At 69.2% G+C, this 54,344-nt stretch carries 57 protein-coding genes; 26 read left to right on the forward strand and 31 right to left on the reverse strand.

Going from position 1 to position 54,344, the window contains the following annotated elements; translation table 11 throughout:
* Positions 1-302: 302 nt before the first annotated feature.
* Positions 303-1,157 carry a helix-turn-helix transcriptional regulator gene (locus tag ABD378_RS04760; RefSeq protein WP_344519112.1) on the forward strand — a complete coding sequence of 285 codons (855 nt, stop codon included), beginning with the start codon at positions 303-305 and terminating at the stop codon, positions 1,155-1,157.
* Positions 1,158-1,194: 37 nt separating this feature from the next.
* Here ABD378_RS04760 and ABD378_RS04765 read toward each other — a convergent pair whose 3' ends face one another.
* The 3 genes from ABD378_RS04765 to ABD378_RS04775 form a co-directional block, all read right to left on the reverse strand.
* The gene (locus tag ABD378_RS04765) at positions 1,195-2,829 is read right to left on the reverse strand and encodes an alpha/beta hydrolase (RefSeq protein WP_344519113.1); all 1,635 of its coding nucleotides are present in this window, start codon (positions 2,827-2,829) and stop codon (positions 1,195-1,197) included.
* 84 nt (positions 2,830-2,913) lie between these two features.
* Complete coding sequence (locus tag ABD378_RS04770; protein WP_344519114.1) at positions 2,914-4,815, reverse strand: AMP-dependent synthetase/ligase; 1,902 nt, start codon at positions 4,813-4,815, stop codon at positions 2,914-2,916.
* A gap of 182 nt (positions 4,816-4,997) precedes the next feature.
* Entirely contained in the window at positions 4,998-6,272 is a 1,275-nt protein-coding gene (locus tag ABD378_RS04775; protein ID WP_344519115.1) for an acetyl-CoA C-acetyltransferase, read from the reverse strand.
* A 72-nt stretch (positions 6,273-6,344) separates the two neighbouring features.
* Between ABD378_RS04775 and ABD378_RS04780 the strand changes: the two genes are divergently transcribed.
* Positions 6,345-7,727 (forward strand): 3-oxoacyl-ACP reductase, encoded by a 1,383-nt coding sequence (locus ABD378_RS04780; protein ID WP_344519116.1) that lies wholly within the window; start codon positions 6,345-6,347, stop codon positions 7,725-7,727.
* A gap of 1,028 nt (positions 7,728-8,755) precedes the next feature.
* On the forward strand, positions 8,756-9,571 hold the full coding sequence (locus ABD378_RS04785) for a MaoC family dehydratase (RefSeq protein WP_344519117.1): 816 nt from the start codon (positions 8,756-8,758) through the stop codon (positions 9,569-9,571).
* Positions 9,572-9,582: 11 nt separating this feature from the next.
* On the opposite strand, the gene ABD378_RS04790 is transcribed toward ABD378_RS04785, so the two are convergent.
* Positions 9,583-10,194, reverse strand: a complete 612-nt coding sequence (locus ABD378_RS04790) for a TetR/AcrR family transcriptional regulator (protein ID WP_344519186.1) — start codon at positions 10,192-10,194, stop codon at positions 9,583-9,585.
* A 298-nt stretch (positions 10,195-10,492) separates the two neighbouring features.
* Between ABD378_RS04790 and ABD378_RS04795 the strand changes: the two genes are divergently transcribed.
* The 4 genes from ABD378_RS04795 (at position 10,493) to ABD378_RS04810 (ending at position 13,900) form a co-directional block, all read left to right on the forward strand.
* Entirely contained in the window at positions 10,493-11,011 is a 519-nt protein-coding gene (locus ABD378_RS04795; protein ID WP_344519118.1) for a toxin-antitoxin system HicB family antitoxin, read from the forward strand.
* 110 nt (positions 11,012-11,121) lie between these two features.
* Positions 11,122-11,964 (forward strand): DUF4097 family beta strand repeat-containing protein, encoded by an 843-nt coding sequence (locus tag ABD378_RS04800; protein ID WP_344519120.1) that lies wholly within the window; start codon positions 11,122-11,124, stop codon positions 11,962-11,964.
* A gap of 125 nt (positions 11,965-12,089) precedes the next feature.
* Positions 12,090-13,112, forward strand: coding sequence for an ATP-binding cassette domain-containing protein (locus tag ABD378_RS04805; RefSeq protein WP_425583814.1), 1,023 nt, complete (start codon positions 12,090-12,092; stop codon positions 13,110-13,112).
* On the forward strand, positions 13,109-13,900 hold the full coding sequence (locus ABD378_RS04810; RefSeq protein ID WP_344519122.1) for an ABC transporter permease: 792 nt from the start codon (positions 13,109-13,111) through the stop codon (positions 13,898-13,900). The genes ABD378_RS04805 and ABD378_RS04810 overlap by 4 nt, the downstream gene beginning before the upstream one ends.
* A gap of 386 nt (positions 13,901-14,286) precedes the next feature.
* Here ABD378_RS04810 and ABD378_RS04815 read toward each other — a convergent pair whose 3' ends face one another.
* Positions 14,287-15,069, reverse strand: coding sequence for a GAF and ANTAR domain-containing protein (locus ABD378_RS04815; protein WP_344519123.1), 783 nt, complete (start codon positions 15,067-15,069; stop codon positions 14,287-14,289).
* 295 nt (positions 15,070-15,364) lie between these two features.
* Here ABD378_RS04815 and ABD378_RS04820 point away from each other — a divergent pair, with 295 nt between their 5' ends.
* From ABD378_RS04820 to ABD378_RS04830, 3 genes are read left to right on the forward strand one after another with little or no spacing between them, the layout of a single operon-like run.
* Entirely contained in the window at positions 15,365-16,108 is a 744-nt protein-coding gene (locus ABD378_RS04820; RefSeq protein WP_344519124.1) for an ANTAR domain-containing protein, read from the forward strand.
* On the forward strand, positions 16,105-16,833 hold the full coding sequence (locus ABD378_RS04825) for an ANTAR domain-containing protein (protein WP_344519125.1): 729 nt from the start codon (positions 16,105-16,107) through the stop codon (positions 16,831-16,833). The genes ABD378_RS04820 and ABD378_RS04825 overlap by 4 nt, the downstream gene beginning before the upstream one ends.
* Positions 16,834-16,883: 50 nt before the next feature.
* Complete coding sequence (locus tag ABD378_RS04830; RefSeq protein WP_344519126.1) at positions 16,884-17,585, forward strand: GAF and ANTAR domain-containing protein; 702 nt, start codon at positions 16,884-16,886, stop codon at positions 17,583-17,585.
* Between the two features lie 91 nt (positions 17,586-17,676).
* On the opposite strand, the gene ABD378_RS04835 is transcribed toward ABD378_RS04830, so the two are convergent.
* From ABD378_RS04835 to ABD378_RS04855, 5 genes are all read right to left on the reverse strand, one after another.
* On the reverse strand, positions 17,677-19,047 hold the full coding sequence (locus tag ABD378_RS04835) for a dicarboxylate/amino acid:cation symporter (RefSeq protein WP_386544297.1): 1,371 nt from the start codon (positions 19,045-19,047) through the stop codon (positions 17,677-17,679).
* 398 nt (positions 19,048-19,445) lie between these two features.
* Positions 19,446-19,736, reverse strand: coding sequence for a DUF4229 domain-containing protein (locus ABD378_RS04840; protein ID WP_344519128.1), 291 nt, complete (start codon positions 19,734-19,736; stop codon positions 19,446-19,448).
* A 126-nt stretch (positions 19,737-19,862) separates the two neighbouring features.
* Positions 19,863-20,387 carry a GNAT family N-acetyltransferase gene (locus tag ABD378_RS04845; RefSeq protein ID WP_344519129.1) on the reverse strand — a complete coding sequence of 175 codons (525 nt, stop codon included), beginning with the start codon at positions 20,385-20,387 and terminating at the stop codon, positions 19,863-19,865.
* A 116-nt stretch (positions 20,388-20,503) separates the two neighbouring features.
* Positions 20,504-21,667, reverse strand: coding sequence for an aminofutalosine synthase MqnE (gene mqnE / locus ABD378_RS04850; RefSeq protein ID WP_344519130.1), 1,164 nt, complete (start codon positions 21,665-21,667; stop codon positions 20,504-20,506).
* 74 nt (positions 21,668-21,741) lie between these two features.
* Positions 21,742-22,203: an Lrp/AsnC family transcriptional regulator gene (locus ABD378_RS04855; protein WP_344519131.1), complete on the reverse strand. Its 462-nt coding sequence runs from the start codon at positions 22,201-22,203 to the stop codon at positions 21,742-21,744.
* 130 nt (positions 22,204-22,333) lie between these two features.
* On the opposite strand from ABD378_RS04855, the gene ABD378_RS04860 reads away from it, so the two are divergent.
* On the forward strand, positions 22,334-22,474 hold the full coding sequence (locus tag ABD378_RS04860; RefSeq protein WP_344519197.1) for a hypothetical protein: 141 nt from the start codon (positions 22,334-22,336) through the stop codon (positions 22,472-22,474).
* Here the strand turns inward: ABD378_RS04860 and ABD378_RS04865 are convergent.
* From ABD378_RS04865 to ABD378_RS04875, 3 genes are read right to left on the reverse strand one after another with little or no spacing between them, the layout of a single operon-like run.
* The gene (locus tag ABD378_RS04865; protein ID WP_344519132.1) at positions 22,471-23,151 is read right to left on the reverse strand and encodes a UbiX family flavin prenyltransferase; all 681 of its coding nucleotides are present in this window, start codon (positions 23,149-23,151) and stop codon (positions 22,471-22,473) included. The genes ABD378_RS04860 and ABD378_RS04865 overlap by 4 nt on opposite strands.
* Before the next feature lie 9 nt (positions 23,152-23,160).
* On the reverse strand, positions 23,161-24,084 hold the full coding sequence (gene mqnP / locus ABD378_RS04870) for a menaquinone biosynthesis prenyltransferase MqnP (protein ID WP_344519133.1): 924 nt from the start codon (positions 24,082-24,084) through the stop codon (positions 23,161-23,163).
* A 2-nt stretch (positions 24,085-24,086) separates the two neighbouring features.
* Positions 24,087-25,544, reverse strand: a complete 1,458-nt coding sequence (locus tag ABD378_RS04875) for a menaquinone biosynthesis decarboxylase (protein ID WP_344519134.1) — start codon at positions 25,542-25,544, stop codon at positions 24,087-24,089.
* 89 nt (positions 25,545-25,633) lie between these two features.
* On the opposite strand from ABD378_RS04875, the gene ABD378_RS04880 reads away from it, so the two are divergent.
* Both ABD378_RS04880 and ABD378_RS04885 read left to right on the forward strand, forming a co-directional pair.
* Positions 25,634-25,957: a PLD nuclease N-terminal domain-containing protein gene (locus tag ABD378_RS04880; RefSeq protein ID WP_344519135.1), complete on the forward strand. Its 324-nt coding sequence runs from the start codon at positions 25,634-25,636 to the stop codon at positions 25,955-25,957.
* A 2-nt stretch (positions 25,958-25,959) separates the two neighbouring features.
* The gene (locus ABD378_RS04885; protein ID WP_344519188.1) at positions 25,960-26,871 is read left to right on the forward strand and encodes a LysR family transcriptional regulator; all 912 of its coding nucleotides are present in this window, start codon (positions 25,960-25,962) and stop codon (positions 26,869-26,871) included.
* Here the strand turns inward: ABD378_RS04885 and ABD378_RS04890 are convergent.
* Positions 26,816-27,733: a DMT family transporter gene (locus ABD378_RS04890; RefSeq protein WP_344519189.1), complete on the reverse strand. Its 918-nt coding sequence runs from the start codon at positions 27,731-27,733 to the stop codon at positions 26,816-26,818. The genes ABD378_RS04885 and ABD378_RS04890 overlap by 56 nt on opposite strands.
* Before the next feature lie 130 nt (positions 27,734-27,863).
* Here ABD378_RS04890 and ABD378_RS04895 point away from each other — a divergent pair, with 130 nt between their 5' ends.
* Complete coding sequence (locus tag ABD378_RS04895; RefSeq protein ID WP_344519136.1) at positions 27,864-28,316, forward strand: nucleoside deaminase; 453 nt, start codon at positions 27,864-27,866, stop codon at positions 28,314-28,316.
* Here the strand turns inward: ABD378_RS04895 and ABD378_RS04900 are convergent.
* Positions 28,313-28,636 carry an ArsR/SmtB family transcription factor gene (locus ABD378_RS04900; protein ID WP_344519137.1) on the reverse strand — a complete coding sequence of 108 codons (324 nt, stop codon included), beginning with the start codon at positions 28,634-28,636 and terminating at the stop codon, positions 28,313-28,315. The genes ABD378_RS04895 and ABD378_RS04900 overlap by 4 nt on opposite strands.
* 116 nt (positions 28,637-28,752) lie before the next feature.
* Here ABD378_RS04900 and ABD378_RS04905 point away from each other — a divergent pair, with 116 nt between their 5' ends.
* A complete protein-coding gene (locus tag ABD378_RS04905; protein ID WP_344519190.1) occupies positions 28,753-29,766 on the forward strand; it encodes a quinone oxidoreductase family protein in 1,014 nt (337 codons plus the stop codon).
* A gap of 33 nt (positions 29,767-29,799) precedes the next feature.
* Entirely contained in the window at positions 29,800-30,792 is a 993-nt protein-coding gene (locus ABD378_RS04910) for an isopenicillin N synthase family dioxygenase (RefSeq protein ID WP_344519139.1), read from the forward strand.
* Here ABD378_RS04910 and ABD378_RS04915 read toward each other — a convergent pair whose 3' ends face one another.
* From ABD378_RS04915 to hemL, 9 genes are all read right to left on the reverse strand, one after another.
* On the reverse strand, positions 30,793-31,317 hold the full coding sequence (locus ABD378_RS04915) for an SRPBCC domain-containing protein (RefSeq protein WP_344519140.1): 525 nt from the start codon (positions 31,315-31,317) through the stop codon (positions 30,793-30,795). It lies immediately after the preceding gene.
* Positions 31,318-31,365: 48 nt separating this feature from the next.
* A complete protein-coding gene (locus tag ABD378_RS04920) occupies positions 31,366-31,575 on the reverse strand; it encodes a hypothetical protein (protein WP_344519141.1) in 210 nt (69 codons plus the stop codon).
* Positions 31,576-31,681: 106 nt separating this feature from the next.
* The gene (ccsB, locus tag ABD378_RS04925) at positions 31,682-32,788 is read right to left on the reverse strand and encodes a c-type cytochrome biogenesis protein CcsB (protein ID WP_344519142.1); all 1,107 of its coding nucleotides are present in this window, start codon (positions 32,786-32,788) and stop codon (positions 31,682-31,684) included.
* Positions 32,785-34,590: a cytochrome c biogenesis protein ResB gene (gene resB, locus ABD378_RS04930; protein ID WP_344519143.1), complete on the reverse strand. Its 1,806-nt coding sequence runs from the start codon at positions 34,588-34,590 to the stop codon at positions 32,785-32,787. The genes ccsB and resB overlap by 4 nt, the downstream gene beginning before the upstream one ends.
* Before the next feature lie 3 nt (positions 34,591-34,593).
* Positions 34,594-35,358: a cytochrome c biogenesis CcdA family protein gene (locus ABD378_RS04935; RefSeq protein WP_344519191.1), complete on the reverse strand. Its 765-nt coding sequence runs from the start codon at positions 35,356-35,358 to the stop codon at positions 34,594-34,596.
* Between the two features lie 10 nt (positions 35,359-35,368).
* Positions 35,369-35,998 (reverse strand): TlpA family protein disulfide reductase, encoded by a 630-nt coding sequence (locus ABD378_RS04940; RefSeq protein ID WP_344519144.1) that lies wholly within the window; start codon positions 35,996-35,998, stop codon positions 35,369-35,371.
* A gap of 66 nt (positions 35,999-36,064) precedes the next feature.
* Positions 36,065-37,294, reverse strand: coding sequence for a polysaccharide deacetylase family protein (locus ABD378_RS04945; protein WP_344519145.1), 1,230 nt, complete (start codon positions 37,292-37,294; stop codon positions 36,065-36,067).
* Positions 37,295-37,535: 241 nt separating this feature from the next.
* Positions 37,536-38,219: a histidine phosphatase family protein gene (locus ABD378_RS04950; RefSeq protein WP_344519146.1), complete on the reverse strand. Its 684-nt coding sequence runs from the start codon at positions 38,217-38,219 to the stop codon at positions 37,536-37,538.
* A complete protein-coding gene (gene hemL, locus ABD378_RS04955) occupies positions 38,216-39,553 on the reverse strand; it encodes a glutamate-1-semialdehyde 2,1-aminomutase (protein WP_344519147.1) in 1,338 nt (445 codons plus the stop codon). Before hemL ends, ABD378_RS04950 begins: the two co-directional genes overlap by 4 nt.
* 162 nt (positions 39,554-39,715) lie before the next feature.
* Between hemL and ABD378_RS04960 the strand changes: the two genes are divergently transcribed.
* Complete coding sequence (locus tag ABD378_RS04960) at positions 39,716-40,315, forward strand: hypothetical protein (protein WP_344519149.1); 600 nt, start codon at positions 39,716-39,718, stop codon at positions 40,313-40,315.
* Positions 40,316-40,349: 34 nt separating this feature from the next.
* On the opposite strand, the gene ABD378_RS04965 is transcribed toward ABD378_RS04960, so the two are convergent.
* From ABD378_RS04965 to ABD378_RS04975, 3 genes are all read right to left on the reverse strand, one after another.
* The gene (locus tag ABD378_RS04965) at positions 40,350-40,943 is read right to left on the reverse strand and encodes an FMN reductase (protein ID WP_344519150.1); all 594 of its coding nucleotides are present in this window, start codon (positions 40,941-40,943) and stop codon (positions 40,350-40,352) included.
* The gene (locus ABD378_RS04970; RefSeq protein WP_344519193.1) at positions 40,940-42,040 is read right to left on the reverse strand and encodes an LLM class flavin-dependent oxidoreductase; all 1,101 of its coding nucleotides are present in this window, start codon (positions 42,038-42,040) and stop codon (positions 40,940-40,942) included. Before ABD378_RS04970 ends, ABD378_RS04965 begins: the two co-directional genes overlap by 4 nt.
* A 128-nt stretch (positions 42,041-42,168) precedes the next feature.
* On the reverse strand, positions 42,169-42,771 hold the full coding sequence (locus ABD378_RS04975) for a TIGR03086 family metal-binding protein (protein WP_344519151.1): 603 nt from the start codon (positions 42,769-42,771) through the stop codon (positions 42,169-42,171).
* Positions 42,772-42,852: 81 nt separating this feature from the next.
* Here ABD378_RS04975 and ABD378_RS04980 point away from each other — a divergent pair, with 81 nt between their 5' ends.
* A complete protein-coding gene (locus ABD378_RS04980) occupies positions 42,853-43,677 on the forward strand; it encodes an AraC family transcriptional regulator (protein WP_344519152.1) in 825 nt (274 codons plus the stop codon).
* Here ABD378_RS04980 and ABD378_RS04985 read toward each other — a convergent pair.
* Complete coding sequence (locus ABD378_RS04985; protein WP_344519194.1) at positions 43,631-44,167, reverse strand: GNAT family N-acetyltransferase; 537 nt, start codon at positions 44,165-44,167, stop codon at positions 43,631-43,633. The genes ABD378_RS04980 and ABD378_RS04985 overlap by 47 nt on opposite strands.
* Before the next feature lie 418 nt (positions 44,168-44,585).
* Between ABD378_RS04985 and ABD378_RS04990 the strand changes: the two genes are divergently transcribed.
* Positions 44,586-46,043 carry an MFS transporter gene (locus ABD378_RS04990; RefSeq protein WP_344519153.1) on the forward strand — a complete coding sequence of 486 codons (1,458 nt, stop codon included), beginning with the start codon at positions 44,586-44,588 and terminating at the stop codon, positions 46,041-46,043.
* A gap of 17 nt (positions 46,044-46,060) precedes the next feature.
* Here ABD378_RS04990 and ABD378_RS04995 read toward each other — a convergent pair whose 3' ends face one another.
* Positions 46,061-46,480, reverse strand: a complete 420-nt coding sequence (locus tag ABD378_RS04995; protein WP_344519195.1) for a MarR family winged helix-turn-helix transcriptional regulator — start codon at positions 46,478-46,480, stop codon at positions 46,061-46,063.
* Between the two features lie 170 nt (positions 46,481-46,650).
* Between ABD378_RS04995 and ABD378_RS05000 the strand changes: the two genes are divergently transcribed.
* From ABD378_RS05000 to ABD378_RS05015, 4 genes are all read left to right on the forward strand, one after another.
* Complete coding sequence (locus ABD378_RS05000) at positions 46,651-46,986, forward strand: YnfA family protein (RefSeq protein ID WP_160506481.1); 336 nt, start codon at positions 46,651-46,653, stop codon at positions 46,984-46,986.
* An 80-nt stretch (positions 46,987-47,066) separates the two neighbouring features.
* Positions 47,067-47,849: an SDR family NAD(P)-dependent oxidoreductase gene (locus ABD378_RS05005; protein WP_344519154.1), complete on the forward strand. Its 783-nt coding sequence runs from the start codon at positions 47,067-47,069 to the stop codon at positions 47,847-47,849.
* Positions 47,849-48,016 (forward strand): hypothetical protein, encoded by a 168-nt coding sequence (locus ABD378_RS05010; protein WP_344519155.1) that lies wholly within the window; start codon positions 47,849-47,851, stop codon positions 48,014-48,016. The genes ABD378_RS05005 and ABD378_RS05010 overlap by 1 nt, the downstream gene beginning before the upstream one ends.
* 180 nt (positions 48,017-48,196) lie before the next feature.
* Positions 48,197-49,075 carry a hypothetical protein gene (locus ABD378_RS05015; protein ID WP_344519156.1) on the forward strand — a complete coding sequence of 293 codons (879 nt, stop codon included), beginning with the start codon at positions 48,197-48,199 and terminating at the stop codon, positions 49,073-49,075.
* A gap of 50 nt (positions 49,076-49,125) precedes the next feature.
* On the opposite strand, the gene ABD378_RS05020 is transcribed toward ABD378_RS05015, so the two are convergent.
* Complete coding sequence (locus ABD378_RS05020) at positions 49,126-50,319, reverse strand: RtcB family protein (protein WP_344519196.1); 1,194 nt, start codon at positions 50,317-50,319, stop codon at positions 49,126-49,128.
* A 191-nt stretch (positions 50,320-50,510) separates the two neighbouring features.
* On the opposite strand from ABD378_RS05020, the gene ABD378_RS05025 reads away from it, so the two are divergent.
* The 3 genes from ABD378_RS05025 to ABD378_RS05035 all read left to right on the forward strand — a co-directional run bounded on the left by ABD378_RS05025 (position 50,511) and on the right by ABD378_RS05035 (position 53,981).
* Positions 50,511-51,386 carry a DUF3558 domain-containing protein gene (locus ABD378_RS05025; RefSeq protein ID WP_344519157.1) on the forward strand — a complete coding sequence of 292 codons (876 nt, stop codon included), beginning with the start codon at positions 50,511-50,513 and terminating at the stop codon, positions 51,384-51,386.
* A 116-nt stretch (positions 51,387-51,502) separates the two neighbouring features.
* On the forward strand, positions 51,503-52,387 hold the full coding sequence (locus ABD378_RS05030) for a DUF3558 domain-containing protein (RefSeq protein ID WP_344519158.1): 885 nt from the start codon (positions 51,503-51,505) through the stop codon (positions 52,385-52,387).
* Between the two features lie 172 nt (positions 52,388-52,559).
* Complete coding sequence (locus tag ABD378_RS05035; protein WP_344519159.1) at positions 52,560-53,981, forward strand: DUF2637 domain-containing protein; 1,422 nt, start codon at positions 52,560-52,562, stop codon at positions 53,979-53,981.
* 15 nt (positions 53,982-53,996) lie between these two features.
* Here the strand turns inward: ABD378_RS05035 and ABD378_RS05040 are convergent, their stop codons facing one another.
* Complete coding sequence (locus tag ABD378_RS05040; protein ID WP_344519160.1) at positions 53,997-54,206, reverse strand: hypothetical protein; 210 nt, start codon at positions 54,204-54,206, stop codon at positions 53,997-53,999.
* Between the last annotated feature and the right edge of the window lie 138 nt (positions 54,207-54,344).

Below are 54,344 nucleotides of genomic sequence, written 5' to 3' on the forward strand. Positions count from 1 at the left end.
GGCGGGGGCGGGGGCGGAGGCTACGACGGAGGGCGGCATGACTGGTGACTCCTGTGCTGCGGGGGCAAACGGGCGGGCGGGAATGGCTCGTCCGGCAAGATGGCAACGCGGGGTGATCGGGCGGGTGGGCGGGAAGGGCCCGTTCGGCAAGATGACACCGCGGGGCAAACGGGCGGGTGGGCGGGAGAGGCCCTTGGGGGGCACCCCAAGACTCCGCCCAGACCCGCCGTCCAGGCAGACCGCAACGTTCCAGGCCCTGACACGGCCCCCCACACCCACCCCCCACGAGGGACAATGGACGGATGGCGAAGGCAGAGGGCACAGAACTGGGCAGATACCTGCGGGCGAGACGCGCGCAGATCAGCCCCACCGACGCCGGTCTCCCGCAAGGGACAGGCCTGCGCCGCACCCCCGGCCTCCGCCGCGAGGAACTCGCCACCCTCGCGGGAGTCAGCGTCGACTACTACACCCGCATGGAACGGGGCCGCGAGACGAACCCCTCCCCCTCGGTGATCGACGCCCTGGCCCGCGCCCTGCGCCTCAGCGGCGACGCCCACGAGCGCCTGCACGACCTCGCGGAGCTCGCGTCGGGCCGCCTCACGGAGCCGCACCCCACCCCCGCTCACACGGTCCGCCCCAGCGTCGAGCGCATGCTGGAGAACCTGAGCCCGCTCCCCGCGTACGTGGTCAGCCGCCACAGCTACATGCTGGCCGCGAACCCGGCAGGCCGCCGCCTCCTGCCGGGCCTGTGGGACTGGCCCGCGGAGAAGCGCAACGTCACGCGCTATCTGTTCCTCCACCCGGTGGGCCGCGTGCTCTACCAGCCCTGGGAGGAGACCGTCGCCAAGTCCGTCGCGCACCTGCGCGCGGTCGGCGGCGTCGACGTGGACTCCCCCCAACTGGCCGCCCTGGTCGGCGAACTCCTCCTCAAGTCACCGGACTTCGCCCGCCTCTGGGAGCGGTACGAGGTCAAGGAGCGCGGCGGCGGCACGAAGTCCTTCGACCATCCGAAGGTGGGCGCGATGACGCTCACGTACGAGGTGATGAAGCTGGCGAGGACGGACGGCCAGCGACTGGTGGTCTACCAGGCAGAGCCGGGCAGCGCGGACGAGGAAGCGATGCTGCGCCTCGACCCGGCGGCCCGCGCCTGCGGCTAGCGGCTGGCGCCCAGCCCGCCGAGCCGCCGAGCCGCCCCTACTCCTCCTCGTCCGCCCCGCAGGAACTCCCGTTCCTCGGCATCTCCCCGTACAGCAGGAACCCGTCCACCTTGTCCCGCACGCACTTCGACCCGGCGTAACCGGTGTGCCCGTCACCTTTGTTGTCCAGGACGACGGCCGCAGAGCCGAGCCGCTCGGCCGTCTCCTCGGCCCAGCGGTACGGCGTGGCCGGGTCGCCCCGGGTGCCGACGAGCAGGAAGTCGGGGCTCTTCACGTCGCGTACGTCATCGCGGATGTAGTCCGTACCGGCGGGCCGCCCGAAGCAGAAGAGCACCGGCATCAGCATCGAACGCCCGAAGATGGCGGACGTCGACTCGAACTCCTCCTGGAGCTTGCCGACCTCCTTCTCCAGGCTGTCCGCGTCAGGCCGGTCCGGGTCGTCCGCGCAGTTCACGGCCATGAGCGCGGCAGCCATGTTGTCGGCGGGCACGTCCTCGGGCGCCAGGCCCGCCACGCCGCCCAGGGGAGCCTGCTGGGCCAGGGACCCGCTCATCCGCAGCAGGGCCCTGGGGTCGCCGTCCGCCAGCAGTGCGCCAAGAGCCTGCGAGAGCGCGGGCCACGACTGCCTGCTGTAGAGCGCCTGCCCGAGTACGTCCACGACGTCCTGGCCGGTGAACTCCGCGCCGTCCGAGGACTGGAGCGGATACTTGTCGAGCCCCTTGATCAGCTCGGCCATGTTGTCACGCGCCGCACGTGAGTCGGTGCCCAGGACACAACCGGCGTTGTCCGTGCACCACTTGATGAAGTTGTCGAGAGCGGCCTGGCGTCCCTCGGCGCTCACCAGAGCCTGCTCGGCGACGTCCTCGGTCAGGGTGTCCACGCCGTCGAGGACCATCCGCCCGACGTTCTTGGGGAACTGGGCGGTGTAGACGGCGCCGAGCCGCGTCCCGTACGAGAAGCCCAGGTAGTTCAGCTTCTTGTCGCCGAGCACCTGGCGCATGACGTCCATGTCGCGCGAGACGTTGACGGTCCCGACGTACGGAAGGATGGGCCCGGACTCCTTCTTGCACTGCTCGGAGATCTTGCGCATCTCGTCGAGCACGGCACCGGGGTCACCGGGGTCCTCACCCGCCGCCGGGTCTTCCCCACTGGTTTCCCCGCAGCTGACGGGCGAACTCTCGCCCACGCCACGGGGGTCGAAGGAGACCACGTCGTACCCCTTGCCGAGGTACTCGAACTCCTTCTGCGCATGGAGCAGCCCGGAGACCCCGGCGCCGCCGGGCCCCCCGAAGTTCAGCAGGAGCGAACCCCGGGGCTTGCCGCTGGACTTGATGCGGACCATGGCCACCTTGACCGTGCCGCGCCCCGGTTTCGCGTAGTCGAGGGGAACAGTGATCTTGCCGCACTGGATGCTCTTGTCCTTGGGCACGGCGGTGGCGTCGGACTCGGAGATGAGACCTGCCGCGTCCCCTTCGCAGGCGCCCCACTTGATCTTCTGCGTGTAGTAGCGCGAAAGGTCGGGCGAGGGCGAGGGTGACGGTGAAGACGAGGGTGAAGATGAGGGTGAGGGTGAAGATGCGGGCGAAGCCGCCGCGCTCCCGCCCGGCAACCAGGCCCCTGTCCCCATGACGGCCAGCGCGGTCACGCCGGCGAGTGCGACAGCTCTACGCACGGCAACCTCCCAGGGTCTGCCTCTCGATCACCCTAAGCGCGGGGCAGCGGCCCCGCCCGTCCAGGTGACAGCGAGTGACGCCCGCTACCGTGCGTGTCCGTACAGGCCTTCGATGTCCGCCGCGAAGTCCCGCTCGATGGCGTCGCGCTTCAGCTTCAGGGACGGGGTCAGATGGCCGCTCTCCTCCGTGAAGTCCACGGGCAGCACGGCGAACCGCCGGATGGACTCGGCCCGCGACACGAGCTTGTTCGCCTCGTCGACGGCGCGCTGCAGGGTCTCGCGCAGTTCGGTGTCGTCCACGAGATCGGCCGGGCCCGTGTGCACCTTCTTCTTCATGCGGCACCAGTGCGCGATGCCGTCCGCCTCCAGCGTGAGCAGGGCCGTGATGTAGGGCCGTTCGTCGCCGACCACCATGCACTGGCCGACCAGCGGGTGGGCGCGCAGCCAGTCCTCCAGCGGCGCGGGCGCCACGTTCTTGCCGCCGGTGGTGATGAGGATGTCCTTCTTACGACCGGTGATGGACAGATACCCGTCGGCGTCGAGGGCGCCGATGTCCCCCGTCGCGAACCACTCCCCCTTCGCAGGCACCACACGCCCGGCCTGCCCGTCCCAGTAACCGCCGAAGACCTGCCCTCCGGCGAGCAGCACCTCGCCGTCGTCCGCGATCCGTACACGCGTACCGGGCAGCGGCCAGCCCACCGTCCCGAGCCTCGGCTTCAGCGGCGGTGTCACGGTCGCCGCGGCGGTGGTCTCGGTCAGCCCGTACCCCTCGAAGATCTCGATGCCCGCACCCGCGTAGAACGCGGCGAGGCGGCGCCCGAGCGGCGAACCGCCGCAGATCGCGTACCGCACCTTGCCGCCGAGTGCGGCGCGGATCCGCCGGTAGACGAGCGGGTCGTACAGCGCGCGGGCCATCCGCAGCCCGAACGTCGGACCAGGGCCAGTGCCGTGCTGCCGCGCCTCGACCGCCTCGCCGTAGCGGACGGCGATGCGGGCCGCGCGGTCGAAGGAGGAGGCGCGGCCCATCTTCTCGGCGGTGGCGCGCCCGGTGTTGAACACCTTCTCCAGCACATACGGAATGGCGAGCAGGAAGGTCGGCCGGAAGCCGCTCAGATCCCCCAGCAGATCCTCGGTCTGGATGCTGGGCGCGTGCCCGAGCCGCACCCGCGCGCGCATGCAGCCGACGGCGACCATGCGCCCGAAGACGTGGGAGAGCGGCAGGAAGAGCAGCGTGGAGGCGGGCGCCTTGCTGACGGACTTGAAGACGGGATGAAGCAGTTCAATGGCGTTGTCGACTTCGGCGAAGAAGTTGCCGTGGGTCAGGACGCAGCCCTTGGGCCGCCCGGTGGTGCCGGATGTGTAGATGAGCGTGGCAACGGAATCGGGCCCCAACTCGGCCCGCCTGCCCGCCACTTCGGCGTCGGACACCTCACCCAGCCGCCCCAGCTCGGCGAGCCGCCGCACATCACCCTTCTCGAAGGACCACAGATGCGCCAGGTCGGGCATCCGGTCCCGCTCCGGCCCGAGCGAAGCGGCGAGCGCGGCGGTCTCGACGGCGAGCGCGACGGCGCCGGAGTCCTGGACTATCCACCGGGTCTGATAGGCGGAGGAGGTCGGATAGACGGGCACGGTGACGAGCCCGGCCGCCCAGCCCGCGAAGTCGAGCAGCGTCCACTCGTACGTCGTACGCGCCATGATGGCGAGCCGGTCCCCCGGGGCGAGCCCTTCCGCGATCAACCCCTTGGCGACGGCGAGGACTTCATCGGCGAACTCCGCGGCCGACACGTCCCGCCACCGCCCGTCGTCGCCCTTCCGGGAGAGCACGGCTTCGGCGGGGGCCTCGCGGGCGTTGTCGAAGGGGATGTCGGCAAGGGAACCGCGGCTGACGGCGGAGGCGAACGGCGGTACGGAGACTTCGCGTACGACGCCGTCGAGGTGGCGAAGGCGGGGTTCGACGAGGGCGGGCTGAGGGGGGACGGATGACATGGGTGGCGGCTCCTTGTCGGGAGGGAGGTTCAGCCCGTCCGGCGTTTGGGGACGAACTCGGCGAAGCCGGTGATGAGGGTGCGCAAGGCCCCGGGGCGGCTGGTTTCGGTTTCGGGAAGGGGCGGGCGTAGGGAAAAGAACCCGGGCGTGGGGATAAGAACCCGCCCCACCCACACGCGCGGCTACCGCTCAAGAATCGCCGTCACCCCCTGCCCACCCGCCGCGCAGATGGAGATCAGCCCGCGCCCGGGAGTACCCCGTTCGGCGAGGAGCTTCGCCAGGGTGGCGACGATCCGCGCACCGGTGGCGGCGAACGGATGCCCCGTGGCGAGCGAGGACCCGGCGACGTTGAGCCGGTCCCTGTCCACGACCCCGAGCCCCCGCTTCTCCCAGGCGGCCAGCGTGGCGAGCACCTGCGAGGCGAACGCCTCATGGATCTCGACGAAGTCGAAGTCCGCGAGCCCGAGCCCGGCCCGCTCCAGCATCCGCGGCACGGCGTACGCGGGCGCCATCAGCAGCCCGTCCTCACCCCCCGCGACATCACCCCCGACGAAGTCGACGGCGGCGGTCTCGTACGCGGTCAGAAAGGCCAGCGGTTCGAGCCCGCGCTCCTCGGCCCACGCCTCGCTGGCAAGCAACGCGACGGCGGCGCCATCGGTCAAGGGTGTCGAATTCCCGGCGGTCATCGTGGGGTTGGCCCCCTTCGCCCCAAAAACGGGCGGCAGCTTCCCCAGCTTCTCGACACTCGACCCGGGCCGCAGATTCTGATCCCGCTCAAGCCCCCGGAAGGGCACGACGAGCCCGTCCAGGAACCCCCTGTCGTACGCGGCGGCAAGCCGCTGATGGCTGGCCGCGGCCAGTTCGTCCTGCGCCTCGCGCGTGATGCCCCACGCCTGGGCGGTCACGGCTGCGTGCTCACCCATCGAAAGCCCGGTGCGGGGCTCCGCGTTGCGCGGAATGTCCGGCACGAGGTGCGAGGGCCGCACGCGAGCGAGAGCCTTGACCCGCTCCCCGGCCGTCTTGGCGCGGCGCGCGGCCAGCAGGAGCTTGCGCAGGGAGTCGTTGACGCCGAGCGGGGCGTCGCTCGCGGTGTCGGCGCCGCCCGCCACGGCGGACTCCGTCTGCCCCAGCATGATCTTGTTGGCGGCGGCGACAACGGCCTGCAGCCCGGTGCCGCAGGCCTGCTGGATGTCGTACGCGGGTGTGGTGGCCGCGAGACGCGAGCCGAGGACGGTCTCGCGGGCGAGATTGAAGTCGCGGCTGTGCTTGAGCACGGCACCGGCGACGAACTCCCCGACCACGCCGTCCCCCTCAAGCCGATACCGCTCCACGAGCCCGTCCAGGGCGGCGGTCAGCATCTCCTGGTTGGACGCGGTCGCGTACGGGCCGTCGGAGCGCGCGAACGGGATGCGGCTGCCGCCGATGACCGCCACGCGGCGGGTGGTGGGCAGATTCATGTCTCGACCAGCTCCTGACCCTTGAGTAACCTTACTCCGAAGTAAATTTACGACCGAGCTGGGAGTTGGACAATGGCCGACCGCTATCTGAACTTCACGGGCACCGCACCCGGCCGCTTCCTCACCCGAAGGCTCGGCCTGCCCCAGCCGTCGCCCTTGCGGCGCTGGAGTCCGGAACACCCGTTCCTGGAGGGCGAGTTGCTCCACTTGACGGCAGGCGAGGACTCACCGCACAAGGCGGAACTGTCATCAACGCTGGCAAGAACCCCCCTAACGCCCACACCTAACTCACCCGACGCACCCGACTCACCTGACGCACCCGACGCACCCGACGCACCCGACTCACCTGGCTCCTCCCACCCGACAGCGGTGGTACTGGACGCAACGGGCATTCAAGACACCCCTGACCTGGCCCTCGTGCACGCGGCACTGCACCCCGTGGTGCGTTCGGTGGCGGAGAACGGCCGCGTGGTGGTGCTCGGCGCCCCGGTCTCCCCTTCGGACCACCACCAGGCGGCGGCGCAACAGGCGTTGGAGGGCTTCGTGCGCTCCCTGGGCAAGGAGCTGGGCAGGGGCCGCACGGCGTCGCTGGTCCGCATGCGCTCGGTGGCGGCCGCGGAGTCGACACTGCGCTTCCTGCTCTCGCCGAGGTCGGCGTACGTCAGCGGCCAGGTGATCGAGGTGGGGGAAGCGGATCATGCTGCCCCGTGCGACTGGGACCGCCCGCTGTCCGGCCGCACGGCGCTCGTCACCGGGGCGGCGCGGGGGATCGGCGAGGCGGTGGCGGAGGTACTCGCCCGGGACGGCGCGCATGTGGTCGTACTCGATGTGCCGTCCGCGCAGGCGGATTTGGTACGTGTGGCGGACCGGCTCGGCGGAACGGCGCTGCCGCTGGACATCACGGCGGACGACGCCGGGGAGCGCATGGCTTCGGTGCTCGCTCCCGGCGGCCTGGACATCCTCGTCCACAACGCGGGGATCACGAGGGACCGCAAGCTGGCCAACATGCCCGCGGACCGCTGGAACCCGGTCCTGGACGTGAACCTGACGAGCGTACTGCGCACGACGGACGCGCTACTCAAGTCCGGGACGCTGAACCGGGGCGGGAGCGTCGTCGCCACGGCCTCGATCGCCGGGATCGCGGGCAACGCCGGCCAGACGAACTACGCCGCCGGCAAGGCGGGCATCATCGGCCTGGTCCGTTCGCTGGCGCCGGGGGCGCTTGCGGAGTACGGGGTGACGGTGAATGCGGTGGCCCCCGGCTTCATCGAGACGAAGATGACGGCGGCGGTCCCTCTCTTCATCCGCGAGGCGGGCCGCAGGATGAACTCCCTTGCCCAGGGGGGTCTCCCGGTGGACGTGGCCGAGACCACGGCGTGGCTCTCCTCACCGGCCTCGACCGGGGTGAACGGCCAGGTGATCCGGGTCTGCGGCCAAAGCCTCCTCGGGTCGTAGCCCTCGCCCCAACCGGCCCCCGCTCACCCCGCGGCCTCCCCTGCCCGAACATGCCTCTCCCACCCACCCGCCCGATCACCCCGCAGCTCCCTCTCGCCGAACAGGCTTTTCCCGCCCACCCGCCCGATTGCCCCGCGGTGCCAGGGGGTGGGTGGGTTTTCCGTACGGATGGGGGTGGGTGGGAACGAAACCGCTGGGGTGGGTGGGGAACGTACAGACCCGGGGTGGGCGGGGGGGAGCCGCTGGGGTGGGTGGGGAACGTACAAGCCCGGGGTGGGTGGGAACGAAACCGCCGGGGTGGGGTGGGGAACGTACAGGCCCGGGGTGGGTGGGGAAGGAGCCGCTGGGGTGGGTGGGGAACGTACAAGCCCGGGGTACCGGGGTGGGTGGGAACGTGCAGACCGGGGTGGGTGGGAACGTGCAGACCGAGGTGGGTGGGAACGTGCAGACCGGGGTGTGGTGGGGGTGTGTGGGTTGGGGTCAGTTGGCGTCTACAGGTGCGATGTACCGCAGACGGGCGCCCGGGACCCACGCACCTGCAGTCGGCAGCGCTCGCGAGGGGACGTGCCGGTATGTCCGCCCGGAGCACAGTTCGCGGCGCTCCGGGGCCGAAGTAGCCCTGCGGGCACTGGGCGATAGCGAGGACGGACATACCGGCGCGGCACCGTACCCACAGGCGGACCGCACCGCCGCACGAACGCGCCTGCAGTCGGCAGCGCACGCGAGGGGACGTGCCGGTATGTCCGCCCGGAGCACGGTTCGCGGCGCTCCCGAGCCGAAGCAGCCCCACGGCCACCGGACGATAGCGAGGACGGACATACCGGCGCGGCACCGTACCCACAGACGAACCCGCACCGCAGACGGCGACGCACCCGAGGGGACGTGGCGGTATGTCTGCCCGGAGCACGGTTCGCGGCGCTCCGGAGCCGAAGTAGCCCCGCGGGCACCGGACGATAGCGAGGACGGACATACCGGCGCGGCACCGTACCCACAGACAGGCCAGCCCCGCAGACCCCGAAAGGACCCCCATGCTTGCCCTCCTGCTCCTCCGCGGCGCGATCCTCTCCCCCTTCAAGCGGCCCCGGGCCGACGCCCCCCTCCCCAGCTCGCGCCCGACCCTCAGCGGCGTACGCCCCGACAGCGCCCACCTCGCCGCCTACTCCCGCCTCTGCGGCTACCGCACAGCCCCGCACACCCTCCCCCTCACCTACCCCCACGTCCTCAGCTTCCCCCTGGCCATGCGCCTCATGACCACCCGCGCCTTTCCGCTCCCGCTCCTCGGCCTCGTCCACACGTCCATCGAGATCACCCAGCACCGCACCCTGACCACCGCAGACAGCCTTGAACTCGTCGTGTACGCCGACCAGTTGGCACCCCATCGCCGCGGCACCGAAGCCACCCTCGTCACCGAGGCCCGCGTCGACGGCACCACCGTATGGACATCCAGCAGCACCTACCTGGCCCGCCACCGCACCACCACCACCGCCCCCGCCGCCCCCACCGAGGTAAAGGCCGACAACGACCCGCTCCCCACCCTCGCCGAGTGGCCCCTCCCCCGCGACCTCGGCCGCCGCTACGGCGCCGTCTCAGGTGACCGCAACCCCATCCACCTGCACCCCCTCACCGCACGCCTCCTCGGCTTCCCCCGAGCCATCGCCCACGGCATGTGGACCGCGGCCCGCTGCCTCGCGGAGTACGACGCACCCGAAGCAGCCCACGTACAGGTCGACTTCAAGGCCCCCGTACTACTCCCCAGCACCGTCACCTACGCGGCCGACGGCCCGTCCTTCCAGCTCCGAAGCGCCGACGGCAACTCAACCCACCTCAGCGGAACCCTCCGCTAAAGATCCCTCCGCTAAGGAACCCACCGCCGCCCCTCCATCAACTCCCCGAGCCCCGCCCACGCGAAGTTCATCAGCGTCGCCGCAGCCCCCTTCGCGGACACCGACGCGTCCCCGTTCGCCCAACCGGCCAGGGACTCCGCCGCCCCCACCAACGCCTGTGCGAGCCCCGCCACTTCACGCTCCGCCAGCTCCGGCTTCCGGTGCGCCTCGCGTGCCGCCTCCGCGATCAGTGACGTCACGAACGCCACGATCTCCTCGCGCATCACGGCGACTTCGGCGGCGAACGGCTCCCCCTGCGTCCGCGCCTGGTTGTGCAGGACCACCCACGCGTCAGGCTTCTCCGCGGTGTGCGCGAAGAACGCCCGCAGCCCGGCCCACAGTTGCCGGTCGGCGGGCCCGCCGCCGCTCACCCCGTCCCGCACCGCCGCGACCAACGCCGCGGCCTCCCGCCGGATGCACGCGGTGAACAGTTCCTCCTTGGAGTTCAGATACAGGTACACCAGCGGCTTCGAGACCCCCGCGACCTCCGCGATCTCGTCCATCGAAGCCGCCCGGTACCCCCGCTGCCCGAAGATCCGCACGGCGGCGTCCAGCATCTGCTGCTCCCGCACGGCCCGCGGCATCCGCTTCTGCCGCTTCACCACCGCACCACCGACCGCACCGTCGACCGCCCCGGCCTTCACGTCGCCCACCCCCGGCCGCCCGCCTTCACAAAACCTGTGCAGAGAAAGGCCAGCCTACGGTCAGCTCTTTACAGCCACCTGGCGACATCACATGGCACACCGAGTGGCACCACCCGGCGCCATTCCACACCCAGCACGGCACCCGACCACGCATGGCACCACAGCGACCCCGCACCCGCCCCACCCAATGCGCCACCCACACTTGCGAATGGCGCCACACTGGTGCCATGATGGCGTCATGGACCTCACCCCGTATGTCGACACCCTCCGCCACGAACTCGCGGTGGCCGCCGAAGCCGGCGGGGAAGACGCACGCGAGCTTGCCGAGCGGCTCACCGCTCCGCTGGAGTCGGCGACCCGCCTGACCATGCTCAACGTGCTCTCCGCCGCGATGGACGAGATCACCCGTGATCTCGCCCCCGGCTCGGTCGACGTACGGCTGCGCGGGCTCGACCCCGACTTCGTGGTGACGCTGCCGCCCACCGACCGCGGCCCCACCGAGCCGACCGCGCCGGTCGAACCGCTCAAGTCGCAGGCGCCCGCCGAAGGAGACGAAGGCGGCACCGCCCGCGTCAATCTGCGCCTGCCGGCCCACCTCAAGGCGCGCGCCGAGGAGGCCGCGAGCCGGGAGGGCCTCTCGGTCAACGCATGGCTGACCCGCGCCGTGTCCGCCGCGGTCGACGGCGGCGGCGCCCGCCCACGCACGACGGGGAAGACCCAGACCATCGGGCAGAACTTCACGGGCTGGGTGCGTTAGCCGCGCCCCGCCCCTCCACCACTTCCCCTCCACCACCTCCCTCCACCACCTCACCCACACCACGTCCCACCAGCGGGGACGCCCCTAAGACTCAAGAGGACGGGACAGCCATGCCTTCTTTCGACACCTCCGGACCGATCTCGGTCACGGCGCACGTGGGGGCCGGTTCCATTCGATTCATCGCGGGCGACCGGCTCGACACCGTCGTCGAGGTACGGCCCGGCGACCCGAAGAGGGACAAGGACGTGCGGGCCGCCGAGCAGACCGAGGTCACGTACGCGGGCGGCGTTCTGAACATCAGGACGAAGGAACGCCTCATCATCGGCCCCACCGGCGGCGTCGACGTGACGGTCGAACTGCCCACGGGCTCGCACGTCGAGGTGACCGGGTCCGCGACCCAGGTGCTCGGCGAAGGCAGGCTCGGCAAGGTCCGCGTGAAGGCCTCGACCGGAGGCGTCCGTCTCGACACGACCGGGCCGCTCCACCTCACCGTCTCCCACGGCTCGATCGCCGTCGACCGGGTCGAGGGCGCTGCCGAGATCACCACCAGCTCCGGCAGCATGCGTGTCAGCCACGTCGACGGCCCCGCCGTACTGAAGAACTCGCACGGCACCACGACCGTCGGCTCCACAACCGGTGACCTGCGGGTGAGCGGCGCCAACGGCGACATCGACATCTTGCGCGCCGAGGGCTCGGTCACCGCGACCAACGCGCACGGCACTCTGCGCATCGGCGAAGTCGCCCGCGGCAGCGTCCAGTTGGAGACCAACTACGGCGCCATCGAGGTCGGCATCCGCCAGGGCACGGCCGCCTGGCTCGACGTCAGCTCCGACAAGGGGCAGGTACGCAACAGGCTCACCGCGTCCGAGAGCCCGGAAGAGGCCGAGGACACCGTCAAGATCCGTGCCCGCACCCGGTACGGCAACATCGACATCCTCCGCGCCAAGGCCTGACCCCGCCGCGGCCCTGGCCCCGGCCCTGACCTCGGCCCCGGCTCCGGAAGAGAACCGGCCGCAACTCACCCACACCCCCCGCCACTTCACCCCTCGATCGGGAGGGCTCCATGCCTTCATCTGTCATGTCCACATCCAGCCAGAGCGGCGATCTGCAGCCGCCAGTCGCCGTCTCCACCCTCGGTCTGCGCAAGTCGTACGGCGACAAGACCGTGCTCGACGGCATCGATCTGCGCATCCCGGCCGGGACCGTGTTCGCCCTGCTGGGCCCGAACGGTGCGGGCAAGACCACCGCGGTGAAGATCCTGTCCACGCTCATCACCGCGGACGGCGGCCAGGCCCAGGTCGCGGGCCACGAAGTCGCCGCCAACCCGCAGGCGGTCCGCGCGGCGATCGGGGTCACCGGCCAGTTCTCCGCCGTCGACGGCCTGATCACCGGCGAGGAGAACATGCTCCTCATGGCCGACCTGCACCACCTGCCGAAACAGGAAGGCCGCCGGGTCACCGCCGAACTCCTGGAACGCTTCGACCTGGTGGAGGCAGCGAAGAAGCCCGCCTCCACCTACTCCGGCGGCATGAAACGCCGCCTGGACATCGCCATGACCCTGGTCGGCAACCCACGGATCATCTTCCTCGACGAGCCCACCACCGGCCTCGACCCCCGCTCCCGCCACAACATGTGGGCCATCATCCGCGAGCTCGTCTCCGACGGAGTGACCGTCTTCCTCACCACCCAGTACCTCGAAGAGGCCGACGAACTCGCCGACCGCATCGCCGTACTCAACAACGGCAAAATCGCCGCCGAGGGAAGCGCGGAAGAGCTGAAGCGCCTCATCCCCGGCGGACACATCCGCCTCCGCTTCACCGACCCGGACGCCTACGCCTCCGCAGCCACCGCACTGCGCGAGGCCGCACGGGACGACGAGGCACTGTCCCTGTCCCTCCCCAGCGACGGCAGCCAGCGCGAACTGCGCTCCATCCTCGACTGGCTCGACTCCGAGGGCATCGAGGCCGACGAACTGACCGTCCACACCCCCGACCTCGACGACGTGTTCTTCGCCCTCACCAGCGACACCAACGTCTCCGACAAATCCGGCCTGCCCAAGCAGCCCAAGCAGCCCAACCACCCCAAGGAGTCCGTCCGATGAGCGCTCTCCCCCTCGCCGTGCGCGACTCAAGCACGATGCTGCGCCGCAACCTCCTGCACGCCCGCCGCTACCCGTCCCTCACCCTGAACATCCTGCTCACCCCGATCATGATGCTGCTGCTCTTCGTCTACATCTTCGGCGACGTGATGAGCGCGGGCATCGGCGGCGGCGGAGCGGACCGCTCCGACTACATCGCCTACATCGTCCCCGGCATCCTGATGATGACCATCGGCGGAACCGTCGTCGGAACCGCCGTGTCCGTCTCCATGGACATGACCGAGGGCATCATGTCCCGCTTCCGCACCTTGGCGATCCACCGCGGCTCCGTACTCATCGGACACGTCGTCGGCAGTGTGTTGCAGGCGGTCGCCAGCGTGGTCCTCGTCGGCGCCATCGGCGTGGCCATCGGCTTCCGTTCCACCGACGCCACCGCCCTGGAATGGCTGGCCGCGTTCGGAATGCTCGTGCTCTTCGCCACGGCGCTCACCTGGGTCGCGGTCGGCATGGGTCTGGTCAGCCCGAACGCCGAGGCAGCCAGCAACAACGCGATGCCGATGATCCTGCTGCCGCTTCTCTCGAGCGCCTTCATCCCGGTCGACTCGATGCCGGGCTGGTTCCAGCCGATCGCCGAGTACCAGCCCTTCACCCCCGCCATCGAGACCCTCCGCGGCCTGCTCCTCGGCACCGAGATCGGCAACAGCGGGTGGCTCACGATCGCCTGGTGCGTGGGGCTGACCGTGCTCGGCTACTACTGGTCGAAGGCGGCCTTCAACCGCAACCCGAAGTAGCAGGGACGAGCGACGAGCCTGGGTGACGGTGAACCTGACGGTGAACCCCAAGCGTGAGGATGCGGGGCTCCCCTCCGCCGCATCCTCACGAGGGCCGCCCGGAGTTGGGGATGCGGGAAAGACCCCCACATGCCGGGAGGGCGGGGGCTGATGCCGTGTTGTCGGTGCTACGGCTCCAGCCGGGCCTCTGGGTTGTTCCGGCTCGGGGGCTGGGAGCCTGGCGGAATCACGCGGTCGGTGACGGCACGTGAATCCTTCGTTGCCGAGATCAGGGTATGACTCCGTGGGCGGCCGCGATAGAGGGCCTTTCAAGTTGGGCGCTGCCAGCCCTTGGTGACGGCCCGCCCTTGGTGACGGCCCGACAGCCGCCCTGCCAGCCGCCCCTCTCAACCGTCCGTGGTGCCGGAGCGGGGCGGGTCAGGACCAGAGTCAGGGCCAGGGCCAGGGCCAGGACCAGAGCCAGAGTCAGGGAGCGTGAAGTGGTCGTCGACTATGGCACGGGCCAGGGCGGTAAGGGTCGTTGCCTGGGTGTGGCCGTGGGCGCGCATCAGGGCGAGGGCCTGGCCGGTGGTGAGGGAGTGCCGGTAGCTGATCATGCCGATGGCCTGGTGGACCACTGCGTCGGTGGGCAGGAGCCAGGCGTGGGCGAGGTCGTCCCCGGCCGGTACGGGCGCGGCGAGGAGCAGGAGGTCGGCGGCGTCCGCGTGGTCCTGGGCGGCTTGCAGGTCGGCGTCGGACATCGGGCCGGGGCAGTGACGGTAGAGGGTGAGGACGAGACCGGCCTGCTGTGCCGGGTCGGTGCCGTTGAGGACGGGCAGGGCGAAGGCGGCGCGGATGCGGTGTGCCTTGGCCTGCTGGGCGTAGACGGGCCAGTGCCGTGTGGTGGCAGGGTCGTCGAGGTCGGCGACGAGGACCTGGGCGCGCTGGCTCAGAGCCTGTACGCACGGTCCTTCTCCGAGACTGATCTGCAGTTCCTCGCCCTTGCGGGCGAGCGGACCGACCGCACACAGCGACACCCGTTGCGCCAGGGCGGCGTCGGCCGCCAGCGTGAGCCCCACCGAATACGCGTTGTGCAGGGCCGTCCGGCACGCGGTGCCGATGCGCAGTCCCGGTTGATCCTGACCTGTGAAGCGGGCGGCGAGCGCCACTGCGTCCGGTCGGGCGGTCATCGTGGCGTCCGAACTCCGGCATTCACCGCCGACGCTGCCCTGATCGGAAGCCAATGTCAGGGTGAGGTGGGCGAGCGCGTCGCCTGCGGGCAGCCTGTCTCCCCACAGTACGCCTCGCTCTTTTTCGAGTACGTCTCGCTCTTTTCGGCACTCGAACGGTGAGAAGAGTATGCGCCGCCAGGAATCCCATAGCAGGAATTCCATAGACTGGAGCCGCCAGACTGGAGTCGCCGTCAGTGCGCTCTCTGCGCCGCAGAGGTCCTCCTGAGGCAGCTGTAGCGGGAGGTGATGAGCGATGGGCACCGACAGCGACTTGGCTGCCGTGCTGCAGAGCCTGCACCCCTCGTACGGAGATACGGGCCTGATCGGTGCCGACCCGAAGCTGTGCGCCCAGGCTCTGCGTGTGGACGGCGTCGCCGTCTCCGTGACAGCCGGCAGCGGCCTGAGCGAACTGCTGTGGTCCACGGCGGGCGCCAGCGCGTGGCTGGAGGACCTGCAGTTCACCCTGGGGCAGGGACCGGCACTCGAAGTGGCCGCCTCGTGCAGGTCCGTACTGGTGGCGGACCTGTCGCGCGTGTCGGCCGACCGGTGGCCCGTACTGCTGCCCGAGGCCACGGCGCTGGGTGTCGGCGCGATCTTCTGCCTTCCGCTGGCCATCGGGTCCGCCTGTCTGGGCACGATGACCCTGCAGCGCACGGCGGCGGGCCCGCTCCCGGACGCGGGGTTGACCGACGCCCGGCTGGTGGCCAACGCGTTGATCTCCATCCTGCTGGAGAGCGGCCCGCAACGAGAGGCCTTCGCCAACGCCGCTGATTCTTCGGCCTTTTACCGGGCAGCCGTCCACCAGGCAAGCGGCATGGTCAGTGTCCAGGCCGGGATCTCACTCGCCCAGGCCCTCCTGCGGCTGCGCGCCCACGCCTACCGGCACGGGCGGCCCGTGGTGGAGGTGGCCGAGGACGTGGTAGCCAGGCGGTTGGCCTTCCACAATGACGAAAACGGGCCGGACATTCCTGCCGGTGAAGGGACTGAAGGGCCATGACACGTGAAGAACATCTACTGGCAGCCATGGTCGATGCCGTGGACACTCTCGTCGACGACTTCGATCTGATCGACTTCCTGCACAAGCTGTGCGACCGCTGCAACGAACTGCTCGACATCTCCGCCGTGGGAGTCATGCTCGCCGACCCCGCCGGGGGCCTGCAACTGATCGCCGCGTCGGACGAGCACACCCGGCTCCTTGAACTCTTCGCCCTCCAGGCCGACCAGGGGCCCTGCGTGGAGTGCCACCGAAGTGGCGCCGCCCGCCTCAACATCAGCCTGAAGTCCCCCGGGGAGACAGCCGCGTTCCCGCTCTTCGCCGAACGCGCCCGCCAGGCGGGATACGCCACCACCCACGCCCTGCCGATGCGCCTGCGCCAGCAGGTCGTGGGCGCGATGAACCTCTTCGACTCCCGCGAACAGGGACTCAGCGACGGTGATGCGCGGGTGGCGCAAGCGCTGGCCGACGTGGCGACCATCGCCATCCTGCAGCACCGCACCATCGTGCACGGCAACGTCGAGCGAGCCCAACTGCGGGCCGCACTCTCCAGCCGCATCGTCATCGAGCAGGCCAAGGGGATCCTCGCCGAACGCTGGCACTCCACTCTCGACGAGGCATTCGACGCCCTGCGTCAACACGCCCGTGCTCACCGCCAGACCCTGGCCGGGCTCTGCCAGCAACTCATCGACGGCTCCCTCGAATCCTCTGTCATCCGACGCCTCTGACCACCTGACGTGTCGCTCTCCCCCCGCCCACCTCGTCACAGGGGCACCTCGTGAACCACGACCACCACGGAGCGGCCTGGCAACGCGTCAGCGCCGCCGCCCGCACCGGTGGCTTCACGCTCACCGTCGCCTGCCGGGCCTGCGCCGACGACGTGGACGCCGACTTCGCCGGAGCCACCCTCGTCGTCGCCGGCGAACTACGCCTGCTGGCCACGGTCACCGACGAGCGTGCCCGGGTCGTGGAAGACGCCCAACTGGTCACCGGCGAGGGGCCGTGCACCGACGCCTACACCCGCCGTGCCCCCGTCGACGCGGTGGACCTGCACCACGCGTCCCCCCGCTGGCCCGCCTACGCCCCCATGGCCGGCGAACACGGCGCCCGCAGCGTTCTGGCCCTGCCCCTGATCATCGGCAACCTCGCCGTCGGCGCCATGGACCTCTACCGCTGCGAGCCCACCCCGTTCACCCCTGTGCAGAAGGACCGGGCCTCCGCCTACGCCCGCATTCTGGCGCTGCTCGCCCTGGAGGAGCACCCTCACCTCCTCACCAGCCAATCCCGGCCCGCCCAGCGCGGACCGCAGGGCTTTCCGCCCACCGTCCACATGGCCGCCGGTGTCCTTGCCGCCAAGCACGGGCTCACCCCCGACGACGCCCTGGCCCGCCTCCGCGCCCACTCCTTCCGCCACAACCAGCCCCTGCTGCACACGGCCGAGCAGGTCCTCGACACCCACCGCCTCGACCAGCTCGACTAGAACGAGCCCGCACACCCCGGACACCCCGGACACAGACGTGCCCCCCGCGCCCAGACATGGGCACGGGGGGCACGGCACGAGCCGGGGGACGTCAGGCGGCGACAGGCACCGCCTGCGGCTCGTCGGCGGGCTCCTCGTCGTACCCGTCGAGCGGGGACGACGTGGCCTTCGCGTACTTGTCGCGGTCGAGGATGTTCTCCCGCGCCGCCACAATCAACGGTGTTGCAACTTGCCCTGCCACGTTCGTGGCGGTGCGCATCATGTCGAGGACCGGGTCGATGGCGAGCAGCAGGCCCACGCCCTCCATCGGCAGGCCCAGCGTCGACAGGGTCAGCGTCAGCATGACCGTGGCGCCGGTCAGACCGGCCGTGGCGGCCGAGCCGACCACCGAGACGAAGGCGATGAGCAGGTACTCCTTGATGCCCATCTGCACGTCGAAGATCTGCGCGACGAAGATCGCGGCAATCGCCGGGTAGATCGCGGCGCAGCCGTCCATCTTGGTCGTGGCGCCGAACGGCACCGCGAAGGACGTGTACTCCTTCGGCACGCCGAGCCGCTCGGTGACCTTCTGGGTGACCGGCATCGTGCCGACCGAGGAGCGCGAGACGAAGGCCAGCTGGATCGCGGGCCAGGCGCCCTTGAAGAACTGCAGCGGGTTGACCTTGGCGACCGTGGAGAGCAGCAGCGGGTAGACGCCGAACATCACGATGGCGCAGCCGATGTAGATGTCGGCGGTGAACGTCGCGTACTTGCTGATCAGGTCCCAGCCGTAGTCGGCGATGGCGAAGCCGATGAGGCCGATGGTGCCGATCGGCGAGAGCTTGATGACCCACCACAGGGCCTTCTGGAGCAGCGCGAGAACGGACTCGCTGAGGTCCAGGATCGGCTGCGCCTTGTCACCGATCTTCAGTACGGCGACACCGGCGACGGCGGCCATGAAGACGATCTGCAGGACGTTGAGCTCGGTGAACGGCGTGATGACGTCCGTCGGGATGATCCCAGTGAGGAAGTCGATCCAGGAACCCGCCTCGTCCGGCTTGGCGCCGTCCTTCGGGGTGAGGCCGGTGCCGGCGCCCGGGTTCGTGATGAGGCCGATGGTGAGGCCGATGACGACCGCGATCAGCGACGTGATCATGAACCAGACCAGCGTCTGCGACGCGAGCCGCGCGGCGTTGTTGACCTTACGCAGGTTGGTGATCGACACCAGGATGGCGAAGAAGACGAGCGGGGCGACCGCAAGCTTCAGCAGCCCGATGAAGGTGCTTCCCACCTTGTCCAGGGTGGTGACCAGCCAGGACACGTCCTGGCTGCGGGCCAGCCAGCCGAGCAGGACGCCGAGGACCAGACCGCCGAGGATCTGCGCCCAGAAGGGCACCTTGAGGAACTTGGGTATCCGGGAGCCGGACTTCGGCTGCTCGGCCTCGGAGGCCGGGGATACGGAGGACTTCGCGGACACGGACACACTCCGGGTAATGGCGGGGGGATGTGAGGGAGCGGCGACCGCGAGGGGGTCAGACGGAACGGCCGTAACGGCGCCGCTGCAGTGCAGATGTCAGTTGGTGCTTGTCGCTCGCGCTGTTCAAGGAGTCTCAGCGAGAACTCAACGACGGCAACGACAGGCCGCGGACATGCAGCGGCAGAGATCGACATGCAGGCGCGCCACGAGCGGAACGCTCATGGCGATGCGGTGCGCGGCTGCTGTCTTCATGTCGAACACGTTAACACTTGAACTTTGAGAACATCAAAGGTCTTGTTTGAGGTAGAAGAGGCCAATCAGAGGCCGAGTCCCCCTCGGGACGCACGAAACCCCGGCCCGGAGCGTCCGCTCCAGTGCCGGGGTTGAGGTCTTTGTGACGAAACTTACGACTGCGCGCGAGCGGCGTCGTCGGCGAGGTCCTCCTGGGTGCGGTTCGCCTCCAGGTTGGCCTTGGTCCGCTCCACGCGCTCCACGACCTGGATGGACGCCCGGTCCCGCTCCTTGCGCAGCACCACGAAGCTGATGGGCGCGGAGACGACGAGGGCGAGCAGCAGCACCCACAGGAGGTTGGAGTCCCCGAGGCCCTTCGGCAGGACCCCGGCATAGACAAGTCCCCAGACCGCGAAAAAGCAGCCCACGAAGATCCCGAGGCGCATCAGCGTGTAGCGGAGCATGTCAATCCACTCTTCCGTTCCGAAATAGGCCCGAGTAGGACGAGCCCCTCCAGTGAAGCACGGGAGGGGTCACGTCCAGCAAGGGGGTGAGCCCTCCCGTGCTGGACGAGCCCCTCCCGCGAACGGTCAGCCGAGCGGGAGCAGCATCGTGATGTCGTCGCGGTCGTCACCGGGGGCGACACGGATCGCGCCGGGCACCCGCCCGACCTCCTTGTATCCGCAGGACGCGTAGAACCGGTCGACTCCCGTGCCGCCCCGGCAGGTCAGCCGGATCGCGTCGATCCCGTCCATCCCGCGGGCGGCGTCCGCCGCGGCGGCCATCAGGTCGCGCCCGTATCCCTTGCCCTGGTGCTTGGGGTGCACCATCACGACGTACAGCCAGATCCAGTGCTTCATCAGGCGGTGCGTGTTGTACGCGAGGAAGGTGGTCGCGGCGACGGCGCCGTCCTCGTCGTACCCGACGAGCAGCCGGATGTCCCCCTCGCTCAGCTGGGCCAGGCGCTTCAGCCACTCGGGGCGTATGTCCTCGACCGTCACGGGCGGTACGAAACCGACGGCTCCGCCGGCGTTGGACACGTCGGCCCAGAGGGCGAGGACGCCGTCGCGGAGGGCGGGATCGATCTCCGGGTCCAGCCGGAAGGTAAGCGTCATGGGGCTAGGTTAACTATTACCGCCCGCACGCCTCAAACGCGTTTCGCATCCCGGACAACGCAGCGAGCCCCGGCCTTCACGGCCGGGGCTCGCTCCTCACACGTACGTGACGTACGTCAGACCCGCATCGCCTGCGGCGTCTCACGGAGCGACAGGTCCGGACCCTCGTACTCACGGATCGACTCGTAGCGCGTGTTCCGCTCGACCGGGCGGAAGCCCGCCTCGCGGATGAGGTCGAGCAGGTCGTCCCGCGTCAGCTTGTTCGGCGTACCGAAGTTGTCCGCGTCATGCGTGATCTTGTACTCGACGACCGAGCCGTCCATGTCGTCCGCGCCGTGCTGCAGCGCGAGCTGCGTGGTCTGCAGGCCGTGCATGACCCAGAAGACCTTGACGTGCGGGACGTTGTCGAAGAGCAGCCGCGAGACCGCGAAGGTCTTCAGGGCCTCGGCGCCCGACGCCATGGTCGTCCGCGCCTGGAGGCGGTTGCGAACCTTGCCGTCCTTCATGTCCACGAAGTCGTGCTGGTAGCGCAGCGGGATGAAGACCTGGAAACCGCCGGTCTCGTCCTGGAGTTCACGAAGGCGCAGCACGTGGTCGACCCGGTGACGGGGCTCCTCGATGTGGCCGTACAGCATCGTGCACGGGGTCTTGAGACCCTTCTCGTGCGCGAGCCGGTGGATGCGCGACCAGTCCTCCCAGTGGGTGCGGTGGTCGACGATGTGCTGGCGGACCTCCCAGTCGAAGATCTCCGCGCCGCCGCCGGTCAGCGACTCCAGGCCCGCCTCGATCAGCTCGTCGAGGATGTCGGACGCCGACATCCCCGAGATCGTCTCGAAGTGGTGGATCTCCGTGGCCGTGAACGCCTTCAGGGAGACGTCCGGGAGCGCCTTCTTGAGCTCGCTCAGCGAACGCGGGTAGTACCGCCACGGCAGGTTGGGGTGCAGGCCGTTGACGATGTGCAGCTCGGTGAGGTTCTCGCCCTCCATCGCCTTGGCGAGGCGGACGGCCTCCTCGATGCGCATCGTGTACGCGTCCTTCTCGCCCGGCTTGCGCTGGAACGAGCAGTACGCGCACGACGCGGTGCACACGTTCGTCATGTTGAGGTGGCGGTTGACGTTGAAGTGCACGACGTCGCCGTTCTTGCGCGTGCGCACCTCGTGGGCGAGACCGCCGAGCCAGGCGAGATCGTCCGAGTCGTAGAGGGCGATGCCGTCCTCGCGGGACAGCCGCTCACCGGCCCGGACCTTCTCCTCCAGCTCGCGCTTGAGCCCAGCGTCCATTCCCGGCCGCCTCTCCATGTCTGTCCGACTGCTCTAAATGTCTGCGTAAATCAGGCCTCGCCCACGGTACGCCTTCACCCCTGGACCTCTTCGGGCAGCTCCCCGACCCTGTTCTCCCACTTCGTGGAGAGCACGATCGTCGTACGCGTCCTGGAGACGCCCTTCGTTCCGCTCAGCCTGCGGATCGTCTTCTCCAGGCCGTCCACGTCACTGGCCCGCACCTTGAGCATGTACGAGTCGTCGCCCGCGATGAACCAGCAGTCCTCGATCTCGTGCAGGTCCTTCAGGCGCCGTGCCACGTCCTCGTGGTCGGCGGCGTCCGAGAGGGAGATGCCGATGAGGGCGATGACGCCCAGACCGAGCGACGCGGAGTCCACGGTCGCGCGGTAGCCGGTGATGACACCCGCCGCTTCGAGGCGGTTGATCCGGTCCGTGACGCTCGGGCCGGAGAGGCCGACGAGCCGGCCAAGTTCGGCGTACGAGGCCCTGCCGTTCTCGCGCAGTGCCTGGATGAGCTGCCTGTCCACGGCGTCCATAGGTGCGATGCCTTTCATTATTCAGCGATACCGCGAGTCTATGTGTAGAATCTAAGGCGCAACAGGGTCTAAGCCCTGTGAATCTTTCAGAATCTCGGCCGAACGGCTGAGATTCTTCAAACCAACAGGAGTGAGTCACACCGTGTACTCGATCGAGATGGCCTACGCCCGGATGCGCGAGCTGCAGGATCTGGCCAACCGCTCGCGTGCCCACAAGCCCACCGCGCCCAAGGCCGAGCGCAGCACGACGCGCGCCGCCAAGAAGCGCTAGTCCCCCGGAGGGGCGGAGCCCGAACCGAGCTCTCCCTTCCAACGGCGGTACAGCTGATGCGGCACCCCTGCCGCGTCGAGCGTCCGCCCGGCGACGAAGTCCACCAGATCCTGGATGTGCGTCGCCCCCGCGTAGAACGCCGGAGAGGCGGGCAGCACGACCGCGCCCGCCTCGTCCAGCGTCACCAAGTGCTTCAGCGTCTGCCCGTTCAGCGGCGTCTCGCGTACGCAGACCACGAGCCGTCGGCCTTCCTTGAGCGTCACGCTCGCCGACCGCTGCAGCAGATCCTTCGAGAGCCCGAGCGCCACCCCGGCCACGCACGCCGTGGACGCGGGCACGATCAGCATCCCCTTGGTCGCGTACGACCCGGACGAAGGACCGGCGGCCAGATCCCCGGCCGCCCAATAGCGCACGTTCTCCACCGGAACGTCGAAGGTCCCCGGCTTCCCGTCGGCGCCGCGCCCGAGCCACTCCCGCAGGTCCTCCTGCCAGTGCGCGTCCCGGAAGGCGATGCCCGTCTCGTCGAGGATCGTGAGCCGCGAGGCACGCGAGACCACCAGGTCCACGCTCTCCCCCGCCGCGAGCAGCGCCCGCAGTACGGCGGCGGCGTACGGGGTCCCCGAGGCACCGGAAACCCCCACGATCCAAGGCTTACGCTGCGTATCTCCTGGCTTCACGCTGTGAGCCTAGACGGTCAGGCCGCGCACCAGCAGATCGAGCAGGGCGCAGACGAAGAGCGCGATGCCGATGAAGCCGTTGACCTGGAAGAAGGCGCGGTTGAGCCGCGAGAGGTCATGCGGCTTCACGATGGAGTGCTCGTAGACGAACGCGCCCGCCACGACCGCGAGTCCGAGCCAGAGGAACGCCCCCGCGTCGGTGGCAGCCGCGTACCAGACGAACAGCGCCGTGGTCGTCAGATGACAGCCGCGCGCGCCCCAGATGGCAGCCGGGATGCCGAACCGCGCGGGCACCGACATCACGCCGACCTCACGGTCCGTCTCCACGTCCTGGCAGGCGTAGATCAGGTCGAAGCCGCCGATCCAGACGCCGACCGCGAGCCCGAGGATGACGGCCTGCCAGGACCACTCGCCGGTGATCGCGATCCAGGCGCCGACCGGACCCATGGCCTGGGCGAGGCCCAGGATCGCCTGCGGGAAGTTCGTGAACCGCTTGCCGTAGGGATAGACCACCATCGGGATCACCGCGATGGGCGCGAGGGCGAGGCAGAGCGGGTTGAGCAGGGCGGCCGAGCCGAGAAAGATGACGACCGCGATGAGCGCGCCCGTCCACGCGGACTTCACCGAGACCGCGCCCGTGACGAGCTCGCGGTGGGCGGTCCTCGGGTTACGGGCGTCGATCTCCCGGTCGATGATCCGGTTGGCGGCCATGGCGAACGTCCGCAGGCCGACCATGCAGATGGTGACCAGGAGCAGCCTGCCCCAGTGGATGTTCTCGTCCAGCTGGAACATCGCGGTCAGCGCGGCGATGTAGGCGAAGGGCAGGGCGAAGACCGAGTGCTCGATCATGACGAGGCGCAGGAACGCCTTGACCTTGCCGGGCGGGGCGGGCTCGGGCCCGAAGAGTTCCGGAGTCGCTGAATCAGCACTCATCTTTAGAGCCCGTACTCCTTCCAGCGGCGGTCGACCTTCGACGCCGTCTCCGGGTCGGACTCGACCATGTTCGGCCAGCCCCCGTCCCGGGTGTATCCCTCTTCGGGCAGCTTCTTCGTCGCGTCGATGCCCGCCTTGCCGCCCCAGAACTGCTGGTAGGAGGCGTGGTCGAGGTGGTCGACGGGACCCTCGGCCACCGTCAGGTCGCGCGCGTAGTCGGTGTTGCCGAGCGCGCGCCAGGACACTTCGTGCAGGTCGTGGACGTCGCAATCCTTGTCCACGACCACGATCAGCTTGGTCAGCGACATCATGTGCGCGCCCCAGATGGCGTGCATGACCTTCTGCGCGTGCTTCGGGTACTTCTTGTCGATCGAGACGATCGCGCAGTTGTGGAAACCGCCGGACTCCGGCAGGTGGTAGTCCACGATGTCCGGGACGATCACCTTGAGGAGCGGCAGGAAGAAGCGCTCGGTCGCCCTTCCCAGCGGACCGTCCTCGGTCGGCGGGCGGCCGACCACGATCGACTGGAGCAGCGGACGCTTCCGCATCGTCACGCAGTCGATCTTCAGGGCGGGGAAGTCCTCCTGCGGCGTGTAGAAGCCGGTGTGGTCGCCGAAGGGGCCCTCCGGGAGCATCTCGCCCGGCTCCAGCCAGCCCTCGATGACGACCTCTGCATGGGCAGGAACCTGGAGCGGGACCGTCTTGCAGTCGACCATCTCCACGCGCTTGCCCTGGATGAACCCGGCCAGCATGTACTCGTCCATGTCGCCGGGCAGCGGGGCCGTGGACGCGTACGTGACGGCGGGCGGACAGCCGAAGGCAATCGCGACCGGCAGCTTCTCGCCCCTTCGGGCGGCCACCTGGTAGTGGTTGCGGCTGTCCTTGTGGATCTGCCAGTGCATGCCGATGGTGCGCTTGTCGTGGCGCTGGAGGCGGTACAGACCGAGGTTGCGGACGCCGGTGTCCGGGTCCTTGGTGTGGGTCAGGCCCAGGTTGAAGAAGGAGCCGCCGTCCTCGGGCCAGGTGAAGAGCGCGGGCAGCTTCTCCAGGTCGACGTCGTCGCCGGTGAGGACGACCTCCTGCACGGGCGCGTTGTCGGACTTCACCTTCTTCGGCGGTACGTGCGTCATGGCGCCGAGCTTCCCGAAGGCCTCGCGCACGCCGACGAAGCCGTGCGGCAGCTCGGGCTTGAGGAGGCCGCCGATCTTCTCGCTGATCTCGCCGTACGACTTCAGGCCGAGCGCCTTCAGGAGGCGGCGGTCCGTCCCGTACACATTCATCGCGAGGGGCATCGCCGAGCCCTTGACGTTCTCGAAGAGGAGCGCGGGGCCGCCGGACTTCTGCACCCGGTCGGTGATCTCGCCGACCTCCAGATACGGATCGACCTCGGCCTTGATGCGCTTGAGATCGCCCTCGCGCTCCAGTGCACGGAGCAGGGAGCGAAGATCGTCATAAGCCATGCGGTCAAGTATCGGTCACCGGCTACCCTGGCCGGGTCACCGGGGTTCGCACGCCGCCCTTCCTTCGTCGCTTGGGGAATCGCGCAATCATGCTCAGGTATCTGCCGTTCCTGCTGGTCCTGGCCGTGTGGATCTATGCCTTCATCGATGTCCTGAACACTCCGGAGAAGGAGATCAGGCATCTGCCGAAGGTGGTCTGGGTCATCATCGTGCTGCTCTTCGGCGAGGTTCTCCTCGGCCCGATCGCCTGGTTCGTCACGGGCAAGGTGCGCAAGACGCCTGCCGCCGGGGGTGTCACGCGTCCCGGGCGCGGCGGACAGTGGGTGGCGCCGGACGACAACCCCGAGTTCCTGAAGTCCCTCAGGGACGAGGACCCGGACGAGGAAAAGCGGGACAGAGGCACGGAGAGCTGATGATGGAACTGCGGCTGCTCGTCACCTTCGAAAAGGTCGCGTCCGTACTCAGCTTCACGCAGGCCGCGGCCGAGCTGAAGTACGCCCAGTCCAGCGTCACCAGCCAGATCCGCTCCCTGGAGTCCTCGCTCGGCACCGAGCTCTTCGACCGGCTCGGCAGCCGCATCCGCCTGACGGAGGCGGGTGAGCGCCTGCTCCCCTACGCCCGGCAGATCATCGAGCTGACGGAAGAGGCGCGGGCCGAGGTCGTCGACGCCGGCGAGCCGAGCGGCGCCATCGCGGTCGGCACGATGGAGTCGCTGACGTCCTACCGCCTGCCCCCGCTGCTCGAACTCTTCCACCACCGCTACCCGAAGGTGCAGCTCTCCCTGCGCCCCACCCTGGGCGACGAGACTCGCCATGCGCTGCGGCAGGGGACGTACGACGTCGGGTTCCTGATGGAGCGGGAGACCGCGCACGCGGGCCTGGAGACCGAGGTCCTCGCCCAGGAGCCGCTGGTCCTGGTCTGCGCGCCGACACATCCGCTGGCCGGACACGGGGGCGACTCGCTCGCCACGGGCGATCTGGCGGCGGTGCAACTGGTCGGCACGGAACCGGGCTGCCCCTACCGCGACCTGTTCGAGGACGAGCTGCGGATGCGCAACGGCGCCCCGCCGCCCTTCATGGAGTTCGGCACGATCGAGGCCACCAAGCGGGGTGTCGCCGGTGGCCTCGGGGTGGCACTCCTGCCGCGGATGGCGGTGCGCGACGAGCTGGCATCGGGGGTGCTCGTCGCGCTGCCGTGGGAGCCGCCGTTCGCGCTGCACACGCAGCTCGCGTGGCGCTCGGGGAAGCGGCTGCCCTCGCATGTGCGGCTGTTCATCGACCAGTCGGTACGGCTGGTGCGGGAGCAGGCAGCGGAGACGGCGAAGTAGCGACAGTCTTCGGTGACTTGGCACGGTTGACCTTCAGGCTCGCGAGGACGATCAGCGGTACGCCGAGCGCCTGGACGAGCCCGATGTGGTGTCCGTAGACGGCCCAGTCGGCGACCATCGCGACCGCCGGGTACGTGAAGGCGAGTACGGCGATCTTGGCGGTGGGCAGCTTCGCGTACGCCGCGTACATCAGGACGTACATCAGCCCGGTGTGGATGACGCCGAGTCCGACAAGCCAGGCCCATCCGGTGCCCGTGCCGCTCATCGCGCCGAAGTCGGCGAAGGGCAGCAACAGCGGGATTCCGACGAGGACTTGGACGAGGGCGATGAGGTGCGGGCGTACGCCGGTGATGCGCTTGGTGACGAGAGTCGAGAGGCCGTAGAGCAGCGCGGCCAGGAGCGCGAAGCCGATCCCGGTGAGCGAGCCGAGGTCGCCGGGGCGCACCCCGGAGACGAGCACGAGGCCGGCGAACGCGGTGGCGAGCCACATGAGTTGATGCCTGGTCAGCCGCTCGCGGAAGATGACCGCGCTGAGCAGCACGAGCAGGAACGGCTGCGTGTGGTAGACGACGGTGGCCAGGGAGATCGAGGTCGCCTCGTAGGCCTTGAAGAGGAACACCCAGTTGAAGACGATGAACGCGCCGCCGAGCGCGGCGAGTCCGAGCTTCTTCGGTGTGATGCCGTGGTCGCGGAAGTAGCCGCGGGCGAAGGCGTAGGCGCCCAGGGCGATGGCGCCGAAAAGGACGCGGAAGAACACGACGTTGAAGGCCGACGCGCCCGACTCGACGACGAAGATCCCGAGGGTGCCGGAGAGCACCATCGCGGCGGTGAGCTGGGCCGTGCCCTTGTTCTCTGAGGTCATGGAGTTCATGCCCTGAAGCTACGAGCGGGCGTATGTGCTGGTCCACGGGCCAGTGGGGCGTCCTGCCGATGGGGTCATCGGCGGGGACGATGGCCCCGCCGATGACCCGCAGAAGAGGAAGGGTGCGTACATGGATCAGGAACAGGCCCGCGCGTGGCTCACGACCGCTGTCGATGAGGCCCGGCAGGGGCTCGCGGAGGGCGGCATCCCGATCGGCGCGGCGCTCTACGGCGCGGACGGCGCCCTGCTGGGGCGCGGGCACAACCGCCGTGTCCAGGACGGCGATCCGTCCCTGCACGCGGAGACGTCGGCGTTCCGGGACGCGGGGCGCCAGCGCACGTATCGCGGGACGACTATGGTCACGACCCTCTCGCCCTGCTGGTACTGCAGCGGCCTGGTGCGGCAGTTCGGGATCTCGCGGGTGGTCGTGGGCGAGGCGCGGACGTTCCACGGCGGGCACGACTGGCTGGCGGAGCACGGCGTGGAGATCGTGGTCCTCGACGATCCCGCGTGCGCGGCGATGATGACGGACTTCGTCGCGGCGCGGCCGGAGCTGTGGCGCGAGGACATCGGCGCCGACTAGTCGGGCCGCAGGACCAGTGCGAGCAGCCCGGGGAAGCGCGCCTCGAACTCCTCCCGGCGGAGCCGGTTGACCCGACGCGGCCCCTCGTCCCGCTGCTCGACGAGCCCCGCCGACCTCAGCACCCCGAAGTGATGGCTCAGCGCCGCCTTGCCGACGGGCACGTCGAAGCTGCCGCAGGCGCGGGTCCAGTCGGGGGACGACGCCAACTCCCGTACCAGTTCGATGCGTACGGGATCGGCCAGCGCGGTGAGCGCGGTCAGTACGGGCACCTCGTCCGGGTGGACGTGCACCGGCGCCGCGCGGTGGTGAGTGTTCGCCACGACGACCGCTCCTCCCACAACCACTTGCCGAGTGTTCGACGAAAACCATACACTCCCGAGTGTTCGCTTTCCGTTGAACACTCGAAGGGTGCTCGCCCATGTCTCCCATGCCCACCATGCGCGCGATCCAGCTCCAGGAGTACGGCGGCCCCGAGGTCCTGAAGGTGGTGGACACGAGCACCCCCGAGCCCGGCCCCGGCCAGATCACTGTCGACGTCGCCTACACCGGCGTGAACTTCGCCGACCTCAAGGCGCGGGGCGAGGGCTACCGCGTGCCCTCGCTCCCCTACGTGCCGGGCCTCGAGGTCTCCGGCCACGTCCGGGCGCTCGGCGCGGGCGTCGAGGGGTTCGAGGTCGGCCAGGAGGTCGCCGCGCTCACCGACGGCGGGGCGTACGCGGAGGTCGCGCTCGCCGACGCGACGACGGTGTTCGCCCTGCCGGACGGCGTGGACCTGCGCACGGCCGCCACCCTGCCCACGGTCCTGCCCACCGCGCACGCGCTGCTCCACGAGGTGGGCCGGCTGCGTGCGGGCGAGAGCGTCCTCGTGCAGGGGGCGGCCGGCGGAATCGGCACGGTGGTGGGCCAGTTGGCGAAGGCGGGCGGCGCGGGCGCGGTGTACGGCGTCGTGTCGAGCGAGGCCAAGGCGAAGTACGCGCTGGAGCACGGGTACGACGAGGTGTTCGTCGGCGGCTCCGGTGACTCCGGGGACTCCGCGCGCTCCGGGGACGGCTTCGCCGCCGAGGTGCGTGCGGCCACCGGTGGCCGCGGGGTGGACCTCGCCCTCGACCCGGTCGGCGGCGACGTCTTCCGCGGCGGCCTCGCGGCGCTCGCCGTCTTCGGGCGGCTCGTCTCCTTCGGCAACGCGAGCTCGGCCCCGCCGTGGCAGGTGGGCCAGCCTGAGCTGTACGGGACGGGGCTCGGCGTCTCCGGCTTCTCGATCCTCTCCCTCGCCAAGTCGGCGCCCGACGCCCTGCGCGAGGTCGCCGCACGGGCCTTCGCGAAGGTGGCCGACGGAACGGTGCGGCTGCCCGTGACGGCGGAGTTCCCGCTGGCGGACGCGGCGGAGGCACATCGCCTGATGGGGGCGCGCACTAGCACGGGGAAGCTGCTGCTGCGGGTGGCGGGCTGACTTCTCGGCCTGTCCGGGAGGACAGTGAAGAGCATGACGACCTCCTCGGGAGAGCCCGGCAGGGGCGAGCCCCGCATCCCCACCATCGATCTGGAGCCGTGGCTCTCGGGCGGCCCGGCGGCCCGTGCCGCCGTCGCGCGGACCGTCGACCGCGCACTGCGGACGGCCGGGTTCCTGCTGGTGACCGGCCACGGCGTGGACCCGTCCCTGCGCACACGCCTCAGAGCATCGGCCCGCGCGTTCTTCGTACTCCCCGCATCGGTCAAGGAGCCGTACGCCGCGAAGGTCGGCGGGCGCGGCTGGCTCGGCCCCGGCGCCGAGGCCAACGGCTACGCGGAGGGGACCAAGACCCCGCCCGATCTCAAGGAGTCCCTGACCTTCGCGACCGAGCGCCCCTTCGACGACCCGTCCGTCAACGCCGAGTGGTACGAACCGAATGTCTGGCCGCCGGAGGCATCCGGACTGAGGGCTCTCTGCTCGGCCTACCTGGCCCGGATGGAGAAGCTCACCGACCAGCTCCTCACCCTCCTCGGCGAGGCACTGGGCGAGCGGCCCGACTTCTTCACGCGGCACATGAGCCACCCGACGTACGGCTTCAACATCAACTGGTACCCGGGTACGGAGGTCGTCGGGGAGCCGCAGCCCGGCCAGTTCCGCATCGGCCCGCACACCGACTTCGGCACGGTCACCGTGCTCGACCGGCAGGCGGGCAAGGGCGGACTCCAGGTCTTCACCGACGAGGACGGCTGGCAGGACGCCCCGTACGACCCGGACGCCTTCACCGTCAACATCGGGGATCTGATGGCCCGTTGGACCGGCGATCGCTGGCGCTCGGGCCGCCACCGGGTGCTGCCGCCGCCGGCCGACGCACCGGCCGAGGAACTGATGTCCCTGGTCTACTTCGGCGAGTGCACGCCGGGCACGCTCGTGGAGTCGGTGCCCGCGCCGGTGGGGCGGGTGGCGTACGAGCCGGTGGACTCGCACACGTATCTGCGGGCGAAGCTGGACTCGATCACCCTGGGCTGATCACTCGCTCCTCGCGTACGACTCGCGCAGCTCGCGCCATCGGTCCAGGCTCCACGCCGACCAGTCCTTCGGCCGCCCGTCGAGCGCGTCGACGAGGAACTCGAAGTGGTTGTGCCAGCCGGCGAGGCAGTCGAGCCGCAGCTCGTCGTCACCGTCGAACTCATTGGTGAAGCGGAGGGTCGTCCCTGCCTTGCCGTCGGCCGCCTCCAGGTGGAAGCGGCACCGTCCGTGCAGGTCGATCGTGTACTCGGCGACCCGCTCCGGGTCCCACGCGGTGATGTGCCCGGAGTGCGTGGCCGACTCGTCCCCGTTGAGCCAGCGCAGCGTGACCGCACCGCCGAGCCGCGGCTCGAACACGTCGGCGGCGGCAAGCCACCCCGGAAGCCCCTCCGGGGTGGCCACCGCGGCCCAGACTCTTTCCACAGGGTGGGGAAGACGGAGCTCGTGGTGGAGGTGCTGGATCGGCCCCCCGGTACCGGTGGAGCGCTCCGTCCTGCTCGTGCCCTGCCCGATCGTCACCGTCATGGCCCAAGCCTCGCCCGGTACACCCCGTTCCGCACCCCTTGCGCGTACTTACGGGCGCTGGCCCGCCTTGTCGACGACCACACGCTCCAGGACCGCACTGCGGCCGGTGACGGTGCCCTCCTTGAAGCCGGTGGGCAGATCCTCGACCGCGACCTGCCGCTCGCCCAGGAACTCCTTGGTCTTCTTGTCGAAGATCAGCTCGACACCAGGGATCTTCGACGCGGCGAGGTAGAGGGCGGCGGCCTGCTCGGGCGGCATCAGCGACTCGAACAGGAGGTCACCGACGAGGACGGCAAAGGCCGGTTCCCGTGACCTGGGTCACGGGAACCGGCCTGGCCTCAAGAGGCGATGACGGTATGAGGGCTCAGACCCCTGCGTACGAGTGCTTGCCGGTGACGAAGATGTTCACGCCGTAGTAGTTGAACAGCCAGCAGCCGAAGGCGATCAGGGCCAGGTAGGCGGCCTTGCGGCCCTTCCAGCCCGCGGTCGCGCGCGCGTGCAGGTAGCAGGCGTAGGCGACCCAGGTGATGAAGGACCAGACCTCCTTGGGGTCCCAGCCCCAGTAGCGGCCCCACGCGTCGCCCGCCCAGATCGCGCCCGCGATGATCGTGAACGTCCACAGCGGGAAGACCGCGGCGTTCACGCGGTACGAGAACTTGTCGAGCGTGGTCGCGGCCGGGAGGCGCTCCAGGACGGAGGTCGCGAAGCGGCCGGGCTGTCCGCCGGAGGCCAGCTTGTTCTCGTAGGAGTCGCGGAAGAGGTAAAGGATCGTCGCGACGCCGGCCAGGTAGAACGTCGCACCGCAGAAGATCGCGGTGGAGACGTGGATCCACAGCCAGTACGAGTGGAGGGCGGGCACCAGCTGGTCGCTGGCCGTGTACAGGACGGTGACGGCGAGACCGAGGTCGAGGAGGACCGTGGTGACCAGCGGAAGGCCGAGCCAGCCGACGTTCTTCTTCAGTGCCATGAGCACGAGGTACACACCGACGGCCATGGTGGAGAACGTCAGGTTGAACTCGTACATATTGCCCCACGGCGCCCGCTGCACCGAGAGCGCGCGGGTGAGCACACCGCCGAACTCCACGAGGAACGCGAGCACGGTGAGGGACACGGCGATACGGCCGTAGAGGTCGCCCTTCTCGTCACCTGCCGAAGCACCGGGACCATCCGGTACGTCACGGGTTCCGGTGACGGAGCGGGTGACGACCTTGGGGGCGGACTTGGGGCGGTCCAGGACGGCGGTGCCGCCCTTGGCCTTGACGGTGACGGCGGGCGCCTTGGCAGCAGCCTCGCTCCGGGTGGTCAGCGCGGCGGCCGTGCGGCCGACCTTGCTGCGGCTGCCGAGGATCCACTCCGCCATGTGCGCGAAGAAGGCAAGGAGATAGACGGCCATCGCGGAGTAGACCAGCACATTGCTGATGCTCGCGAGGTTCTCGTTCGGTTCGGCGGCGAGGGTGGTGGCGAGATTCACTTCTCAGCCCCTTCGGCAGGAACAACTTGGGGGGTGGAGTCGGCATGCTCGGCATCAGCATGATCGGCATGGTCTGGGTCGGGCGCGCTCGGCGCCTTCTCGTGAAGGTGTGCCGCGAGGTCGCCCAGCTCTTCGGGCAGCTTGGCGGACTCGCTGCGGCCGAGCCCGGCCATCTCGACGACGGTGACGCCGTCGGCGCCCCGGACGGCCCGCACCCACACGCGGCGGCGCTGGATGAACAGCGATCCGGCGAGGCCGACGATGGCGGAGATCGCTCCGACGAGCGCCCACATGCTGCCGGGCTGCTGGGAGATCTGGAAGGTCGCCCAGCGCTTGATGTCCTTCTCGAAGGTGATCGAGCCGGCACCGTTCGGCAGCTTCATCGTCTCGCCGGGCACCATCCGCTTCTTGAGGAGCTCGCCCTTGGAGTCCTCGAACTTCGTCATCTTGCTGGTGTCCAGCTGGTACACGTTCTGCGGCAGACCGGAGTCCACGCCGAGGCTTCCGTGGTACGCGGACAGCGCGAGCACGGGGTAGTCCAGGGCGGGGAACTGGGAGAACATCTGGCCGTGGCCCTCGCCCGCGAACGTCGGCACGAAGAAGGCGTTGAAGCCGAGCTGTTCCTTCTTGCCGTTCTTGTCGCGGTAGCCGTCGAGGATCTTGATCGCGCCGGTGGCCGTGCCGTTGGAGTCGATCGGCAGCAGTGGCGTGGACTGCCTGCTGACGACCTTGCCCTTTCCGTCGCGCACGGTGACGGTCGGCGCGTAGCCCTGGCCGATGAGGTAGACCTTCGAGCCGTCGACCTCGAGCGGCTTGTTGACCTCGATGGCCTGCTTCTTCTCGGGCCCGTCGATGCCCTCGCTGTAGGTGACGTTCGCCCGGTAGGTGCGGGCCGTCCCCTTCTCGGGGCCCTTCCTCTCGAACGTCGACTCGAAGCTGTCCAGCTTGAAGCTGAACGGCGCCAGGTCGTCGGTGTTGAAGAGGTTGCCGGACTTGAAGTTGTCGTACTGAGTGAGGGTGTTGGAGAACCCGTCCCCCTGGACGATGAGCTTGCCGCCCTCGGACTTGAACAGGGCGCCGACGGCGAAGGCCACCAGGAGCACGATCAGGGAGATGTGGAAGAAGAGGTTGCCCGCCTCACGCAGGTAGCCCTTCTCCGCGGTGACGGACTCTCCCGCACCCCCCTTGGCGGCCGTGAGGTCCGCGCGGAAGCGCCGCCCCTTGAGCAGACCGAGCGCCGCCTCGTGCACCTGCTCGGGCTCGGCCTCGGTGCGCCACGTGGTGTACGCGGGCAGCCGGTCGAGCCGCTTGGGGGCGCCCGGCGGGCGCCCGCGCAGCTGGCCGACGAACTGCCAGGTGCGGGGCACGATGCAGCCGATGAGGGAGATGAAGAGAAGGATGTAGATCGCCGAGAACCACACGGAGCTGTAGACGTCGAACAGCTGGAACTTCTCGTAGATCGGCCCGAGCGTGGAGTGCGTCTTCTTGAAGTCCGCGACCTTCAGCTCGTCGATGCTGGTCTGCGGGATCAGCGAGCCCGGGATCGCGCCGAGCGAGAGCAGGAGCAGCAGGAGCAGCGCGACCCGCATCGAGGTCAGCTGCCGCCACATCCACCGGACCCAGCCGACGACTTCGCGGCCGGTCCAGACGAGCCACCCGGCGACTCCGGGGGTACGCCGGCCGCCGAAGGAGCCGGGCATCGCCCGGTCCACGGGGGCGGTGGACAGCTGGGCGCCGGCGGCACCCAGGTCGCGGTCGCTCTGCTCTTCAGGGCGCTCTTCAGGGGCTTCGGTCTTGCTCATGGATCAGATCCCCACCGTGTAGCCGTTGGACCAGACCTGCATCTGCTGCACGATGCTGTCCCATACGCCGGTGACAAGAAGCAGCCCGGTCGCGATCATCATGATGCCGCCGATGCGCATCACCCAGACGTAGTGCTTCTTCACCCAGCTGAACGCGCCGAGCGCCTTGCGGAAGGCGATGGCCGCCAGGATGAACGGCAGCCCGAGTCCCAGGCAGTACGCGACGCTCAGTATGGCGCCGCGCCCCGCGCTCCCCTGGTCGAGGGCCAGGGAGTTGACGGACGTGAGCGTCGGCCCCACGCAGGGCGCCCAGCCCACGGCGAACAGCGCGCCGAGCACCGGAGCGCCCGCGAGCCCGGCGGCGGGCTTCTTGTGGAAGCGGAACTCCCGCTGGGAGAGCCAGGGCATGAGCCCCATGAAGAAGATGCCGAGGGCGATCATCACCACGCCGAGCACCTTGGTGATGACGTCCTGGTATTCCTGCAGGTTCTGCCCGACGTACCCGAAGAGCGCGCCGGTGGAGACGAAGACGGCGGTGAAGCCGAGCACGAAGAGACCGGCCCCGGCGGCCATCCGTCCCCGCTTGGCCTCCGCCAGGTCGGTGCCGCCGACCCCGGTGACGTACGACAGATAGCCCGGCACGAGCGGCAGCACGCACGGCGAGAAGAAGGAGACGAGCCCGCCGAGTACGGCCACGGGCAGCGCGAGGAGGAGCGCCCCGTTCATGACGGTCTGGTTCGCTTCGCCGACGGCGGCGAGAGTGGACATCACGAGGAGATCACTTCTCCGCGATCAGCGGGTCGATCATCTTGCGCAGCTTCTCTTCGTTGAGCGCCTGCTGCGAGCGAGCCGCGATCTTTCCCTCGCGGTCGAGGACGATCGTGGAGGGGATGAACTTCGGGTTCATCGTGCCCTTGGGGAAGCGCAGCATCAGCTTGCCCATCGGGTCGTGCAGGCTCGGGTAGGAGATCTTCCACTCCTTCTCGAACGTGAGCGCCGGGCCCTTCTGCGGATCGCGGGTGTTGATCCCGACGAACTGCACGCCCTTGCCCTCGAGGTCCTTGGAGACCTTCGCGAAGTTCGGCGCCTCGGCCCGGCAGGGGGAGCACCAGGAGCCCCAGACGTTCAGGACGACGACCTTGCCCTTGTAGTCGGCGACGTCGAGGTGCTTGCCCGTGAGGGTCTCCCCCTCGAGCTTCGGCCCGTCCTGGCGTTCGCCCTTGCCGGCCGTGGCGATGCCGTCGGAGCCGGTGACGAAGTTGGTGTTCCCGGAGCCACCGGACGTGCCGCCGGAGCTGCACGCCGACAGGGTCAGCGCGGCGACCGCGGCCCCAGCGCCCAGAAGGGCGGCGCGGCTGCGGCTACGGCTGCGGTTCGTGCTGTGGGGGGCGCGGCAGGCGGCACTCATGTGAAAAGTTTCGCATGTCTGTTTCGGGGATCTTCCGCACCCCCCGGGGTTGCGGAAAGTCCCATTTCAGACGGCCTTTCCGAGTCCCTTCCAGCCACCCGTGGGCTCCGTGCCGACCTCAAGGCCCTGCAGGTCGGCGAGCACCTTCGGGTCCTGCACGTCGAGCCAGTCGACGAACTGCCGGAACGAGACCAGGCGTACGTCCTTCTTGCCCGCGATGTGCTTCAGGGCTTCCTCGACGGCGTCCATGTAGATGCCGCCGTTCCACTCCTCGAAGTGGTTGCCGATGAAGAACGGCGCGCGGTTGGTCTCGTAGGCCCGCTTGAACCCGGCGATGTAGGACTCGGTGGCCTGCTTGCGCCAGCCCGGGTAGTTGGCCGGCGGCGCCTTCGTGGAGTTCTGCGACTGGTTGGCCAGGATGTTGTAGTCCATGGACAGGACCTCGAAGGAGTGCCCGGGGAACGGCATCGCCTGCAGCGGCAGATCCCAGACGCCCATCTTCTTCTGGGGCCAGCGCTGACGGCCGCCGGGCGACGAGGCGTCGTAACGCCAGCCGAGCTTCTTCGCCGTCGGCAGCAGATTGTCCTGGCCGAGGAGGCAGGGGGTGCGGCCGCCGACGAGTTCCTTGTCGTAGTCGAAAGGCAGCGACGGCAGATCGGTCCAGCCGGTATTCGTGCGCCATTCCTTGACGAAGGAGGTGGCCTGGTCGATTTCGCTCTGCCATTGCGCGGGAGTCCAGTTGGCGACCGTTCCACTGCCCGCGCAGAAGTGCCCGTTGAAGTGTGTGCCGATCTCATGCCCTTCGAGCCAGGCCTGACGGACGTACTTCAGCGTCTCCTTGATGTGACCGTCGGTGAGATAACCGATGTCGGATGCGCCGACCGCGTTGTTCGGCGGCTTGTAGAGCCGCTTCTTGGACTCGGGCAGGAGATAGAGCCCGGACAGGAAGAACGTCATCTTCGCGTCGTGGTCCTCGGCCAGCTTCAGGAAACGCGGGAAGAGACCGTTGCCGACCTCGCCCGCGCCGTCCCAGGAGAAGATCACGAACTGCGGGGGCGTCTCACCCGGCTGCAGGGGGACGGGCTTGCCCGGCTGATGCGGCTGCTTCCCCGTGTACGAGGTCGAGCCGTCACCGATCGGCTTCGCCGGGTGCTTGTCGCCGCCCTGACCGTCGCTGCCCTTCCCCGCGGAACCGGCCGAATGACTGCCGCCGCCCGTGCCGCAGCCGGCAAGTCCCAAAGCGGCTGCGGTCCCGACTCCGAGGCCGAGCATTCCCCTGCGACTGATGTCGCGCATTCCATCCCCATTCGTCGCGCCCTGCAGCCCTGCACGCATCCATGCATGAGGGACGCCCCGTTAGAGGGCGCGACGAACAATGGGGTTCCGACAAGTAGACACATATTGAGTGTCTTTTACCGAGAACGGACATACAGTCGCCAGCCGATTACCTGGCGTGGGCGCCCCGAAGGGGCGCGGGGAACTGCGCGCCCAGCCACGACGACGCCGCAGACAATCGACGGCAATACCAGCGGAGCGCTTATGCGCCGAACGCCTTCGCCTTCCCCTTCACCGGCTTGGCACCGGCGAGGAGATGCGCGGGCACGAGATCCCGCGCGGGCTCGGTGTACCCCACCGACACGATCTTGTCGCCGCGGTACGTGAACGTCGTCAGCGAGGCCAGCGTGCACTGCCGCTTGCGCGGGTCGTGCCAAAGCCGCCGCTTCTCCACGAAGCTCCGCACGATCCAGATCGGCAACTGATGACTGACGCACACCGCTTCATGCCCGCGGGCCGCGTCCTTCGCCGCGTCCAGGGCGCCCATCATCCGCACGACCTGCTCGACGTACGGCTCGCCCCAGGACGGCTTGAACGGGTTGAACAGGTGCTTCCAGTTCTCCGGGTTCTTCAGCGCGCCGTCGCCGACGCCGAAGGTCTTGCCCTCGAAGACGTTGCCCGCCTCGATGAGCCGCCCGTCCGTCGCCAGATCCAGGCCCTGCACCTTGGCGATCGGCGTCGCCGTCTCCTGCGCACGGTCCAGGGGCGAGGACACCACATGCGTGATGTCACGCGGGGCGAGGTGCTCGGCGACCCGGTCGGCCATCTGCCGCCCCAGCTCGGAGAGGTGGTAGTCGGGAAGGCGCCCGTAAAGGATCCCCTCCGGGTTCTCCACCTCGCCGTGTCGCATCACGTGGACGACGGTGAGCTCGCTGCCCGCGCTCATGCGGTGGCCTCCGTGGTGGGTTCAGTGGCTTCGGCGGCCGCGCGCGCCGCCGAGGGCAGGGCCGCGGCGATCCGCTCGATCGCCCGCTCGTCATGGGCGGTGGAAACGAACCAGGACTCGAAGGCCGACGGCGGCAGATACACGCCCTGCGACAGCATCGAGTGGAAGAACGCGGTGAAGCGGAACGACTCCTGGGCCTTCGCGTCGTCGTAGTTCCGCACCTCACGCTCGGTGAAGAAGACGGAGAACATGTTCGACGCGTTCTGCAGCCGGTGCGCCACGCCCTCCTTGGAGAGCGCCTCGGTGACAAGACCGCGCAGCTGCTCCGAGACGGCGTCGATCGTGTCGTACGCCGCGTCGTCGAGCAGCCGCAGCTGCGCGAGACCCGCGGCCGTCGCGATCGGGTTCCCCGACAGGGTGCCCGCCTGGTAGACGGGACCGACCGGGGCGAGGTGCTCCATGACGTCCGCCCGGCCACCGAAAGCGGCGGCCGGGAAGCCGCCGCCCATGACCTTGCCGAACGTCATCAGGTCGGGCCGCACACCGTCGACGCCGAACCAGCCCGCCTTCGACGTACGGAAGCCGGTCATCACCTCGTCCGAGATGTACAGCGCGCCGTTCTTCGCACACGCGGCCTTGAGGCCCTCATTGAACCCGGGCCCCGGCGGCACCACGCCCATGTTGCCCGGCGACGCCTCCGTGATCACACACGCGATCTCACCGGGGTACGTGTGGAACGCCTCGTGCACCGCTTCGAGGTCGTTGTACGGAACGACGATGGTGTCGCCCGCCTGGGCGCCGGTGACTCCAGGGGTGTCAGGAAGCCCGAGGGTCGCGACGCCGGACCCGGCGGCGGCGAGCAGCGCGTCCACGTGACCGTGGTAACACCCGGCGAACTTGATCACCTTGGCGCGGCCGGTGAAACCGCGGGCGAGGCGGATCGCGGACATCGTCGCCTCCGTGCCGCTGGAGACGAGCCGCACCTGCTCGACGGGCGCGATGCGCGCGACGATCTCCTCGGCGAGCGCGACCTCGCCCTCGCCGGGCGTGCCGAAGGACGTGCCGTGCGAGACGGCCTCCTGGACGGCGGCGATCACATCGGGGTGGGAGTGGCCGAGGATCATCGGCCCCCACGAGCAGACGAGGTCGACGTACTCACGGCCGTCGGCGTCCGTGAGGTACGGACCGGTACCGGACACCATGAAGCGGGGCGTACCGCCCACGGCGCGGAAAGCGCGCACGGGAGAGTTCACACCGCCGGGCGTCACGGCCGCCGCACGGTCGAAGAGAGTCTGCGAAACTGGGGCGCTATACGGGAAGCTCACATGAACCATGGTGTCAGAGGCTTCGGACATCCTGCGGACAGGTGTTTCACTCCACGTTTTAGCCGGTGACCGTGGGGGAGGTCACTGACACGATGATCGGGTTGCGCGGCGGGGGCCGCGAGGCCTAGAAAAGCAGGGGCGGGCGCCCTGGAAAAGCAGTCGGGTGGAGATATGCATCGCGGTGGCGGACTGGGCGAGGGGACCGACGGCCTGGGTCCGCGGCGTGCCCGGCGGATCGGCAAGCACCGGCGCGAGGCGGAAGCGGCCGAGGCGGAGGCCTTGGCACGGGGCGAGACGGAGCGGGACCGGGCGGAGACCAGGAGTGGCCGGGTGGGCGGGGTGACCTACAAATACTTCGGTGCCCCGGACGGCGCGACCGCCGCCCGCGTGCCCATTTCGATGCGCCCCGAAGAACTCGGCGGTGACGAGCTCGGCATGGGCGGCATGTTCACGAAGATCAAGCCGGAGACGGTGGCCGCGATGGTCCTGACCGGCATCGAGGGCATACCCCTGAACAAGGTCCCCCCGCTCGAACTGGTCGTCCTGCACCCCGACTACGCCGTGGTGAAGCTCCCCATGACGGTCGTCGACCCGCTGCGCGGCATCGGCGAGGAGTCGGTCGGCGCCGCAGCGTTCATCTGGTCCACGGTCCCCGACCGCGGCGGCCCGCGCGACGCGTTCAACGTCTACCAACTGCTCCACGAATGGCAGGACTTCAGCCACCGGCTGCACGACGCGGGGCATCAGGCGTACTGCCTGGTGTGGCCCTGAGCCCCGCGGCTCCCTTCCTTCGCGTACGCCGGGACTACTCCGGCCGCAGCGCCGCGAGCTGCCGCTCGAAGGGGACAAACCCCTCGATCAGCTCCTCCTCCTGGACCGGCGCGGGCCGCATGATTCCGGCCAATTCTTTCGCCGCCCTCTCTACGCGCTCGTCCAGGCCGTCCGCGCCCCAGTCCTCGGACGCCGCGTACACGGCCGTCGGCAGGACCACCGCCCGCAGGTACGCGAACAGCGGGCGCATCGCGTGCTCCAGGACCAGCGAATGGCGCGGGGTGCCGCCGGTCGCCGCGATCAGGACCGGCGTACCGGCGATCGCGTCCTTGTCCAGGACGGTCAGCACGTCGAAGAACGACTTGAACAGGCCGCTGTACGAGGCGGAGAAGACCGGCGTGACGGCGATCAGGCCGTCCGCGCCCTTCACCGCCTCCGCCGCCGCGCTCAGCTCCGGGCCGGGGAATCCGGTGACGTAGTTGTGCGCGATCTCCACGGCCAGGTCGCGGAGTTCGACGACCTGGATCTCCACGTCGGCGTGGCGCCCGGTGGCCGCCGCCAGGCGGTCGGCCAGAAGGCGGGTGGAGGAGGGCACGCTGAGCCCCGCGGAGACGACTACGAGCTTCATGCGGTGACCTCGCTCTCGATGCCGCTCCGGGTGGCCGTCACGCGTGCGGTGTGGGTCGGTGCGTCCGGGACGTTCGCCGGGCGGTTCTTGGCGAACTCCTCGCGCAGGACGGGGACGACCTCCTCGCCGAGGATGTCCAGCTGCTCCAGGACGGTCTTGAGGGGCAGGCCCGCGTGGTCCATCAGGAACAGCTGGCGCTGGTAGTCGCCCACGCTGTCGCGGAAGGACAGCGTCCGGTCGATCACCTGCTGCGGGGAGCCGACGGTCAGGGGGGTCTGGGACGTGAACTCCTCCAGCGAAGGCCCGTGCCCGTAGACCGGGGCGTTGTCGAAGTACGGCCTGAACTCCTTCACCGCGTCCTGCGAGTTCTTCCGCATGAACACCTGGCCGCCGAGCCCGACGATCGCCTGCTCGGGCGTGCCGTGCCCGTAGTGCGCGAACCGGCGGCGGTAGAGGTCGACCATCTTCTTGGTGTGCTCCTGCGGCCAGAAGATGTTGTTGTGGAAGAAGCCGTCTCCGTAGTACGCGGCCTGCTCGGCGATCTCCGGGGAGCGGATGGAGCCGTGCCAGACGAAGGGCGCGACGCCGTCCAGCGGGCGCGGCGTGGACGTGAACGACTGGAGGGGCGTACGGAACTTGCCCTCCCACGTCACGACGTCCTCGCGCCACAGCCGGTGCAGGAGCGCGTAGTTCTCGACGGCCAGGTTGATGCCCTCGCGGATGTCCTTGCCGAACCACGGATACACCGGGCCCGTGTTGCCGCGCCCCATCATCAGATCCACCCGGCCGCCGGCCAGGTGCTGGAGCATCGCGAAGTCCTCGGCGATCTTCACCGGGTCGTTCGTGGTGATCAGGGTGGTGGAGGTGGAGAGGATCAGCCGCTCCGTCCGCGCCGCGATGTAGCCGAGCATCGTGGTGGGCGAGGAGGGCACGAACGGCGGGTTGTGGTGCTCGCCGGTCGCGAAGACGTCGAGCCCGACCTCCTCGGCCTTCAGGGCGATGGCGACCATGGCCTTGATGCGCTCGTGCTCGCTCGGCGTACGTCCCGTGGTGGGGTCAGGGGTGACATCACCGACGCTGAAGATCCCGAACTGCATGCCGGATCCGGACTGCATGGCTGACTCACTCTCCGCAGGTTGTTGACGGTTCAACTATATCTGCGGAACGGTGGCGGGCCAGAGGGTATTCCCGGGCGGGGCTCGGCTCGCCCGCAGAGCGGCTCCGGCTAGGCCGCGGAAGGGGCCCGCGGGGTCCAGCGCGGGTCGCGCCCCGTCTCGGCAAGGAGCCGCTCCAGCTCATCGGCCCCCTCGGGCACGGCGACCGGCTCCCCGAAGACACCCATCTTCCGGGCCGTCGGACCCAGGCCCGCGACCGCATCCCGCAGCGCGGCCACCACGCCGCTGCTCTCGGGAGCCGCCTCGAACTCCTGCCCCGTGGCGCGGGCCAGATCCCAGGCGTGCACCGTCAGGTCGAGCAGCGCCATACAGCCGACGGTCCTCGCGGGCATGTCCATCGCACCCGTGGTGCCCTCGTCGGCGCCGGGCACGGACCAGGCGGCGACCAACTTCCCCGCCTCCTCGGCGAAACGGTCACGCCAGTCGGGACTCTCGGCGACGAGATCGGGGGTCTCGCCGAACTCGGCGTTCTGCTTGGCGGCCAGCGCCTGGAACTGGACGATCACCTGGAAGAGGTGGTTGACCAGGGCTTTTACGTCGTACTCGGCGCAGGGCGTGGGAGTGGCGAGGCGGTCATCGGGGATCGCGCGGACCACCGGGACGGCGTGGGCCGTTGCCGCCTTCAGAAGGTCGGCGATGCTGTTCTCACTCATGCCGTGACGGTAAGGCGGCAAGGGCTCCGGCGGCTTGAAGAAACGCGACACCAGCGGCGGCCCCCGGCATACGATCCAGCCATGGCCGACGCCTCCGAGCCCGCCCCGCGCAGCGACACCAAGGGCATCGTCGACGCCGCCGGGCTCTTCGCCCACGCACGGTTCCGCCGGCACCTGGCAGCACCCGCGCTGCGGCCCTACGTGGAGCAGTACTGGCTGATCGACTGGGACCTGTCCCAGCCGTACGCCTCACACGTCGTCCCGCACCCCTCCGTGAACGTCGTCTTCCAGACCCTCCCCGGCCAGGACCCCTTCGCCGAGGTGGCGGGCATCGGACTCGACCTCTTCACCCAGAAGCTGGAAGGGCGGGGCCGGGTGTGCGGGGTGAAGTTCCGCCCCGGCGGCTTCCGCCCGTTCGCGCCGTCAAAGCCGGTGTCCGCCTGGACGGGCCGACGACTGCTGCCCCTCGAAGAGGTCTTCGCCGAGGTCCCCGAAGGCGCACTGGACGCGGTCCTGACCCCCGACGACGAGCAGGCCCGCGTGGCAGCACTTGACGCGTTCCTCCTGGCCGTCGGCCCCACGCCCGACCCCCAGGCGGACCTCGCCATGGCCCTCGCCGAACGCATCCGCACGGACCGCGGGATCCGCCGGGCCGGCGATTTCGCCCACGCCGAGGGCATGTCCGTACGGACGCTGCAACGACTGTTCTCGGCATACGTCGGGGTCGGCCCGAAGTGGCTGATCCTGCGCCACCGGATCCATGAGGCGCTCGAACACGCGGAAACAGAGCGGGAGGTGGACTGGCCGACGCTGGCGGCCACCCTGGGCTACGCCGACCAGGCCCACCTGATCAGGGACTTCACGACGACGGTGGGGGTCCCTCCGACGGCGTACGCACCCCACTGACACCCAGGTCGACACTCCAGTCGTTGCACCGCATCCAGTGCCCCTTCGGATACTCGAAGTCATGCTCGCCCCCAAGCCTGAACCCGGCCTTCCGGCACACCCCGTTGGAAGCCGCATGGTCCGCCGAGGGAAAGGCGTGCAACCGCCGGTACCGACCGGCGCCCCGAGCCTCCTCGACGACAAGACGCGCAGCCGCCGCCGCGATGCCCCGCCCCTGAAACCCGGGCAGCACGCCCCACCCCGTCTCCCACACGAACTCGCCCTGCCAGGTCCTCTCCCAGTACCCGATGGAACCAACGGCATCACCATCAAGGACCACCCGGAACATCCGCCCCCGCTCCTCCAACGCGAGATAGCGACGGTGCCGGGAAACCACCTGCTCATGCGCCTCCGGACCACCCAAGTGCACGGTCATCTCAGCGGAGTTGCAGGCAACCAACAACGCAAGGTCACCCTCCGACCAGGGAACCAACCTCAACGATCTCTCCATGCCACCCACGCTACGACGAGGGTCTGACAACACCCCCGGCAAAAGAGGCCGCGCCCCCACACACCCGCAGTCGGCATCGAGACGCGAGGGGACGTGCCGGTATGTCCGCCCGGAGCACGGCTCCCAACACTCCGGGGCCGAAGTAGCCCGGCGGCCACCGGACGATAGCGAGGACGGACATACCGGCGCGGCCCCGCCCCCAAGACGACCAGCACCGCTAGCCGACAAACGGCACCGCTAGCCAACGAACGGCACCGCGGCCAAACCGCCTCGCAGCCAAACCGCCTTGACAGCCCGGCGCACCCTCCCGCACATTTATCTGCGTCACGCAGCTTCTGCACGGCGATGTGGATCCCCCTGCCCCGCCGTGGCCGCGTACCCAGAGCTCTCGCACCCCTCAGACGAAGGACCCCCTCCCATGCCCACGGCCACCCATGCCTCCGATGCCTCCGATGCCTCCCACGCATCCCATCCCACGCCCACGGAAACCTTCACCCCGAGAAAACGCTGGGCCGTCCTCGGCGTGATCCTCGCCGCCGACGTGCTCGACCTCGTCGACGCCACCATCACCAACATCGCCGCCCCCACCATCGCCAAGGACCTCGGCGGCGGCCCCGCACTCATCCAGTGGCTCGGCGCCTCCTACGCGCTCGCCCTCGGCGTACTCCTCGTCATCGGCGGACGCCTCGGCGACAAGTACGGAAAGCGGCGGCTCTTCCTGCTCGGCCTCGCCGGATTCACGATCGCCTCGGTCGCCTGCGGGCTCGCCTTCAGCCCCGAGTCGATCACCATCGCCCGCCTCACGCAGGGCGCCTTCGGAGCGCTCGTCATCCCGCAGGGCTTCGGCATCCTCGGCGCGGTCTGGCCCCGCGAGGAGATCGGCAAGGCGTTCAGCCTCTTCGCGCCCGCCATGGGACTCTCCGCCGTCGGCGGCCCCATCCTCGCCGGGTTCCTGATCGACGCCGACCTCGGCGGCCTCGGCTGGCGGTCCATGTTCCTGATCAACCTCGTCCTCGGCGGCGCCGCCCTCATCGCCGCCGTCCGCCTCCTCCCCAAGGACCCCGGCGACAGGGCCACTTCGATCGACGGCACCGGATCCGCCTACCTCGGCGCCACCATGCTCGGACTGCTCTCCGGCCTCATCGACGGCTCCACGAACGGCTGGACCGCCGCGCCCATCCTGCTGATCGCCGCAGGACTCGCCTCCTTCGCGCTCTTCTGCCGCCGTCAGCGCACCGCACACAACCCGCTGATCCAGCCATCGCTGCTGCGCAACCGCGGCTTCACCTCAGGGCTCGTCCTCTGCGTCGCCTTCTCCGCCGCCGTCTCCGGACTGCTCTACGTCATCTCGCTCTACCTGCAAGAAGGACTCGGCCGCTCACCCTCCGGCACCGCGCTCGGCCTCGTCCCGCTCTCCGTGGGCATCGTCATCGCGTCCATCGCCTGCCACGGCCTCATCGGCAGGCTCGGCCGCAAGCTCGTCCTGATCGGCCTGCTGATCATCCTGACCGGCACCGGATACCTGTTCGCCATGGTCGCCAACGCCGGTACAGACATGGGGAGTTGGACACTGGTTCCGCCCCTGCTCATCGTCGGGCTCGGCATGGGCACCTGCTTCGGCACCGTCTACGACATCACCATCGGCGACATCGCACCCCAGGAAGCGGGCAGCGCCAGCGGCTCACTCAGCGCGGTGCAGCAACTGGCCAACGCGATCGGCGCGGCCACCGTCGTCACCGTCTTCTTCAAGACCCTCGACGGCGGACCGGACCACGCCATGACCGTCACCCTCGCCGTCGTCGCGAGCGTCACGCTGCTGTGCTGCGGCCTCGTACGACTCCTGCCACACAAACCGCAGGAGGACCAGCACCACTAGACCCCGCCCGGCAGGGGTCAGCCGTCCAGCTCCCCGCCCCGCAACCGCGCCACCTGCGCCGCACTGAACTCCACGGTGCGGCGCATGTGGCCGATGAGCAGGTCAAGTTCATCGTCGTCATACCGCTCGAAGAGCGTGAACCAGCCGCCACCGAGCTTGTCCCACATCCGCCCGAACTCCGCCACCGCGTCCGGCACCGTCGAGACCAGGACCCGCCGCCGGTCGACGGCGTCCCGCTCCCGCACGACATAGCCCGCCTTCTCCAGACGGTCCACGAGCCGCGTCGCCGAACCCGTCGTCAGACCGGTCAGCTCGGCGATGCGGCCCGTCGTGACGGGGGCTTCCTCCAGGCTGAGCAGGTTCAGGCACTGCAGATCGGTGGGGTGCAGCTTCAGATGGTCGGCGACGGCCTGATTGAAAAGGGCGTACGACGCCATGTAGCGCCGCGACTCGACGGACAACTCGTCCACGAGAGCGGCGCGCCGCGCACCGGTCGTCTTCTTGGCCACGAAGGACCCCCTTCTCAAGACATCTGCGTCAAACAGAAAGCGTACGACGCAGACACTCGCCCCCGCGCCCCCCATGCCCCCCATGCCACGATTCCCCCATGCTGATCGCCCGCTCCGCAGCCCTCTTCGCCCTCGCCGCACTCTTCGAGATCGGCGGCGCCTGGCTCGTCTGGCAGGGCGTACGCGAGCACAAGGGCTGGGCCTGGATCGGCGCCGGCGTCATCGCCCTCGGCGTCTACGGCTTCGTGGCCACACTCCAGCCCGACGCCGAGTTCGGCCGCATCCTCGCCGCGTACGGCGGGGTCTTCGTCGCCGGGTCGATCGCCTGGGGCATGGTCGCCGACGGCTACCGGCCCGACCGCTGGGACGTCACCGGAGCACTGATCTGCCTCGCCGGCATGGCGGTGATCATGTACGCGCCGCGAGGCCGCTGAGGACCACGAGCAGCCCGCCTATCCTTGGCCCAGGAACAGGACAGAACGTACGTACGCATCAGGACGCCCAAGGAGCAGCCATGACCGCCGCCGCGAACGCCGCGCCCGCCGCCACCCGCATCGCGATCGTCACCGGCGCGAACAGCGGCACCGGCGCCGCCACCGCGCGCGGACTCGCCGCCGCCGGCTACCGCGTCCTCCTCACCGCCCGCCGCAAGGACCGCATCGAAGCCCTCGCCGCCGAGATCACGGCCGCGGGCCACGACGCGATGGCGTACGCACTCGACATCACCGACCGCACAGCCGTGGACGAGTTCGCCACCGCCTTCGGCAAGATCGCGGTCCTGGTCAACAACGCGGGCGGCGCGCTCGGCGCCGACACCATCGCCGCCGGCGACCCCGCCGACTGGCGCCAGATGTACGAGACGAACGTCATCGGCACCCTGAACGTCACCCAGGCCCTGCTCCCCGCACTCACCGCCAGCGGCGACGGCACGATCGTGGTCCTCTCCTCCACGGCGGGCCACGGCACGTACGAGGGCGGCGGCGGCTACGTGGCGGCCAAGCACGCCGAACACGTCCTCGCCGAGACCCTCCGCCTGGAGATCGTCGGCACCCCGGTCCGCGTCATCGAGGTCGCCCCCGGCATGGTCAAGACCGAGGAGTTCGCCACGACCCGCTTCGGCGGCGACACCGAGAAGGCCGCGAAGGTCTACGCAGGAGTGCCGGCCCCCCTCACGGCGGACGACGTGGCGGACACGATCACCTGGGCGGTGACCCGCCCACCCCACGTCAACATCGACCTCCTGGTGGTCCGCCCCCGCGCCCAGGCCTCGAACACGAAGGTCCACAGGGAGCTGTGATGCCGGAGCCGGACGAAGCGGCCGGGACTCCCGAGACGGCCGAGCAGCAACGCCTCACCCAGGAGACGAAGAACGAAAAGCTGATGTGGTGGTACCTGGCGTACTTCCTCTTCGGCATCCACATCATCGCGTTCGTCATGATCTTCGCCATCAAGAACGCGAAGTAGGCGTTCCGCCTCGGGCATCCAGAGACGCGAGTCACCCACATTGGTGAACGCGTCCTATCGCCATGCCCGTTGACGTGTGACCTGCCTAGGCTCAGGTCGACAACAGCACACAGAACGGCCCTCGGCCGGGACTGCAATCCCGGCCGAGGGCCTGACCATCAAGGAAGGACTCACTTCCTCATGGCTGAACGCGAGCCTAGCGCGCACCAATTCACGCTGGACGATGCCCTCGGCTTCGACACGCCAGCAGCATCCTTCATGGACCTCGAAGTCCCTGACTACGCCTACATGTTCGGCTTCTTGCAGGCTGATGGGCATCTACAGCAAGGCCCGGGTCAGAAAGGGCGACTGACCGTCGAGATCAACGTGCGCGACATCGAGATCCTGCGCGCGTTCCAGCGCCTGACCCCGTACAACAGCACCATCAGCGAGCGCACCCGAGACACGAACTTCTCCGAAGCACATCACTCGGCCACGTGGAGCCTGTGCTCTCTCGAAGCCAGGACCAGGATCAACCAACTCGGCCTGCCTTACGGCCGCAAGTCCAAGAAGATCGCTCCGCCGCGCGTCGAGTTCTCGCGGCGAGACTATCTGCGGGGGGTCATCGACGCGGACGGCTCGGTCGGCTACACGAGCCAAGGCTTCCCGTTCATCTCTCTGACCACGGCCAGCACGGCTGTCGGGGTCTACCTCTGCCGTTACGCGCGGATGCTCACAGGGGCTGAACGCCTCATCAAGCGCAACACCCGTGATGAGATCTACAACATCAGCTACGAGAAGGAACCGGCCATGCAACTGGCCGCAGATCTCTACTACCCAGGCTGCCTGTCCTTAGAGCGCAAGCAGATGAAAGCGGAGGCACTCGCCTCATGGGTTCGTCCAGCCGGGATGAAGGTCTCCCCCAAACGTCGCTGGAAGGAGTGGGAGGACCAGATCCTGCTGGACCTTTGCAGCCCCACCGCGGCAGCTGAAGCCTTGGGACGAACCGTGCAGAGCTGCAACCTCCGCCACTGGCGCCTGCGTAACGGCCAGGTTCCGTTGCCATCGACGAAACAGTAAAACGCTGAGCGGTGGATCCAGGGTTGGCAACAGCCCGGGTCCACCGCGGTTCAGCCCTTCACGCAGATGAACTGCTTCAGCTTCGCCACGACCTCAACAAGGTCACGCTGATGCTCCATGACCTGCTCGATCGGCTTGTACGCCCCCGGGATCTCATCCACGACACCCGAGTCCTTACGGCACTCGACGCCCCGCGTCTGGTCCTCCAGGTCCTGCGTCGAGAAGCGCTTCTTCGCCGCGTTCCGGCTCATCCGTCGACCCGCGCCGTGCGAGGCGGAGTTGAAGGCCTTCTCGTTGCCGAGGCCCTTCACGATGTACGTTGCCGTGCCCATCGACCCCGGAATGATGCCGAGGTCACCGGAGCCCGCCCGGATCGCACCTTTCCGCGTGACCAGCAGGTCCATGCCCTCGTACCGTTCCTCGGCAACATAGTTGTGGTGACAGCTGACCTCCGCCTCAAAGGTCGGCTTCGCCTTCTTGAACTCCCGACGGATGACGTCCTTCAAGAGCCCCATCATGATCGCGCGGTTGTACTTCGCGTACTCCTGAGCCCAGTAGAGATCGTTCCGGTACGCCGTCATCTGCGGGGTGTCCGACACGAAGACGGCCAAATCACGGTCTACCAGGCCCTGGTTGTGCGGGAGCTTCTGCGCGATTCCTATGTGGTGCTCGGCGAGTTCCTTGCCGATGTTGCGGGAGCCGGAGTGCAGAGTGAGCCACACCGAGCCTATCGAATCGAACGACAGTTCCAGGTGGTGATTCCCTCCGCCGAGGGTTCCCATCTGCTTAGTAGCCCGATCCTCACGGAACTGCACGGCATCAGCGACCCCCTCAAATCGCGACCAGAAGTCCTCCCACCCGCCGGTGGCGAACCCATGCAGCCTCCCCGGATCCACCGGATCCGCATGCATCCCCCGCCCCACAGGAATCGCAGCCTCAATCTTCGACCGAAGCCGCGACAGATCCCCCGGCAGATCATTGGCCGTCAGGGAGGTCTTGACGGCGGACATGCCGCAGCCGATGTCCACACCCACCGCCGCAGGACACACCGCCCCCTGCATGGCGATCACCGAACCGACCGTCGCACCCTTGCCGTAGTGGACGTCCGGCATGACGGCCAGGCCCTTGATCCAGGGCAGGGTCGCCACGTTCTGGAGTTGCTGGAGTGCGACGTCCTCGACCGAGGCCGGGTCCGTCCACATCCGGATCGGTACCTTTGCCCCCGGAACCTCTACATATGACATAACGCCCTCAATCCCCCGTTGTTGAACATAAGTCTCGCAAGCCCTGTAGGACTTGAAACGCAAATACCGGCGCCAAGGTCAACGAAAGCGACGACGGACCGGCGTCCACGGCATTGCGTGCGATACACATTGTGTCCACCGGTCGCCCACCAGCGGCAACCCAATATCCCCGGCGAGAAGGAGCCCACACGGTGCAGCGGAAGGCCTACGTACCAGGCGTCGCAGCTCTCATCGCGGCGCTGCTCGCCGGCTGCACGGGCGGGGGTGCGCTCGGCGGTGAGCCGGACGACTCGAAGCCCGGCGACAGCGGCAGCTCGACCTCGGCGGCCGAGCCCGGCAAGTACCGCACGCTCCCCGAGCCCTGCGGCGAGGTCGACCGCGGCACGCTCGACTCGATGCTGCCCGGCATCGAGGAGATGCCGGACGAGGAGCAGCAGGAGAAGGCGTACGAGGGTGTGCCCACCGTCACGTACGACACCGACCGGCGTGTGGGTTGCCGCTGGAAGGTGGAGTCCTCGGACGCCACCCACCATCTGCTCGTGGACTTCGAGCGCGTGGTCTCGTACGACACGGCCGTGAGTGATGACACCCGTGCCACGGAGGTCTACTCGTCGAAGGTGCAGAAGGCGGATCTGCCCGAGCCCTCCGGCACCCCGACCGCCGATGCCGAGCCGTCCGACAGTGCCGGGACCGGGACGGATGCGGGCGAGTCCGACAAGGGTGACGGGAAGGGCGATGGGAAGGGTGACGGCAAGGGTGACGAGAAGGGTGACGCGGGCGACAGTGCCTCCAGCGGCGCCCCGGAAGAGGCCGTCACGCCCCTCGGTCTTGAGCCCCGTGTCCTCGACGACCTGGGCGACGAGGCCTTCCTGGACGACGCGTTCTCCACGTCCGCTTCGGCGACCCGGCACCGCACGGTGACTGTGGTGTTCCGCACGTCGAACGTCATCGTGACCGTCGAGTACGACGAGCAGCCGGGGCGTCGCACCGACATCCCTGACAGCAAGGAAATGCAGGACAAGGCGCAGGAACTGGCCGGAATGCTGGCCGACAGGTTCGACGAGTAGCGGCGGTTCGGACAGGTGCCCGGCTCTCCGGAAGCGGAGTCGTCCGCGTCGGGCACGGCGTACCGTGGCCCATCGAACCGACGACAGCCGTCTTGAGTGACTTGAGTGAAGGAACCATGCACCGACCAGCACAGCGACTCACCCGCATACTCACCTGCGCAGCCGCCGTACCGGTGATCCTCGTTGCCTCCGGCTGCTCCTCCGACTCCGGCTCGGGCTCGGACGGGGCCAAGAAGGACTCGGGTTCGAAGGCTTCCGCCTCGGCCTCGGGCAAGGACAAGGCCGCGAGCGTGGAGAAGGCGGCGTTCAGCAAGCTGCCCGAGCCCTGCGAGGTCCTGTCGAAGAAGACGCTCGACGACCTTGTCCCGAAGGCGAAGGACAAGTCGGGCAAGGCGGGCACGTCCGATGACACGTCGGCGCGTGGCACCTGCTCCTGGGACAGCCTTGAGAACAACGGCGTGGACGGCTCGCAGTTCCGCTGGCTCCGTGTCTCGCTGATGCGCTTCGACTCGGACGCGTCGTTGGGCAGCGGTGCCAAGCGCGCGCAGAACAACTTCGCGAAGCAGGTCGCGGACGCGCAGGCGACGGAGGGCGCGAAGAGCGTCAAGACGGAGCCGGTGCCGGGGATGGGCGACCAGACGACGGTCGTGCACTACGACCTGAAGAAGGACAAGGAAAACTTCAAGCAGCAGACGGTCGTGACGCGCGTGGAGAACGCGGTCGTCACGATCGACTACAACGGCGCGGGTCTGGCCGGTGACAAGGCGCCGAGCTCGAAGGAGCTGTCGAAGGCTGCCGAGAAGGCCGCGAAGGAGGCCGCCGAGAAGGTCGTCTCCGCGAACAAGTCGGGCGGCGCGAGCGACGGCGGCTCCGGCAGCGACTCGGGCAGCGGTTCGGGCAGTGGCTCCGGCGACAAGTCCGGCAGCGGCTCGAAGGGCTCGGACAGCCCCAAGTCGGACTCCGGGTCGGACTCCAAGTCCAGCACCAAGCCCAAGAGCTGACGCAGGACGCGGAAACCGCCGCACGCGCCACGCGTGCAACTCGCGGCGCAGTCAAGGCAGTTGTGGAGCCCGGCCCTTTGTTGGCCGGGCTCCTGCCGTACCGGCACACCGTCTTCCGCATGCGTGTGCCAGGCTGTCGCTCGCAACAAACCGAACAGGGAGGGGTTCGCGGGTGGCCGCGATGCAGCTGACACGCACGCACCGAATACTCATCGGCGTGGTCGTCGCCGGTGCGGTCGTCATCGCCGGCATCGGTTTCGCGGGGTCGTACGCGGCCGTGCGCGAGCTCGCCGAGCAGAAGGGCTTCGGCAGCTTCTCGGTGGTCTTCCCGATCGGCATCGACGCGGGCATCTGCGTCCTGCTGGCGCTCGACCTCCTCCTTACGTGGATTCGCATCCCCTTCCCGCTGCTTCGTCAGACGGCGTGGCTTCTGACGGCGGCGACGATCGCCTTCAACGGCGCGGCGGCCTGGCCGGACCCGCTGGGTGTGGGCATGCACGCCGTCATCCCGATCCTGTTCGTGGTCGCCGTCGAGGCGGCGCGGCACGCGGTGGGCCGGATCGCGGACATCACGGCCGACAAGCACATGGAGGGCGTACGCCTCACGCGCTGGCTCCTCTCTCCCGTGCCCACGTTCAAGTTGTGGCGCCGGATGAAGCTGTGGGAGATCCGTTCGTACGAGCAGGTCATCCAGCTGGAGCAGGACCGTCTGATCTACCAGGCCCGCCTCCAGGCCCGCTTCGGCCGCTCCTGGCGCCGCAAGGCCCCGGTGGAGTCCTTGATGCCGCTGCGTCTGGCGCGCTTCGGCGTTCCCCTCTCGGAGACCGCTCCTGCGGGGCTCGCGGCGGCGGGCATCGAGCCCGCGTTGCTTCCGCCGGCGCCGGTGCGGGTGGCGGCGGAGCCGCAGCAGCCGGAGCTGGTGGCGCCGCGCGCGCCGCAGCTGGAGGCGGAGCCGCTGCCGCGGGCCGAGCAGCCGCAGCAGCAGTCGCCGGAGCCTGAGCCCGATGGTGCGCACGTGAGCCCGTGGTTCGCGGCTCAGCAGCCTTCGTACGTTCCTGAAGAGCCGCACGACCAGTGGTACGCGGACCAGCAGGCGTACGCGGAGCAGCAGGCCTACGTCGACCAGCAGGCGTATCTGGAGCAGCAGCAGGCGTACTTCGACGAGCACGGCAACGCGGCGGCTGCGCCTCCGGAGTCCGGGTTCCCGGTCCCCGCGGGGCCCGGCCGCACGCGCCCGCTGGGCGGTCAGCACCTGATCCCGGGCCCGCGCGAGGAGCAGGCTGTCGGGGGCAACATGCACGAGGAGGTCCCGGAGGCCCCGGAGGTCTCGGAGTCCCCGGAGGCACTGCCCGACGACACGTCCGGTCTCCCGGACGACGTCTCGCGTGACGACGCGTACTTCGCGGCGTTCCGCAAGTACGTGAGCGAGATCGGGGACTACCCCAACGCCCGCCAGTTCGGCCTGTACTTGATGGACCTGTACGGCGTCACGGGCCAGGCGGGCGGCCCTCCGGCGGAGAGCACGCTGCGCCCGTATCTGCGTGACTTCCGGGGCCGGTACCAGGAGGAACTGGACTCCGAGTACAGCGCGTAGCGGGCCTCAACGGGCTCAACCCCTGCTGCGGGCGCGCTTCTTGCCGTTCTCGCCCCAGATGGCGAGGGCGGCGCCGATGATGGCGAGGGCGAGGTATCCGGGGGTGGGTATGTCCCACCACTTCTGGAAGAGGCCCCACGGCTCGTCCCCGAAGGTGCGGCCTGCGACGCCGAGCGCGCCCTGAATCCCGACGACCCATCCGACGATGGAGATGATTTCCTTCATACGTCCACGGTCACTCGCCCCTGGGCGTTGGGCGTCCTGCCCCGGAGTGATCTCCGGGTAGTCCAAACGATGCAGGCCCTCCACCGTGGCCCCGCCCCGCCCCGCCGCAAGGCCGCGGCTTCCGGGTAAACCCCTGCT

It is taken from the genome of Streptomyces rectiviolaceus, assembly GCF_039533825.1.
In the GTDB taxonomy this organism is placed as follows: domain Bacteria; phylum Actinomycetota; class Actinomycetes; order Streptomycetales; family Streptomycetaceae; genus Streptomyces; species Streptomyces rectiviolaceus.

Excerpts from the sequence above, each read along its gene's own strand:
- ABD378_RS04945 (WP_344519145.1), bottom strand. The coding sequence starts at position 37,294 with ATGCGCGACATCAGTCGCAGGGGAATGCTCGGCCTCGGAGTCGGGACC.
- ABD378_RS05040 (WP_344519160.1), bottom strand. The coding sequence starts at position 54,206 with ATGAAGGAAATCATCTCCATCGTCGGATGGGTCGTCGGGATTCAGGGC.
- ABD378_RS04790 (WP_344519186.1), bottom strand. The coding sequence starts at position 10,194 with ATGCCGCGGGCCGTGCGGGAGCAGCAGATGCTGGACGCCGCCGTGCGG.
- ABD378_RS04795 (WP_344519118.1), top strand. The coding sequence starts at position 10,493 with ATGGACCTCACCCCGTATGTCGACACCCTCCGCCACGAACTCGCGGTG.
- ABD378_RS04985 (WP_344519194.1), bottom strand. The coding sequence starts at position 44,167 with ATGGAGAGATCGTTGAGGTTGGTTCCCTGGTCGGAGGGTGACCTTGCG.
- ABD378_RS04855 (WP_344519131.1), bottom strand. The coding sequence starts at position 22,203 with ATGGACGCCGTGGACAGGCAGCTCATCCAGGCACTGCGCGAGAACGGC.
- ABD378_RS04800 (WP_344519120.1), top strand. The coding sequence starts at position 11,122 with ATGCCTTCTTTCGACACCTCCGGACCGATCTCGGTCACGGCGCACGTG.
- ABD378_RS04915 (WP_344519140.1), bottom strand. The coding sequence starts at position 31,317 with ATGACGGTGACGATCGGGCAGGGCACGAGCAGGACGGAGCGCTCCACC.
- ABD378_RS04805 (WP_425583814.1), top strand. The coding sequence starts at position 12,090 with ATGTCCACATCCAGCCAGAGCGGCGATCTGCAGCCGCCAGTCGCCGTC.
- ABD378_RS04910 (WP_344519139.1), top strand. The coding sequence starts at position 29,800 with ATGACGACCTCCTCGGGAGAGCCCGGCAGGGGCGAGCCCCGCATCCCC.
- ABD378_RS04905 (WP_344519190.1), top strand. The coding sequence starts at position 28,753 with ATGCGCGCGATCCAGCTCCAGGAGTACGGCGGCCCCGAGGTCCTGAAG.
- ABD378_RS04895 (WP_344519136.1), top strand. The coding sequence starts at position 27,864 with ATGGATCAGGAACAGGCCCGCGCGTGGCTCACGACCGCTGTCGATGAG.
- ABD378_RS04810 (WP_344519122.1), top strand. The coding sequence starts at position 13,109 with ATGAGCGCTCTCCCCCTCGCCGTGCGCGACTCAAGCACGATGCTGCGC.
- ABD378_RS04965 (WP_344519150.1), bottom strand. The coding sequence starts at position 40,943 with ATGAAGCTCGTAGTCGTCTCCGCGGGGCTCAGCGTGCCCTCCTCCACC.
- ABD378_RS04990 (WP_344519153.1), top strand. The coding sequence starts at position 44,586 with ATGCCCACGGCCACCCATGCCTCCGATGCCTCCGATGCCTCCCACGCA.
- ABD378_RS04760 (WP_344519112.1), top strand. The coding sequence starts at position 303 with ATGGCGAAGGCAGAGGGCACAGAACTGGGCAGATACCTGCGGGCGAGA.
- ABD378_RS04780 (WP_344519116.1), top strand. The coding sequence starts at position 6,345 with ATGGCCGACCGCTATCTGAACTTCACGGGCACCGCACCCGGCCGCTTC.
- ABD378_RS04880 (WP_344519135.1), top strand. The coding sequence starts at position 25,634 with ATGCTCAGGTATCTGCCGTTCCTGCTGGTCCTGGCCGTGTGGATCTAT.
- ABD378_RS05030 (WP_344519158.1), top strand. The coding sequence starts at position 51,503 with ATGCACCGACCAGCACAGCGACTCACCCGCATACTCACCTGCGCAGCC.
- ABD378_RS04995 (WP_344519195.1), bottom strand. The coding sequence starts at position 46,480 with ATGGCGTCGTACGCCCTTTTCAATCAGGCCGTCGCCGACCATCTGAAG.
- ABD378_RS04785 (WP_344519117.1), top strand. The coding sequence starts at position 8,756 with ATGCTTGCCCTCCTGCTCCTCCGCGGCGCGATCCTCTCCCCCTTCAAG.
- ABD378_RS04820 (WP_344519124.1), top strand. The coding sequence starts at position 15,365 with ATGGGCACCGACAGCGACTTGGCTGCCGTGCTGCAGAGCCTGCACCCC.
- ABD378_RS04845 (WP_344519129.1), bottom strand. The coding sequence starts at position 20,387 with ATGACGCTTACCTTCCGGCTGGACCCGGAGATCGATCCCGCCCTCCGC.
- ABD378_RS04825 (WP_344519125.1), top strand. The coding sequence starts at position 16,105 with ATGACACGTGAAGAACATCTACTGGCAGCCATGGTCGATGCCGTGGAC.
- ABD378_RS04935 (WP_344519191.1), bottom strand. The coding sequence starts at position 35,358 with ATGTCCACTCTCGCCGCCGTCGGCGAAGCGAACCAGACCGTCATGAAC.
- ABD378_RS04920 (WP_344519141.1), bottom strand. The coding sequence starts at position 31,575 with ATGCCGCCCGAGCAGGCCGCCGCCCTCTACCTCGCCGCGTCGAAGATC.
- ABD378_RS04775 (WP_344519115.1), bottom strand. The coding sequence starts at position 6,272 with ATGAATCTGCCCACCACCCGCCGCGTGGCGGTCATCGGCGGCAGCCGC.
- ABD378_RS04875 (WP_344519134.1), bottom strand. The coding sequence starts at position 25,544 with ATGGCTTATGACGATCTTCGCTCCCTGCTCCGTGCACTGGAGCGCGAG.
- hemL (WP_344519147.1), bottom strand. The coding sequence starts at position 39,553 with ATGGTTCATGTGAGCTTCCCGTATAGCGCCCCAGTTTCGCAGACTCTC.
- ABD378_RS04890 (WP_344519189.1), bottom strand. The coding sequence starts at position 27,733 with ATGACCTCAGAGAACAAGGGCACGGCCCAGCTCACCGCCGCGATGGTG.
- ABD378_RS04975 (WP_344519151.1), bottom strand. The coding sequence starts at position 42,771 with ATGAGTGAGAACAGCATCGCCGACCTTCTGAAGGCGGCAACGGCCCAC.
- mqnE (WP_344519130.1), bottom strand. The coding sequence starts at position 21,667 with ATGGACGCTGGGCTCAAGCGCGAGCTGGAGGAGAAGGTCCGGGCCGGT.
- ABD378_RS05015 (WP_344519156.1), top strand. The coding sequence starts at position 48,197 with ATGGCTGAACGCGAGCCTAGCGCGCACCAATTCACGCTGGACGATGCC.
- ABD378_RS04840 (WP_344519128.1), bottom strand. The coding sequence starts at position 19,736 with ATGCTCCGCTACACGCTGATGCGCCTCGGGATCTTCGTGGGCTGCTTT.
- ABD378_RS04815 (WP_344519123.1), bottom strand. The coding sequence starts at position 15,069 with ATGACCGCCCGACCGGACGCAGTGGCGCTCGCCGCCCGCTTCACAGGT.
- ABD378_RS05020 (WP_344519196.1), bottom strand. The coding sequence starts at position 50,319 with ATGTCATATGTAGAGGTTCCGGGGGCAAAGGTACCGATCCGGATGTGG.
- ABD378_RS05000 (WP_160506481.1), top strand. The coding sequence starts at position 46,651 with ATGCTGATCGCCCGCTCCGCAGCCCTCTTCGCCCTCGCCGCACTCTTC.
- ABD378_RS04950 (WP_344519146.1), bottom strand. The coding sequence starts at position 38,219 with ATGAGCGCGGGCAGCGAGCTCACCGTCGTCCACGTGATGCGACACGGC.
- ABD378_RS04960 (WP_344519149.1), top strand. The coding sequence starts at position 39,716 with ATGCATCGCGGTGGCGGACTGGGCGAGGGGACCGACGGCCTGGGTCCG.
- ABD378_RS04885 (WP_344519188.1), top strand. The coding sequence starts at position 25,960 with ATGGAACTGCGGCTGCTCGTCACCTTCGAAAAGGTCGCGTCCGTACTC.
- ABD378_RS04940 (WP_344519144.1), bottom strand. The coding sequence starts at position 35,998 with ATGAGTGCCGCCTGCCGCGCCCCCCACAGCACGAACCGCAGCCGTAGC.
- mqnP (WP_344519133.1), bottom strand. The coding sequence starts at position 24,084 with ATGAGTGCTGATTCAGCGACTCCGGAACTCTTCGGGCCCGAGCCCGCC.
- ABD378_RS04980 (WP_344519152.1), top strand. The coding sequence starts at position 42,853 with ATGGCCGACGCCTCCGAGCCCGCCCCGCGCAGCGACACCAAGGGCATC.
- ABD378_RS05005 (WP_344519154.1), top strand. The coding sequence starts at position 47,067 with ATGACCGCCGCCGCGAACGCCGCGCCCGCCGCCACCCGCATCGCGATC.
- ABD378_RS04970 (WP_344519193.1), bottom strand. The coding sequence starts at position 42,040 with ATGCAGTTCGGGATCTTCAGCGTCGGTGATGTCACCCCTGACCCCACC.
- resB (WP_344519143.1), bottom strand. The coding sequence starts at position 34,590 with ATGAGCAAGACCGAAGCCCCTGAAGAGCGCCCTGAAGAGCAGAGCGAC.
- ABD378_RS05010 (WP_344519155.1), top strand. The coding sequence starts at position 47,849 with ATGCCGGAGCCGGACGAAGCGGCCGGGACTCCCGAGACGGCCGAGCAG.
- ABD378_RS04770 (WP_344519114.1), bottom strand. The coding sequence starts at position 4,815 with ATGTCATCCGTCCCCCCTCAGCCCGCCCTCGTCGAACCCCGCCTTCGC.